Source organism: Povalibacter sp. (assembly GCF_036520495.1).
Taxonomy (GTDB): domain Bacteria; phylum Pseudomonadota; class Gammaproteobacteria; order Steroidobacterales; family Steroidobacteraceae; genus Steroidobacter.
This window is the reverse complement of record NZ_DATDJO010000052.1, coordinates 57,672-115,342: the sequence shown is the minus strand read 5'-3', so window position 1 is coordinate 115,342 and position 57,671 is coordinate 57,672. Positions and strand designations below refer to the sequence as shown.

Below are 57,671 nucleotides of genomic sequence, written 5' to 3'. Positions count from 1 at the left end.
GCATCTTGAGTACGAGTGCGGCCTTGCAATCAATCACGAAGGCGAAGTTTCGCCATGTAGGCGTGTGAGCGGTGACGCTCCAGTGCCCATGCAGCCCAGCAATTCTTTGGAGTCGACGCGGTGAAACCGATGCGCTTTTCACTTGGGCTTTCCCGCCACGCGGCTCAAAGGCGACGTTGGGCCATAAAGCGGGAGTGACTATGCTGTATCGCGGTGTCGATGAACTAGCCGATCTGGCAAACAAGGGGCGTCTGCTGCCGAAAGGCAACGTGTTGGCCGTAGTCCCTCGCTATGACGGAAAGACTAGACACGACGGCAAGTTCACGTATGGCCCCTCGCAAAGTAATACGGCAAGGGCACAACATGTTGACTCTGGCTTATACGGAGGTTGCGGCATATCCACCACGCGATCTGAAGAACGGGCAGTCTTCTTCGCTACGGCTGGGTACATGCAAGACGGCTACGTTTACGTCATTGATGAATCGCGCCTTAGTACGGCAAGCATTAGCTTCCAAGAATTCGCCGATCCTCAATACCCTCATGAGCAGGAGGTAACGCTCATCGAGCAAACCGGCGGCGCAATACCCGATTCAGTAATCGTCGAAAAATACGCAGTGCAAACGGATGGGGTACGCAAATGAGAACCGTGCCCAACAACCGCGTCAAATCCGCGCGCATTGCGCGCACGACTGCTCAAGAACTACGCTCTTTCGCAGCGTTTTACGCGGGGCGTTAGCAAGCACCAAATCGGCAAGGTGGCTGATTTATTTCCCAATAGGGATGCCCGTTTCTGACGGGTGCTGGCATTCATTGAAGTCGGCTTTCGAGCCGTTAGCTGGCGCGTCCCGATCGCACACGCGTCGATCTCCTGAGAGTTCAGAACGAAGTATCCGTACGGTGGGCGGGGCAAGGATTACGAGTCGTGCTTCGCGGCGCCGAACTTGCCGCACGGCCAGTTCGATTCGGTCTCTCACGCGGATGTGCTTGTTCGCATCACATGAAACCAATGAGCAGTAGGGTGCATTGTCGCCGGCCGACCGGACCACAATCTTGAATCGCACCGTGGGTGGAAGGAGAGCAACCACCAAGACTTCGATGTCATTGCCGATGAGAATGGATTCTCCCGCTCGACGGGAGAGGACTAAGAGTCGGCGGGAATCCGAATCGATGATGCAGTCCATTGCGATCTCCTACGTATTGGGAGGTTAGAAATCCGTTTCTCATCGTCGTCGCTACATGCCGGTGGCCTGTACCACTTTGGCGAGCAGCTTGGTTGGTTCGATCCTGAGTGCGCGCGCGAGTTCGATAAATTCAATGACGTCGAGATTGCGCTGTCCGGTCTCCACTTTGCCGACGAAAGATTTCAGCCGTTTCAGTCGATCGGCCAACTCTTGTTGCGTGAGGCCTGCTTCAGCTCGCGTTTCAATCACAACCTCGACCAGAGCGCGGTACGTGGCGTCGGTTGAAGGCATCCCTTTTTCTCCAAATTTTTCATAAAAGCCATGCGGCGACTTGATCCCAATATAGGATCATCGTTACACTCTCGATTGTAGAGGGATTGTCTGGAATGTAGAGGTAGCAATTGCTCTGAATTCAAGAAAGCGGCGCTCGACGGTGCGCTAACACCGCCGGGCGCCTGACCACAGCCAGCCTAACGGAGAGGATGACTATGGCTAGGAGAGAGTCTACTGCGGCGGGCGGTCGAAATCGCGCCGCTACGCCCGCGCGGGAATCCACCCCGCAGGACCAGGGCCCGGAGGGCAGCGCCCCCGAAGGAGAGGGGGGCAGGGCGGTGATACCCGTCCTCGGTCGTCTTACGTCAACTCGCACGCTCGAAGAAATTCTGCAGTTTGAACGCAACCGCCTGGCGCGAGCCCAATCCGTGCTCGGCTGCCTGCATGTCGCGTTGCTGCATGCGAATGACCGCGGAATCAAGGAGGGTCCGGAGTATGCGGATGCTGCCGCCACCGTATTGAGCATGCTGCGTGAGATTGCCGATCGATTGGACGCGGCGTACCTGAGGCCGGTGCTGAAGGCGTTGGCTCAGCCGGTGCGTGAGCGTCGGTCCAACGGTCGGCGGCGGTAGAGAAGAGGTTTCTCGTCGGATCGGGCGTGGCAGAAATTGGAGCCAACGCCCTCACAAGCATCACAACAGGGGGATCGACAATGTCGAGGATTACGCTTGCGTCGATGAAATGGCGGGTCGTGTGCGTGTGTTTGTGTACCACGCAGATTCCATTGGGAATGGCGGCGGATGTGAGCACGACCGAAAGCGCTCGGGTGGAGCTTGAGGAGATTGTTGTCACCGGTTCGCGCTTGCGCAGGGCGGTGGCTGCGCCAGCGACAGTACTCGATGCAGCGCGCATTGAGCAGCTTGGGGCTTCAACGGTCGCAGATCTGCTCAAATTTCTGCCGCAGCAGCCCTACACACGAGGGGAAGAGTCTCGATTCGGCGGGGCGCAATTTATAGAGTTACGCGGGCTGGGGGCGGATACCACGTTGGTCCTGATCAACGGACGCAGGGCGTCGGTGACAGCCTCCAACGCGGCATTCAACGCGTTCGATCTCAATACGATTCCTGTCTCGGCAATTGAGCGTATTGAGGTGCTGCCGGACGCAGCCTCCGCGGTCTACGGTGCGGATGCGATTGGCGGCGTGGTGAATATCATCCTGAAACGGGAGATCGAACGCGTCGAGGCTGATGTGCGTTTTGGCGCCGCCTCAGGGGGAGCAGCGGAGCGACGTGCATCGCTGGCTGGAGGTGCATCGTCGGACCGGGTCAAGGCGAGTCTCGTGCTGGACTGGTTCGATCGAGATCCGCTGCTAGGTGAAGCGCGTGACCGCTGGCGCAATCAGGACTACACGCGCTTCCAGGGTGTGGATTACCGTTCCGCAAACGCCAATCCCGGCAATGTCATGTCGCGCACGGCGGCCAATTTGCCGGGACTGACGTCGTCGCGTGCCGCCGTACCGGTCGACAGTACGGGCATGGGCCTCACCCCGGCGGATTTCGTGGCAACGGCTGGGCAGCGCAATCTTGAGAGCCTTGCGCGATACACGTCATTAGTACCCGAGAGCGAACGCAAGAGTGGGATGGGGGCACTGGACGTGAATATCACGTCCTCACTCGAGGGGTTCGTCGAGGCGCTCTATGTCGATCGTCGGCAGCTCAAGCAATCGGCGCCGGCTGCTTTGTCTGGTGTGCTTGTTCCCGGCACGCACCCCTTCAATCCTTTCGATGTTGACGTCAGTGTCAATTTTCTTATCACCGGTCTGGGTCCGCAGCGCGAGATTGTCGAGTCCGAGTCGCTGCGGCTGGTTGGTGGTCTGCGTGGCACGCTGGGTACGTGGGATTGGGAACTGTCCTATCTCGACGGCCAGGAAGACGCGAGTTCGTGGACGGAGAATGCCGCAGACCCGCAGCGGGTCGCCGGTGCGCTGGCCGCGACAGATCCTGCGTTGGCACTGAACCCCTTCATGGATGGGCCGGGTGGATCGCAGTCACTACTCGATTCGCTGCGCGCGACACCGGTGCTGAGCCGTTACGAGTCCGATGCTGGGCAATGGACCGGATTCCTGCGGGGAAGTTTGGGGGCGCTACCGGCAGGCCCCGTGGACGTGGTCGTTGGTGCGGAGCATCGAACCGAGGGGATCGTGTTCGACAGCATCGTCTTCGTCGATCACGAGCGTGAGGTCAAAGCTGGCTTCGCAGAGATGCGCATCCCGCTCATCGACGCGTCGATGGGAATCGCCGCAGCCAGGCTCCTGTTGATGACAGTCGCCGTACGGCAGGACGACTACAGCGACTTTGGCAGCACCGTGAATCCTCAGGTCACTTTGAACTGGATACCGGCGGCCAGCCTGGTTGTGCGTGCCACTTACGGCACGAGTTTCCGCGCGCCCTCTTTGTTTGAGCTCTACAGCCCCCGACGCAGTATTCCGGGATCGAGCATCGTGGATGCGCAGCGGGGCGGAGAGAGCGCAGTGATCACCGTAATCTCTGGCGGCAATCCGGATCTCGATCCGGTGACCGCCCGCTCCTGGAGTGCGGGAGTGAAGTGGTCTCCGGAGCGAGTTGATGGGCTCGAATTCGGCGCGACCTATTGGGACATTCAAATGGACGAGCGGGTACGCATTTTCTCGCAGCAACTGGTGCTGGCGAACGAGGCTTTGTTCCCCGAGCGCGTCGTACGACAGGCACCCACGACCGCTGATGTCGCGGCGGGATGGGCGGGTGCGCTAGTGAGCGTGGACAGTTCGCGCATCAATTTCGGCACGCTCAGCACGTCGGGGATCGACCTGGAGGCCAGCTGGTCGTTGGTCACTGCCCTCGGCACTTTCAAACCCAGCGCGATGGTGACGTGGGTAAGTGAGTTCGTGGCCGGCAGCGCTCCTGGGACGCCTGCCGTCGATCGGATCGATGTCGGCAATCTGGATGGAACCATCCTCGACTGGCGCGTCGTGGCGGGTCTTGGCTGGCAAAACGGCGTCTGGGGTGGCTCGGTGACCGCTCGCTACATTCCTTCGTACGACGATGCGACATTCACGGGCGCGCGTACCGGGAATCAGGTCGATGCCCAGTGGTTGATCGACGCGCAGTTGAGTCTCGACTTCCGGGATGAGGTTGCCGGTTCGTGGCTGCACGGTTTTGCGTTGCAGCTGGGCGTGGCGAACCTGTTCGATGAAGAGCCGCCATTCGCCCGGATCGGCGATCCCCTGGGCTACGACTTGTCGCAGGGCGATCTGCGGCAGCGCTTCGGCTACATCAACCTCTCGAAGCGGTTTTAACCATGCGCAGTTGCATTGGAAAGCGCTGGTGGTGGCCAGCGCGACGGGTGTGGTGCGCGTTTCACATGCTCATGATGACAGGGGCAGCCTTTGCGGCCGACGCCGGATTGTCCATTGAGGATGGAATCGCGACTACGCGTCTGATGGCGGACGCCGCGGGCAGTAACGTCTTCGTGTCTCCCGACGGTCGGCAGTATGCCGTGATGCTGGTCACGGGCGACTTGGAACGCGATGGCGTCTGGGTGGACCTCCGGGTGGGCTCACTGTCATCGATACGTGCGGCCCACCCACGATCCGTGGCGCGCCTGTTCGCCAGTGGGCTTGGTGGCGGGTATGCCAAGCGCTTCGGTAGTGATGGCCTGATGGCTCAGGGTGACAATCCACTGATATGGATCGATGGTCAGACGCTCGCCTTTTTGTGGGAGGACGCTAAGGGTGTGCGGCAGGTGTTCGGTGTCGATGTGCAGCGGCGCCGGACATATGCGCTCACGAATCATCCCACTCCCGTCTTTCGCTTCTTGTCCGGGCCGGACGGGTCGTTGTTTTACACCGCTGCGATTGCCCGGGATTTCTCTGTCGTTGAGCGACGCCAGTTGTCGGGATATACGGTGCAAGACACGGATGCCATCCAGTTGTTGAATGGCGGGATCCGTGGGCCATGGGACTGGATGATGCACGAGCAATTCCTGCTGGATGTGCGTACGCGCCGCCGAAGAGTCATTCAGTTCGGAGGCGGGGACGTGATGGGCAGATACCTGCCGCTTGCGGAGTCTGTCTATTCTGCCGATGGGAGGCACCTCGTTGCCGCACGCAGTGTGAGCGGCCCGGACATCCCGCCGCAGTGGGGGATGTACACGCAGGAGCACTTCCGCTCGATGTGGAAGTCGCGATCGAACAATCCGGAATCGATCTACGCACGGCAGTTGCAAAAGCTCTTTGTGGTGGATGTGGCCAGTGCTCGCGCTCGCGTGCTGTGGGATGTTCCGGTCGATGCGATGGGACGCACACGCATTGCGTGGTCGGCCGATGGCCGTCAGGTCGCGGTGGCACCCACCGCACTGCCCGTAGCCACGGATGATGCGGATGCGCGGGCAGGGCGCGCTGCGGCTGTAGTCGATACGGAGACGGGAGCTTTCGAACGATTGCCGCTCGCTGGCTCGGCTGCGGAGACCGTTCACTCGCTGGTTTGGTCCGGCGCACAGCAGATCGACGCACACTTGCTGGATGGAACGGTCGTGCGGTGGCAGCGGGGGCCAACAAACTGGATGTCAGTACCTACAGCGACGGATGAGGAGGCGCGCTCACCGACGCAGCCGGTGACTATCAGCATTCGGCAGTCTCTGAATACGCCGCCGACGTTGTGGGCGACGGATCGGCGCACGGGCGAAGCGCGGGAGATTCTTGATCCTAATCCCCAGTTGCAACGGATGAAGTTGGGACGAGTGGAATGGCTGAGCGAGGCGCGGCCGGATGGGACGGTGTGGGAAGGCAGGCTATATTTCCCGCGCAACTACCAGCCAGGGCATCGCTATCCGCTGGTGGTACAGACCTATGCATTCACTCCGCGCGATCAGTTCTCGCTGTATGGACACAAGGGCCCCAGTCTAGGTCCGGGTCGCTCCGCATACATTGCTCAAGCGTTGGCATCGCGCGATGTGTTCGTGCTGCATGGTCCTTCCCGGGCTGAGTCCGTCGAAGCGGTGTCGTCCATGTTGGATGAGCTTGAGTCTCAGATCGAGAAGCTCGTTGCTAACGGCCTGGTCGATCGCGGTCGCGTGGGCATCATGGGGTTCTCGGCCTCAGGGTGGTTCACAACGTTTGCGCTCACCCGAGGGCGGTTCCCTTACGCCGCAGCGCTGACCGACGATAACAAGGACGGCAGCTACTTCCAGGCCGGTCTGTCCAACTGGGACTTTGGTGCCGGGGAGCAAATGATTGGTGCTCCACCGTTCGGCGAGGGATTGAAGCGATGGTTGGAGTATTCACCTGCCATGAATCCAGAGCGCATTCATACCCCACTACTCATGACTCGTTCATCGGCCGGGCTGCCGCTGAACGGATGGGAGTTGTTCAGTCGTCTGCGTTATCTCCACAAGCCTGTGGAGTACTACTTTATTCCCGATGTCGAGCACGGCAGTCATGGACTTCAGAACCCACGGCAATTGCGCGCGCTGCAGGGGCGGGCGCTCGACTGGTGGTGCTTCTGGTTGAAGGGGGAGCGCGATCCGGATACGGCCAAGCAGTCGCAGTATGCGCAATGGGAGAAGTTGCGAGAACTACATCTGCGCGATGTTGGGTCAGATGCGTCGCTACCAGGCGTACTGCTTTAGCAACTGCTCGCGGCCATCCTATGGCACTGCGATGCCTGTGCCGCGAGCAGTTTTTACTTTATCTCCAGTGCTGTGCCCAAAGCTCCAGTTCCAACAGGTTCAGTAATTCACCGGGAAGCGTGGTGCTTCGAGAAGGCACCGGTTGCAGTGTGCGTTCGACGACGGCACGGTCGAGCACCTGCGATCGAGCCAGCGTACCTTCCAGCAACCTTTCGCGCAGGTACGGCAGGTTGCGGCTCAGGATCTGCTCGGCATAACCCGGCGCACGATCCTTCCAGGTACGGCCGATGATGTCGGGCGGGAGGCGGGCGGCGAAAGCGGCGCGCGCCAAGCCGCGCTCGACCCCGTTCAGGAAGTGAAGATGCATCGGAATGCGCAGGCAGAGTTCCACGACGGGCTGCGAATACAGGGGTGAGACGATGACAGGCGAGAACGCCGCGGCCGGTGCATCGGACCAGTAGTAGTGGGGAGGAAACAGCAGCTCCCCCAGGCGACGCACGATAGGCCAGCGGATGCGCGGCTCTGTCGCGAACCAGGGATGCGGATAGTGATCCTCATCGACAGGTTGAAGGCGCAGCTGCGGGTGCAGGAGCGTTGCGGGTAGGCGCATCGCGTTGCGATTGTCGCGGCGCGAAGTGCCGAACACCGACCGGCGCAGCGCGCGCATCATGATGGTCCAGGCTGACAGCTGCGTGAAGCGAGCAACCTGTGCGGCGAGCGACAGCAGCTGCAGCGATGGCGGGTGATAGCGCAGCCATTCGCTGGGGGCGTAGGCGACCGCATCGCCGCCGAACAGGGAGTCACCGCCGAGTCCGGTCATGAGCGCGGTTGAGCCGAGTTCGTGCGACAGCGCGCGCTCGAGCGGTGCGCGTTGCAGGTAACTCAGCAGAGGACTCGGATCGATCTGCGGATGTAATTGGTCGAGTTGTCGCAGATCCACGTGTACTGGATCCATCGGCCGGCACTGGTGACGGAGGTGGAGATGCTCCGTGACCCGCAAGGCCCAGGGACGCTCGTCTCGTACCGCTGTGGGATCGTAGTACGTGTAGCTGTGCGGTCGCTCGGCCCCTGCGGCATCAGACATGCATGCGGCGATGATGCTGGAATCCAGTCCACCGGAGAGCCGAAGTAGCGGCTGGGTGTACTGCCGCATCCACGTCGCGGTGCAGCTTCGAATCGTTGCTTCGAGACATTTACTGGCCTGTGTAGGCGATTCGATCAGTGCATCGCGGGTTGTGAAAGTTTGGGGATACCAAGCGAATCCGCGGGCGGCAATTCGCGCGCCGGCGCGGTGACAAATCTCGATCCACTGACCGCGCAGTACCGGGGTGACCTCGTGCAGCGGTGGATCGAGCATGTATGCATTACCGAGGAGCGTGCGTGCAGTAAGGAAGGACTGCCGAGCCGTGAACCGCGGGACGTCCAGCATGCGGATGTCGTCGACGGAAGAGAAGGCGACGAGCAGATCACCGAGCGACGTGAGGTTACAGGGGAGCGCACCACCCGGATCTTTGATGATCCGGGTGGACGACGTAGCCAAGTCGTGCAGGATTGCAACGTAGTCGCCCCAGCACTCGCTGATCAAATCGGCTCCGTGCGTGATGGCGATGCGTCGCGCCATGGGTCCATCGATCGCGAGTCGATCGACGGCCGTCGCATCCAGCGGATCGCGATGACGGGGGAAGATCGACCCTATCACCACGCCTTGCCGATCCAGAATTCCCCGGATCCCGGGATCCGCGGGTTCGGTGCTCCACACGTGCACCGCGTTCGTTCGGTGCAGCGGATACCACTGGGAATTGGCGAGTCGTTTCCCGATCGTATGCATGGCCTGGTACTGAGGCGCGCTCTGTGGATCGGCAAACAGGGCGAGATAACGCAGCATGCTATGCAATCAGGATCGGTGTATAGCGCAAGGCCTGCTCTGGCGTGGCGTCCAACACCATGTCCTGCCACTGAACCCAACTATGGGCGCCCCACGGTTGTGTGTGAACTCCGATCATCCAAGTGGCAGCAATTCGAGATGAAGCGAGGTAGTGCAACAAAGCAAGTGCGTGAAGCAGGCACTGGTTGCGAGCGGTAAAGGTATAAGGGCGCAGCCGATGAAAGCCCTTACTCAGCATGGCGACGTGGGCGGCGGTGGTCGGTGTGTCGCAGCGCTGTCGCCGCTGCTCGAGATCTTTCATCACATCCCACAAGCGTCGATGCATGGCGTGGCGCGCCCACAAATAGGCATGGATGAAACGCAGCGCACTCGCGCCATCAAATGTGTCCGGGGTAATCAGCTGCAGGAAGCTGATTGTGGCGGGATGAAATGCGGGTGCAGCGCAGTGGGAACAAGGATCTGTGCGAGGTTCGATCAGGCCGGTTCTCACCAGCTGGTGAATGAGAGGCGGCGCAGGCTCTTCTTCTTCCGTGGTTTCGTTGAGAATTTTCCGGAGTGGCGTGTCGCCAGCGAGTGCGAGACCGAAGTACCGGTTGTGCTTAAGGTCGAGGAATACCGGGCCACGTGCCGTATGACACATCCGGACATGAGCGGGTAGTTGATAGATCACGCGCTTTATCCCTCACCAATCGTGGCTAACAGTAGGGCGGGTACGCTGCTGCGCACCCGCCCCGTTCACGCATGCGACAGATCAGCCGTCGAGGGGGCGAAGTTCGGGCTCGCCCGCGTTGTCAAACACAATGATGCCCTTGGCCTTCGTTTCCACAGTCGCATCACCCAGATCGACCAGTTCCAGTTCGTCGTTCATGACACATCTCCTTCAGGCAGTTGATGGATGCCATCCGCGGTGGCGTGCGGAAGCTTGCAATGTTCTCGATGATGTGTGAATCCAGCGGGTCGGTTCCGTTGGAAGCGATGGATCGAATCCGATCTAGAAGCGGCCAAGCCGCGACTAGATCTGCTTCAGAACTCGATCATCTCGGACAGGGAGATCTGCCCTGTGGCGATGGCATGAAGGGTCACCTGACGGGAGGAGCTCACGCGCAGACGCCTCTTGGCATTGGCAATGTAGTTGTGAACAGTGAATGCGCTCAGCCCTAGCAGCGCGGCGGTCTCCTCTTCAGTCTTACCGCGGCCCATCCAGATGACGCATTGGCGTTCGCGAGTTGTGAGTCGCATATTCGAGCCGAGAATCGTCAGAGCACTGAGGGACCTGGCGGCCGCATCGAAGAAATGTGCCGCCATCGCCTGTGCTGCGAGGTAGCAGTGAGAATGAAGGTTTGGTGAATCGGGAATGAGCGAGCAAGAGCCGCCCAACGTCGAGCCCAGTGAGGGGTGGATAGGTATCGTGAAGCCGCGCGCAATACCGTGCTGAGCGGCTTCTTCGAGCATGGCTCGCTGTTCAGGGGTCGTGCCAGAGAGGAACTGAGCATCGCCCCAGTGGAAGGGACGGAACATGCTGTCGGCGTGGATGAACACCGGGTCGATGCGGTGCAGCTGACGCTCGCTGTACATCTCCACCCAGTCGTGCGGATAGTTGAGTGCCATCAAGGGTTTTCGCGGATGGAGCGGATCGACGTGGCAGCCGCATGCGAAATAGCGGAAGCCGAGCCGTGCAAGAGCCTGCTCGAACGATGTGATCAGCGCATCCATGCTGGAGGCGTCTGTGCTGCGCTCAATGAATCCCTGTGCAATATCCAGCACGTTCACGACGTCCGTCTCGATTGATGCATCGGCGGCGAAAATCCTTTGCCGAGTACACCAACGATACATCGTCTCTTTGCAAAGTGGGTGCGGGAAATCCGAAGTGGCCTCTCGGTGCCGGGCCGCGAATTCGCGGATCCGCGTCAGCCACGTGCTCACTCATTGGAGCTGAGTTAACGTAGAAAAAGCACAGTACTTTCACTTCCCGTTCGAATCAAATCGGCGAATCCGCGGCACGGAAGGCTTGCGGCGGCTTCAGATCTTCGCCGGTCTTGCTTTCTTTGTTTGCGTTCGCGGCTCGGTCACCCGAATCGGCGCCTTCCGCTTGGTGCCCACTAACGACTTGGACAGTACGCGCAAGTTCTGTGGAGGCGAACTGAATAGGTCGGCTTGCGAAGTAACGCCGTGGTCGATGTGTGTGCGTCGGAAGGTGTGTCCACCCGACGCGAGATCCGGATACTTCGGTGTCTCTCGCGTTGCCAATAGCCCTTCGATTGTGAGTATCTGTATGCGCTGGAAATTAGTGCCACTAGGGGAAGTATAGTAGCCAGCCTTCAGTGCCTCGTCCTTCATTGGTCTGGTCGGATCGGCAAGCGTGACAAAGAGTGCCATCGAGGCCTTTTCCCGCTCGAGAACGCCTCTGAGGTCACGGATCATCTGGACCGATATATTGCGACCGCCTTTCACGGAGACGATGATCTTTTTTGCCGTGGACCCGTCATCTTGGAAGTAGATTAGTCCGTCAATGCCACCGTCAGCTCCCTTTTTTCGATCTGCGTAGGGCTGTGCGTTGACAAGGGAACAGGCCCAGTACTGAAATTCATACTTATCACGCGCGGAAAGATCAGCTGCGCCATCAATGTCAGCAGGCGTTCCGTACACACTGAATCTGGCCCGTGGAAATCCGTCCCTAATTCGCTTCTCAATTAAGGCAATGGCCAGGTGTGTGACATCTATTCCTATCCATTCACGGTTCAATTTCTGCGCGGCATGAACGGCAGTACCGCAACCGCAGAACGGGTCAAGGACGACGTCTCCTTCAGAGCTGCTTGCGCGGATTATCCGTTCTAGAAGCGCGAGTGGTTTCTGAGTGGGATAGCCCAAGACTTCCGAATTCGCGCCATGCAAGTGTTCGATATCATCCCAGTCATCTGATATGGGTTGTCCCTGCAGTTGATTCAAATAGCGCTTGAACTGCGGGACGGCTCCTGGGCGTGACTGATAGATAAGTCCGTCGGCGTGCGCCTTCTTCATGCGCTCCTTCGTCCAGCGCCAGACTCGAGTTACTCCAAGAAATTCGTAAGTAAGGTTCGGCCGGTCCTTGTTTGGATTCGTTAAGTCGCCATGCCGATATCGCCCCTTGCTATCCGAATACCGGTAGAACTTTTCGATGTATTCCGGATCGTGTTCGCCGTAGACCTTAAAGAACTTTGCCTTTTCGGATTTCGAGTAGCGGAGGATGACGTCGCGACAGTTTGGGAAATTTATCTTGGTGTGGCTTTTTGGCTGCGAGCGTCGCCAAGAGATTTCATTCCGAAAGTTCCCAAAACCAAAGATCCCATCCAGCAGTATTTTGAGATAGTGAGACGCAGTAGGGTCGCAATGTAGATAGAGAGTTCCTTGCGGCTTCAGGACTCGCCGAAGTTCCACAAGGCGACTGGCCATCATTGTTAGATAAGCCATCATGTCACTTTCGCCGAGTAGAGAGCGGAGTGATTGCAGGAGCTCGGATGCACTGGTGCTTGGGCCGCGTAACAGCTCGTTGAACTCGATCTCCGCCTCCGGTCCCCAGCGCCAGGTGTCTTCGAAAGCTGTTACCTGTGCTGCTGATCGTTGCCCCTTCGGCGTCTTGAAAAGTATGTTGTAAGTGCTATTCGAGTTGAACGGTGGATCGAGATAGATCAGGTCGACGGACTCGTCTTTGATCCCTTTCCCCCGCAGAACATCTAAGTTATCGCCAAAATATAGTCGGTTCATGAATGAGATCCTAGAGTCGCGATTTCACGTAACCCTTGGACATCCATCACACAAGCGGAGATCGACTCGCGGGCTCTCGTTCACACTGAGACTCAATCGACGGTTGTAAGAGCAACGGTGACATCATGTTGTGACATGAATCACGCGTGGATGACTTGAGCGCGTCAGGCGTCGAGCTTCACAAGCGCCTTGGCGCGACACTGTCGGCTCATACTTAGCGTTTCCGTCTGCCCGTTCGATGGGGTCGTTGTTCACTCTCGAATTGAGAAACTGATGGCGGGAGTTGCGTGTATGGACGTTGGGCGCCGCCCGGATCAGCTGGGGATCAACTCGGTTGAATCAGACTTAAGTTAAGGGCGGCTCGAGCATCCTGGCATGCCGACTTCCGCCTTAGACAAGAAGCAGACGCATGGCGCGGTACGTTACAACCGTCCGCCGCAGGGTCGACTCTTCGGTGCCTGGCACCGAAGAGCGCATGCCTTCCTCATCCAAATGAGTGTCGACGTCTCTGAGATGGATAGGGCTTTGGAGACAGACTGTTCAGGTCGTTCGCTATCACAAAGGAGAATTCTAAATGGCGACGAAACGGATCGATTTCGAGGTAGCGGGCAACACAGACGCCTATTGGATCGTTGTCGAGAAGCAGTTTGTGAAACTCCGTAACGGCTCTGGGTCGCGGAAGCTGAAGATCCGCGACACCGAGTACCTGATCACAGGACATGTCGTCGGCGACACAAACGAGTCGGCCAAATTCACCGTGAAAGATAGTGGCCGCAAGCTCTTAGAGTTCGAGGTGAAGGTTCCAAAAAAGAAATCTCGTGATGTAGGCGTCGACTATGCCTACTTCTGGGTCAGGGAGTGACCAACATGAACTATTCTCATTGTGCCGGACACTGCGTGCTGGGCATTTGTCTTGTCTCTCTGGCGGCGCACGGGGGCGAACCCACAGCATCGAACGGTCCAGCAACCGGCCCGATAGAGGATGGCAAAGAGCTGGTCGCCATCGTTGCCGGCACCGAAGCAAAGACGGCCATCGCCACGATCGGAACGAAGATCAGCTCGGGCTCTGGCACGACCGGAACATTCGATGTATTCACGTTGACTCTCAACGCCCCGTTGACCGATGAGACAAGCAGCAAGCTGGCTACCCTTGACGGACTAGCGGATGCCTTCACCGCTGCCCTGAAATGGAGTCACCTCAGCGCAGATTTGACGAGTAGTGCCAGAGTCAGTGAGCTGTGCTCACTCGCGGCTCGCCGGAGAAGGGAAGCAGAGCCGAATGCCACTGGAGGTATGTGCGATTCAGCCGTAGAGAAGTATTTGTCAGCAGGGGAAAAGGCCGAATACGAACAGGCAAAAGCCGGCACCGAACCTGGCGGGTTGCATCACGCGTACGGGTTTGAGGTCTCTGCAGGGACGAAGGACTATGAATATCTCACTGTCGACTCGCTCAGCAAGGTGAAGGAAAGCGAGAACCCGTGGGGTGCTTCGGCGTACTACGGACGGCGCGTCATGGGCGTTTTGCTTCTGGGCCAATACCGCTATCAGCAGACTTACAAGGCGGGCGAGACTAAGACTTACTGCCCATTCGTCCCATCTGGAGTCGCAACGTGTATCACCGGAGCGGACGCGCCGCCCAAAGCCACATCGACTTCCGTTTTCTCGCTCGAGGGTAGAGGCAACTTCGGCATCTGGGGCATCGCTCCTCGCGTGAGCTTCGATACGAGAAGTGATGTGTTGGGCGTGAACGTGCCCGTCTATCTCTGGGCCGACGCTGGCGGTTCTTTCACCAGTGGAATCAGCGTGGGATGGCGAGACGACGAGGGCGGTATTCAAGCCGCTCTGTTCGTCGGTGCCAAGTTCAGCGTCATGCCATGAGCATCCTCGATCGGCAACATTGCGTTTTCTCCGGTTTCGTGCGATTCACATCGGTGATGCGCTTTTGGGTGACTGCACTGAGTACCCGGCACTGAGTGCAAAGATCTGATTCCCCTACCGCGCCCGAAACTTATGGCGGCCGTGCCATGGGTATGCGCGTTAGTAGGTATTCGGTGCACTCGGCACCAAAGGCCCTCAGTGATGACAGGCGGCCATGACGATGAGCGCCAGGAAACAGATCAACTGAACGCTGAAGAATGAGAACCGGACCGCGACGAACGTATCTGTCTGCACGTGAGACACGTGCACCAGAGATTGGCAGATACGAGCGATCAGCACGGCGATGCACAGCGAGTCCACGGCAGGACCAGTGACGCCAATCGTCGTCAACACGAACACAATGGCGCCAAACACCGGCAGGTTTTCGACGCAGTTCGCGTGGGCTCGCGTCCCGCGCCGATACCAATCCTCCCCTTCGGGCTGATCGCTCCGGAACGATGCGATCGGATTCTTGAGAACCAGGATCCTGATCCACCGATACACGCCGACGGTCGATATCAGCAGGAGCAAGGTCCAGGTGGCGAATCCCAGCAAGGTCCACATGGGCACTGTCATGGCCGCCTCCGCATCGAGTCGCTCTCACGAGCAATCAGCCAGTCATGATCGGCACCAGCGCCGACTCGATCCGCGACATCTGCGCAGAAGTCGTCATGCTGCTCAGCAGCCGGCCGAAGTGCGGATGCTGCACGCCGGAGATGATGTACTGCCAGCGGTAGGCGCTCAGGACAGAGGCTTCGATCTTCGCCGTCTCCTCGACACTGAAAGATCGCGAGACGCAACGAATGAAGTAGTCCGTGTCGGACTGCGACTGCGACTGCAGAATCCCATCGACGGCCGCCACGAGCGCAATGAGATCGTCGACGGCCTGGTCACGTTCGTGCGCGGAGAGTCTCGCATGCTCATCCTTCCACTCGAGCTCATCGAGCACGACATGCCGGCTCTCATCCCGCCAGTGGAATTTGAAGACATCTTTGAATAACGGACAGAGGTCCTCATGCGGGCCGATGCTCTCGGCGTAGTGCGCCTGCACAAACAGCTCGATATGACAGGTCAGTGCCAGGACGGACCAGGTACTGGCCGCAAGCACGGCACGCGCGACGTCGTTCGGATCGGCAACCTGACGATAGCCCGCCGGCAGTTGCGAATCGATCATCGCCTCCATGCGACGGAAGAGCTCCTGATGCTTGATCTCTTCGCCGGAGAAGCGCACGAGTGCTTCGAGCGCGATCTGATCATCGAAGGCATGGGCTCGTCCTTGCTCGAGCATCTTGACACTGATGAATCGCTCGACGAGACCGAAGAGGTACGCATACGTCCGGCCCTGGATCTGACTGAGCAGACGCGTTTCATCCGGCGCCAGAAAGGACAGACGATCGACCCGCGACAACGCGTCAGGCAGGAACTTGCGCGAGAATTCGAAGGTCCGGCCTTGCAGCAAGTCGCGATCGATCTGCCAATCGGTCTTCTTCGATGACTTGACGATTCGAGCGTACCGGGCAGCTCTGCTCGATTCCGGGTGAAACGTGACAGCAACGGTATTCATCGTGAGGTTCCTCTGCAGCTGGGATGGAAGCTTCTGCGGGTGCTAATCTAGGATCGGACCTTCAGACGGTGAATGACCGGTGCTCTGGAGTTCATGCTCCAGGCTCTGGCAGGCGGGCCCCGTGCTGGACGCTTTCTCAGATGTGTTGCGCGTGATTCGGCTGACCGGGGGAGTCTTCCTCGAAGCAGAGCTCACTGCGCCCTGGTGCATCGAGGGAAAGATTTCCGCGGCTCATTGCAAGCCATTTCTGGTAACTCCACGGCACGTCATTGCGTCGCACTTCCTCGCCGAGGGGCGCATGCAGCTGCGTGTCGGCGACGGCGAAACGATTGACTTGCGTGCTGGGGAGCTTGTTCTTCTCCCGCACAATGACGCGCATGTGTTCGGCAGCGATCTGACCATCGAACCGATGCCCGCACACAAGGTCGTTCAGCCGCAGGCCGGTGGGATTTCACGAATCAAGTACGGCGGCGGCGGCGAGTCGACGCAACTACTGTGCGGCTTTCTTGGCTCGGAGGTGTCCTTCAGCCCGTTGCTTTCTGCGTTGCCGCCCGTGTTGAAGCTGGACGTGCGCGCAACAGCTTCGGGCGCCAGGATCGAGAGTTCGTTCCGTTTCGCTGCGAGCGAGATTGCGGCGGGGCGCATGGGCTCGACCACCGTGATCGCGAAGTTGTCCGAGTTGCTGTTCGTTGAAGCGGTGAGCAGGTATGTCGCGAGCCTCCCGGCGGAACGACAAGGATGGCTCGCGGGGCTACATGATCCGCAAATCGGACGGGCATTGGCGTTACTCCACGCACGTCCCGCCGAAGCCTGGACTGCGGAAGCCCTGGCGGTCGAAGTGGGCATGTCACGCTCGGTGTTTGCGGAGCGCTTTGCTTCACTGGTCGGCCAGCCGCCGATTCACTACCTGACTCTCTGGCGAATGCACATTGCAGAAGAACGGTTGCGCACAGGGCGTGGCAGCGTGGTGCAAGTCGCGCTCGCAGTTGGCTATGAGTCCGAAGCTGCGTTCAGTCGCGCGTTCAAACGACAGTTCGGTACATCACCCGGCAACTGGCGCCGCCAATCGGAACAATAGCTTTGTACCCAGAAGAATCATGAACTGGTCGAGTTTGCGCTTGCAGATATGTCCAACAAGCTGTTCGTGTCGCGGTACCAGATGCAGTTACCGGATAGGAAGGAGATTGCGGAGTTTCTGCAGCGGGCGGTGGAGGAAGCTCGGAGTCGAACGTGGCTAATGGAGGCCAGCAACACTTGGGAAGGCGATCGCGCTGGCGCTTCGCTGTAATTCCACTACCGGCCCGCGGGTTTCCCGGCGACCGTGCCATGGGTATGCGCGTTCGCACAGCGATGCGGTTCTGAAGATTCTGGGCAACGAGTACTGCTCGACAGCGAACTGGCGGCCCTCTACGGCGTGACGACCAAGCGTTTCAACGAGCAGGTGAAGCGTAATTTGGGTCGTTTCCCAGCCGATTTCATGTTTCAGCTGACCGAAATAGAGCATGAGGCTTTAAGGTCGCAATTTGCGACCTTAAAGACAGGTCGTGGCCAGCACCGGAAGTATGTGCCGCATGCTTTTACTGAGCATGGCGCCATCATGGCGGCGATGATCCTGAATTCCAGTCGGGCGGTCGAAATGAGCGTGTACGTTGTCCGCGCATTTGTGCAGTTGCGCGAACTGTTGACGTCGAACAAGAAACTTGCGCAGCGGCTTGATGAGCTGGAAGTGCGGATCGCTCACAAGCTCACGACTCAGGACCAGGCCATCACCGGTATTCTCAAGACGATTCGCAACTTGATGAATCCGCCGGAGCCGACAAAGCGCTCGATCGGATTCGTCGAACTGGAGGAAAGGAGCAGAGAAAAGTGAGCATGGCTCCAGCGAACGGAGAAATCGCAGCGCGCTTGTTCTTGTGGGTCCGACTTTAGTCGGACGTCAGCGGGGCGGCCGTAACGTCCGGCTAAAGCCAGACCCCACAGGTGAAGGCAGCGCGCATCCTCGCTTGCATCGAACCATAGATGCTCAGTGCGAACGGGTAATAAATCAGAGGCTCTTCAAATCTCCCCGCTCTTCGCGAACCGTGCGATGTGTTCGCCGGCGCGGAAGGCGAGCGCCTGGATCGTCATGGTGGGTTGCCCGCGTCCGGAAGTGACGAGGCTGCTGCCGTCGCAGATGAACAGATTGGGGACATCATGGCTGCGGTGGTACTTGTCGACCACGGACTTCGCCGGAGCGTTTCCCATGCGGCACGTGCCGAGCAGGTGCATGGAGAAGCGTTGCTCCGTTACTGGCGATTTCGTGACTCGTTGCGCTCCGGCAGCCTCGAGAATCTCCGCGCCGCGGTCCTGCAAAAACCGGGCATTGGCCAGATCGTCGGGGTGATCCTTGTAGGTCGTGCGGATCGCCGGCATTCCCCACGCGTCCTTGAGTTCGGGATCGAGTGTCACGTTGTTCGACTCCAGGGGCAACGAGGTGCCGTGACAGGCCACCTGCATGCTGCGCGGGAACTCCCGGAGCCTTGCCTTGTAGGCGCTACCCCAGGCTGGACCTTCGGTGGCAGTGCGCTGTGCCCACACCATGGGTTGCGGACCGATGCGTGCATCGAGGCCGCCGCCGCCATATTGGCCGCGCTTCGGATCGGAAGCGTAGAAGTCGTGCAGGATCCGCGTGACCTGTACGCTCTTGTACTCGTTCAACTCGTGCTCGAATACGCCGAGCGCGCGCGATGCATAGTTGAACATGAGGTACTTGCCGACCGCGCCGCTGGAATTTCCCAGTCCTTGCGGGAACTTCGCGTTCGCCGACAGGAGGAGCAGTCGCGGCGTCTCAGCGCCATTGGCACACACGACGACTGCGCGCGATTTCTGGAATCGTTCGCGTCCTGTGTGATCGAAATAGGCAACGCCTGTGGTGCGCCCACGCTTGTCAGTCTCGATGCGCATCACGTAACTCTGCGGGCGTACTTCGCAATGACCGGTGGCTTCGGCTTGTGGAATGACGGTCGTCAGGGTGGATGCTTTGGCCAGTGCTTCACAAGCGAAGCCATGGCAGAACCCGCAGTGCACGCACGCCGCGCGGTCGTTATAAGGCTGCGAGTTGATGCACATCGGTGCGGGAAACGGATGCAATCCCAGCTTGCGGGCGCCACGTTCGAACAACACGCCGGAGGACTTCACGGGTAACGGCGGCATCGGATACGGCCGGGTTCGTGGCGGATCGAAGGGGCTGGCGCCTGCGAGACCGGAAACGCCGATCTCCCAATCGACCTTGGTGTAGTAGGGCTCGAGATCCGCGTAAGTGATCGGCCAGTCGTCGAAGCCGGTGCCCGGAATTGCCCCGAGCACACTGCGCTCGATGAAATCGATCTCGTGAAAGCGCCAGTAGTTGGCCGTGTAATGAACGGTGCTTCCGCCGACGGTGCGGCCGTACCAAAGCGGCGGCTTCAGCGGTTGTGGCTCGGCGCGATGCGTTGGCGCAGTGCGGAACGTCTGCGGGTTCTTCTCCGCATCGTTGGTGATGCCGCCCAGGAACCAGTATTTCAATTCGTCGTGTTCGAAATCCGCGGGACTCAGGCGCGATCCCTGCTCGAACAGCACCACATCGAGTCCGGCTTGCGCCAGTTCGCGTGCGATGACTCCGCCCGCCGCTCCGGATCCGACGATGGCGAAATCGATCAGCTCGCTGTCGCGGTACTTTTTCGCGGTCATGCTTTGGCTCCGGGCGGATCGATGACGAACCCGGCGTAGTCGCGATCGTAGTTGCCGAAGGGAGGCTGGAACGCGTGCATGTCCTCGAAGCCGAGGAGCTTCCAGCCGATGCCATCACGGTTGCCGCCGTAGGCCGGCATCGAGAACATTCCGAAAAGCGTCAGCGTATGCAGGCTGCCAAAGAACGGCGTGTGATCGACTTCTTGAAGAAATTCGATCTGCTGTGCGGATGTCAGCGAGGCAAAATCGGAGCTGTCTGGATAACGGGAGCTGCACGCGTGCTGAAACTCCTGCAGGCCTGATTTGAATGGAGTCGCGAGCCGCGCAAAGAAAGTCGCGAGAGCACGATCGATGAAATAGACGACGCCGGCTTCGCGCGCTCCCGGCGTGTCGTCGCTCGGAATGATCTGCGCCGCGATGGCCTCCACGTCGGCCGCCTGGGCCGGCGTAAAAAAATTGAACGCGAAAGTCGCGGGAGACTTCACGCCCTCGTGCGCCTCATGCACGGCGGCCGTGACCTGCGACCAGTTGAGAGTGAGCCAGGCGATGCCGACTGAATCTCCGGCATGACGCAAGAATTCCCGGCGCGAAAAGTCACGGATGCTCATGCCTCCCTCCTGTCCCACCAGTGAACCCAGCCGCTGCGCGTCCGGGAGTTCCGAGGGTATCTGTCTTGCCCGCCGGTACTGCCTCGCGAACGGCAGTCGATGCGACTCACTAAAGATGGGCTTCGCTGTTATCCCACGCTCGCACCCGGGTTCCACGACGGTCATGCGGTGTATGCGTGTTCAGACGGCGATCCGGTTCGGGGGATCCACGGTATTTCGCAAAGGGGACGGATTTATTTCTCAATCCGGATTCCCCGTTTCTGACCGGTGCAGGCATTCATCGACGCCGGCTTCCGACCCAAAGCGACGGGCATCCACTGCAATTCATGCGCTGACACTCGAATAAGAAGACGAGAGTGAATGGCGCTCGTGGCCTTCGTCGCCTCTCTGATCAGGGCGTAGTCTTTGGGCGCAGTTGCGTAGACTGCAATGCCGGGTCATACGGCCCAAGGCCCGATAGCGACCGAGGTCGTTACTGACTACAGGCTCCGGACGGTTTCCAGTCAGAGGGTATTCCCCTCTGTTGAGCCGAATCGTGGATGACCAGGGCGAACGCGCGTCGGAGCGTCGTGCCAGTGACATTTAGCTCCATCGGAGTATTCGGTCCCACGGTCATGGTTCCTCCGGCCCGAGCCTTATTGGCGCCAGCTGGAGTCTCCAGGCACTGCTCTCCCGCCAGCACGTACCAGCCTTCCGGACCCGGGTGCGTATGCACCCTCGAATTGTCGCCGGGCCGCATGACAGCGTAAGAGAGAACCGCAGCGTAGTTCTTTGCTGCGGGAAGCTGCAGTGGTCCGACGACGGCGATAGCTTCACCTCCCTGCGGAGCAGGGTTTCGGGGCCCGAATTCAGAGAGCCACGTTCGCCCGTCTTCCTCGACCACAATTCCGGTCGCACTCCTGGCCGCCTCCGCAGCGTTCCTGCTTGGAAACGCGCGCAAATGCCAGAAGACGAATGGTTGACTGAAATGCAGGCCGGTTACTGCGGCGATGTTAAAGCAGCCAAACTCTGGTCGCTTCTCACCGGGCGGCACGTCTACGCAGGCCACCTCGGTCAGGTGCGGGTGTCCGACGATGCTCGGCACCTGAGCCCAAAGTTTGCCAACGGGCGTGAGCTGAAGGGCGACCAGCAACGGTACGAGCACCCCGATGAACGGAGCTCTAGCCATGTCGGATCCTCGGAGAAAGACACGCTGCGGCAGTTCGGCGCACTCTCCTTGCTTGCGCCTTGGGAACGATTGCGATTCTGATCGCTCCAGGCAGCGGCATCCGTTCGATTGCGAACATAGAATCGAATGATGGGCGCTCGTCGTCTATGGATGAATTCTTGCTCAATACTTGTGCGTGCTCAGGGATTGACGAGCTTGCCGATGACGCCGGTTCGATCGACAGTCGCCGTGACTGACGTGCCGGGGTGCTTGTCGGGGCCGCCGAAGAAGCAGTACGGGCAGACCTGGTCGCGGTTGGCCTCAATGTCGATGAGGTCGAACGGCAGGCCGGTGAAGCGGCGCAGGCTGACGAACACGAACGGCGAGCGCATGCTGGGCAACAGATACTGGTTGCTGAACCGACACCCGCCCTTGCCCGGCACCTTGTGGATCTTGCTACGCCGCGCAACCAGCACCTTGCGGTGGTTGTTGAAGTAAGCGGTCCTGTGTGCCCACTGGACGTAGGGCTTCACGTCATCCGGGCGCGGATCGACCGAGACGACGTAGATCGAGCCGTTGTAGAAGTCCTCGGTGGTCCCGCCCATCGACCTGTATAGCCGCACGCTGATGCGGACTTCCTGGTCGGTCTTCGTCGGACTGACCATCTGCTTGGTGTCGATGACCAGCACCAGCGGGTCCGGGCCGGGTTGGCCGAGTACCTGGCTCAACTGCAGACCGAACAAACGCAGATCACGAGTGAACGCTGGCACAACCTTGCCGTTGAGAGCGGTCTCGTACCTCACCCGCAGCGTCGGGTCTTTGCGCTGAACGAAGGCCGGCGGCAGCACGAGCCGCGCGGTAATTGAGTCAGAAAGTCCGTTATCGCGGCGTACTTCCTGGCGGTCGATGCGTGGGTCGACGGTGACGTTGGCGTCGGCGAGTGCCACGATCAGCTGCGGCTGGCTGACGGGCGCAAGCGACGCCTTCACCGTGGCCGAGCGTTCACCCGCCTGGCACTGCAGCCAGAGTTGCTGCGGTGTGAAGCGGTATGTCGGACCCGCCGTGCCGGGAAGCTTGAGATCCTGCGTGATGTCGACCCCCAGCCTGGAGCCCATCCCGTTGGCCGCGTTGGAAGCGTCGACCAAGGCGTTATGCAGGACCTCACCGACTATTGTCGGCAAGAACAGTGTGACGGGAGGCAACAGCAGCGACAGTCCGAACAGCACGGTGTTGACCCAGTCCGGCAAGTCGACGTCGATCATGCCGAAGTGCAGCCGGACCTCCTGGTTGCGATAGAGATAGGGCGCAGCCGGGATCGTCACCCCGACAGAGCTGATCTTGGTAGTCCCGGCCACGATGAAATGCAGGAAGTCGTGTGTCCACACCGACGCGCTCAGCCCCAGCTCGAGATAGTCGGCCGGACCGTTGGGAAAGTCGCGGTGGGAGAAGCGCAGGAAGTCGACCGTGTCGATGCGCAGGTTGTTCTGCAGAAAGGCGTTGCGCATCTGGGGGAGAACCGCGCTCGCGAAGTAGCTCTGCATGAAGTCGAGGTTGGTCGCAGCCGCGATGTCCGCGCCGCCGCTGAAGTCGGTCAGGTCGGTGGGTATGCCATGGGTAAAGCCGGGCACATCGCAGGCCAGCGCCAGTGACCCCTGCATCGGCCAGTAGATGATCCGGTCGGTTGCGATGTGCGCGTCGACCCATGTCTCACCCGGTTGGAGTGGCTTCATCTGTTTGAAGTTGTAGGAAGCTGGAATCGTCCCTGGTGTCGTAGCCAGCTGCTGCGGCGGAATCGCATTGAGCGCCGCTTGAACCGCGGACCTCACTTGAGGTCCCTGCAATATCTTCACAACTTCGGACTGGTACGCCGGGGGCATCCCGTCGGGGTCGATGATGTGCGCGTGGATGCTCCCGAGGTGAGATCCGGCCATGTTGACGCCGAACTGCAGCTGTGTGCCCTGCACCATCGGCAGCAGCGCCGCCGCGAGGTCTGCCTCCACGATGATCTCCGGGGCAAAGCTTGAAAGGGATGGGCCACCGCCTGATGGCACAGCGTCCAGTCGCGCCTTTGCGTAGAAACGAAAAATCATCGGGATCAGACCGGCAGTGTTGCGCGCCAGGGCGGCTCGCGCTGACAGCAGCACCGCGGTCGCGGTGAGGGTCAGATCGAGCGGCACCCCGACGGTGAGTTGGGCGATCTGGGTCAGTGGCACCCTGACTCCGGTCAGGAACGTATTCACATACGTCTCGAGCACCTGGTTGACGAGTTTCTCGGAGACCACCGTGACTGCAGCGAACCCGGCGTGACGTGAAGGCATGGGCGACTCGGCTCGCGAGGTGGAGGACATCGGTGAGTCGCAGCTCCGGTGACCCCGGAGCTGCGGGAAGTTTGCGGCGATGGCGCAGCGCGCTGTAGATCAGACCGCTAGGTCATTCGGACGACAGGCGAATCACGCAGAGGGGACACCAGCGTTAACTGGACCGCACGTCGTAGCATCGACTCCCGACACTCTTTTTCATCGAGTTCCCTTCCGGATGTCACTCCTTCCGGGAGACCCGCTTCTCACCGAACTGTCCATCGCCGCTGCGAATCGTGAACCCGTTGCACTTGGCCCTCTATCCGGCTTACGCCTTAAGCCGACGTATATTCTCGTCACAGTGCTGAGCGTGAAGCGTTCATCTGCGCGACGTGATCAAGACCATCCTCGCGGTGGAGAGGTTTCCGACGAGCGTGTCGGTGTCGAACGTGAGCAGTCGATGACAAGGCCGCAAGGTGAAAGCCTTGCGAAGGCCGCGCGGTGCGAAATATCGATAGGCAGCCGCGCATGGCCGGCAGAAGCTGAGTCTGGCGTTGCGGCACACGTTCCTGTGCCGGCGACGAAAAGAATCGGCCAGCTGCGTGTGTATGAAGGCGCAAAGGCGATCCATCTTGACGGGTTCCCGTTGCTACACGCCGGAGGGCATGCGGATGGAAGTGGGACGGCGCCCCGAAGTTTTCGAAGAGATCGGCTGCCGGCGTACCAGGCTCAGGTCGGGTACGCCGGATTCTCACATCCGAAAGCGGTGAGCTGCGTGCGGACCGTTCTGCTGCTCGTCTCCATCCTGATCAACGCCGTCACGTGCGCGCAGGAACTCGAGCCTCGCGCCTATTCGCCAAATCCTGCCGGCGTCAACTTTGTCGTCGCTGGCTATGGACAGTCCACTGGCGGGGTCTTGTTCGATCCGTCGCTGCCTTTCAGTGATGTCGAGGCGCGTCTGAGCAATGCGGCCCTCGGGTACGGCCACACTTTCGGTGTGTTCGGTCGTGGTGTGACTGCGCTGTTTGCAGTGCCTTACGTCTGGGGCGATATCTCCGGCAATGTCGGCGAGGATCGACGCGCGATCAGTCGATCGGGCCTGGCCGACACGAGATTCAAACTGAGCATCAACTTGCTCGGAGGTCCGGCGCTTCCGCCGGCCGAGTTTGCCGCGCGTAAACCCGATACGACGCTGGGTGCCAGCCTTTCCATCATTGCACCCACTGGGGAATACGATTCGTCCAGGCTGATCAACATCGGCTCCAACCGGTGGGCGTTCAAGCCGGAACTGGGCATCTCACATCCGATCGGCCGGTTGTTTCTCGAAGCGTCCGCCGGTGTCTGGCTGTTCACGGCCAACGACGAGTTCTTCGACGGCACCAGGCGCGAACAGGACCCGATATCCGCGCTCCAGGTCCACGTCAGTTACACCTTCCGTCCACGTCTGTGGATCGCCGCTGATGCGACTTACTACGAAGGCGGACGCACGACGGTGAGCGGGCAACGGCGCGGCGATCTGCAGGCGAATTCGCGCGTGGGGACGACGCTCGCGCTGCCGATCGGTCAGCGGCAGTCGCTCAAGTTCACGTGGAGCGACGGTGCATCGACGCGCGTGGGTGGCGACTTCACCAATTACGGTATCGCGTGGCAGTACACGTGGTTCTGAATGAGTGCATGCAGCATGCGAGGTAATGCAATGCAATCTCCTCGTTATTTCAACTGGGTGGTCCTGTTGAGCACCGCGGCGTCGATGCTCGCACTCGGTGTCTGCCATGCCGAAGCCGCAGAGGGCGGCAGTCGTCCGCGCGTCGGCCTGGTACTCGCTGGTGGTGGCGCCAAAGGCGGCGCGCACGTCGGCGTACTGAAGGTGCTGGAAGAGCTGCACATTCCCATCGATTGCATCGCAGGCACCAGCATGGGCGCGCTCATCGGCGGCGGTTATGCGTCGGGCATACCGGCTGCGGAACTCGAAGCATTTCTCGTGGGCGTCGACTGGGGGAAGGTCGTCGGCAGTCAGGGTCGTCGCGATCTGCAACCCGTCGAGCAGAAGCGTGCGGGCGTAACCTACAGCAATGAATTCGAATTGGGCGTCACACCGCAAGGCCTCACGGCCCCGGGAGGATTGATCAATACGAGCAATGTGGAGGATCTGCTGCGTGTCTACGTCGCCAATGCGCGGTTGGAGACGGACTTCGACAAACTGCCCATTCCCTACCGTGCGGTTGCGACGGATATGGTTTCCAGCAGAATGGTCGTACTCGATCAGGGCGATCTCGCCACTGCGATGCGCGCGAGCATGGCCATTCCCGGAGCGTTCTCACCGGTCGTCATGGACAGGCAGGTCCTGTCGGATGGCGGGCTGGTGCGGAATATTCCGATCGATGTCGCGCGCGATCTTTGCGCGGACGTGGTGATCGTCGTCAACCTGGTCGAACCGCCGGCGGATCCGCTCCAGTTGCGGAGCGCGACGCAGCTGCTGAGTCGCACGATGGACGTCATGATCATTGCCAACGAGGAGCTGCAGCTGCAATCCCTTCGACCCGCCGACATTCGTATCGATGTCGAGATGGGGTCCATCGGGACGGCCGATTTCGAACGCATCCCCGAGACGATTCCGCTCGGCGAGGCCGCGGCGCGCAGCATGTCAGGTGCACTCGAACGCTACGCCGTTCCCGAAGCGCAGTATGCGGCGTGGCGTACGCAGGTCACGCAGTCGCAGTACATCGAAACCCGGCTGGCCGGTGTGCGCTTCGAGGGATTGAAGCGCGTCAATCCCGACTACCTGGTGTCCAAGAGTCAGTTGCAGAGTGGCGATGTAGTCGACACTGCGGTCATCAGCAAGGAAGCGCAACGCCTGTCGGCTCTGCAGGATTTCGACTCCGTGGGTTATCGCCTCGATGGGGAGCGCGAATCGCCGATCCTGACGTGGTTGCCACACGAAAAGATCTGGGGGCCCGACTATCTGAAACTGGATCTGGGCGCCTACGCATCGCGGGACGGCGATCTGACGTTCACGCTCTACGGCAGACATGTTCGTACCTGGATGAATCCGCTCGGCGCGGAATGGCGCAACGAATTACAGATCGGCAACGAAACCTTGCTGAAGTCCAGCGTGTTCCAGCCGCTCGATGTGGCACATCGATTCTTCGTCGAACCTCAGGTGATGTACTCACGATCGGTGGAGGATCTCTTCAGCAATGACGAGCGCGTGGCCCGCTACCGCTTTGAAGATTCGGCGGCGTCTTTCGATGTGGGATCGAACATCGGCCGATACGCGCAGGCCCGCGTTGGCTACGTTTACGACAGGCGCGAGGTCAAGGTGGATATCGGCTCCGAGTTGATGCCTGAATCGTCGCCGGTGGATGCAGGCGTGGTGGTATCCGCCGAGTTCGACAGCCGCGACACCGCATTCAGCCCGACGCGCGGAGTGGCGCTGGCGCTGGAATACATGCACATCGATCGATCGCTGGGCGCAGATCGCGATTGGGAGCGCGTAGAGATGGGTATCGGTGTCGCGGTGCCGCTGCGTCGTGACGTAATCTGGGTCACGCTCGCGGGCGGCTCGGATCTCAGCGGCGATCTGCCTCCGGATCGCACGTTTGCACTCGGCGGACCCGGAAGTTTCCCCGGGCTCGAACTGGGCGAGCTGCGTGTCGACAGTTACTGGACGGTCGGCACGAGCTATCTATGGAAGGTCAAAGACGTGTTGCCGATCCGCAATCACGCGCTCTACGCCGGCATCCAGCTGTCGGCAGGCGCGATCTATGACCGCATCGACGATGCAACGGACGGCGACCTCTACGGCGCATCGGTGTTTCTCTCCGGCCGCACGATCGTTGGCCCATTGACCGTGGGTGTTGGCGCCACATCGACCGACTCGTGGAGTCTGTGGTTGAGCGTTGGGCGGCCGGTGGGTCATGGCACCATCCTGGAGAAGGGGATTTTCCGGTGATGCGGGCGATGTTCGAAGAGTTGCGATTTCCCGATAGTGCCCCTGCAATGAGGTGAGCAAACTGCGATTCCGATTCCTGGAGGCTCCATATGCGTGAGCGTTACCTGACGGGTGCGATTGCAATCACTGCGAGCCTGTTTGCGGCAGCGTCGATCGCCCAGGCCCCGATCGTCTATCCCGCGAAGGGCCAGACCGCCGAGCAACAGCAGAAGGATGTCGGTGAATGCGCTGCATGGGCCAAGCAGACGACGGGGATCGATCCAGCGGTGGTGGCCGCGACGCCGGCTCCAACGACTGCACCCGTTGCAGCGCCGGCTCAACCTGAAGAAACGGGTCCGAAAGGCGAACGCCTGAGAGGCGCAGCACGCGGCGCCGCTGCCGGCGCCGTCGTTGGTGAGATTGCGAATGACGATGCGGATGAAGGCGCCGCCACGGGCGCTGCAGTGGGTGCAGTTGCTGCGGGCAGCCGATCACGTCGGGATCGCCGGCAACAGGAAGAGCAATCTGCGCAACAGCAACAGCAGGCCACCGCGGAACAGAAAGCCGCGGCGGATCAAGCCGAGGCGAAGAAGCAGGAACAACTCGCGACGTATACCCGTGCCAGCAATGCCTGCCTGGAAGGCCGCGGCTACGTTCTGAAGTGATCGCCGCCCGGAGCGACCTGGTTGGTGCACGAGCAAAATGATCGCGTATCGGGAAGACTCAGGACGCGGGCAGGATCAAAGCAGCGGAAGACCGGCCTTGCTCAGGCCGTCCGCGATGTATTCCAGCAGCGGTTCCGGCTTGATGAAGTGACCAATGAGCATGCGACCGCGCCTGTGGAAATCCGGCTTCAGGACCAGCAGTGAGTCGATGCTCATGCGTGCGTCGTCGAGGCGGCCCAGATGACCGAGACAGCTCGCCAGCATCAGATGACGCCAGAAGAAGGTGGGGTCGCGATACTCGAGCGCCGCCACATACGCCTGTTCCACGTCGCCTCGCCGCATGTAGTCTGCCCAAAGGCCGTGCTGGACGTGGGGCAGGCAATAGGGATTGATCTGCATGGTGTGCCGCATCAACGCGATGCCCCGATCCCAGTCACCCGCGAGCGCGAGAATCCAGCCCGTGACTTCGCGGTACGCGAGCGAATCCGAATTCAGCCGTAGTGCCTGTTCCAGTTCGTCGCGTGCGGATTGCAGTTCGCCCTTCATGAGCAGGCAACCCGCCAGGACACAGCGCACCCGGGGACTGCTCGCATCGAGCAGCAGACCCTGGTAGGCACACGAGATGGCCTCGTCTATCGAGACGCGTGGCTCGGACAGCTCGAACGCCTGGTTGGTGTAATAGAGCCGCGCCAGGTATGCCCAGGCAACGGCACTGTCGGGCCTTTGTCGCGTCAGCTGCTCCAGCGCGTAAATGGTGGGAGCCACGTCCGCGATCTGTCGCGTGAAGAAGAAGCGGTAACAGTGGTGGATGGCTTTGGCGCCGTGTGCCGGCAACGGCTGAGACACCGATTCTGCGGCCAGTAAGCGAGCAATGATTCCCTGTTCGGAGGCGACCCGCGCAGCGATGACGCGGGCAATGTCGCCGAGACTTCCCGACCAGCGGTCGGCATTGGGCATCGTATGAAACTCGTCGCTCCAGATCTCTTCGCCCGTCGGGCGATCCAGCAGCTGCACACCGACGAGGCGGTCCTCACCACTTCGTCGCAGCGTGCCTCGCAATTCAAATCGTGTCGCTGCCTGCTTCTGCGGACTCAACCTGTCGAAATCCGGTCCCCGCACGACGTGCACGTCGCCATAACGACAGATTTCCGCCGTCAGATCATCCTTGATCCTGACAGCGAGCGGCTGATCGTCCGGAGTGGCGCTGGCGAACAGCTGTACGACGATGCCAGGCCAGTGCGATGTCACTTCGACCAGCGATGACGACGTGATGGAAGGCGTATCAGGTACGCTCGCCTGCGTGAACACAGGAGCGTAGCTGCCTTTCGGCAGAGTGATGCTCACGGGGCATTGGTCGTCGGTGAGCAGGTAATAACGTTCGAGAGAGCGTCGTAATCTTCCGGCCTGCACGCGCACGACCGGGTCCAGGATGCCGTCGAAATCGCCGCCGCGCCCGAAAACGGACATGGCAATCGCGGTCTGATTGAGCTGGTCGTGATGACCGCTGAGCGCCTGCTCCACGACAAAGCAGAGAAACTCCCGCGAGCGAGTGGAGGCATCGAACTGCGGGCTGTGCAGCAGGCGCTCGAGATGTTCACGAACGCTGAGCGCCAGCAAAGTCTGCTGCTGACTTCCATGCAGCTGCGTGATCGTGCTCCGTGACCGCATCGCTTCAGCCTCATGAGCCGGCGGTCGTATCTGCCGGCGTCTGCTACAAGAGAAATTCGTTCCGTGAAGGTGCCTCAGAGGTCTGATTCCGGGACATTACCGAGCGCCGCTGCAACCGTCGTGACACCCGCATCCTCCTCGACTTGGTCCCGACGTGCACCTCTCGAGGCGTATTCTGGTTTGCCAGATGTCTGTGCTGCCTTTGTCTGCCAGGGCCGCGTTCCGGACACTACTGCCTCTTCAGACAGCGATGCATCGGTACTCCAACCTAGGTGTTTCGGGGCAACACAGCATCCAGCGATCGGACGTCGGTCTTGTGACTGATGGAACGATATGGGCTCATGAACGTGTGAGATCCTCTGACGATCGAGGCATTGCCGGATCTTCTTATCGGCGAACGAATGCTGCGAGCGCACGCAGTTGCTGAATCGCCTCGTGCGCTCTACGCACTGCCGTGGTGATGCTACGGCGGTGAAGTGGATCTCAGCGGTCGCCGCCAATATCGAACCTTTTCCCCAGCCGTTCGCGAATGGTGGTGAGGATCCGGACAGACTCGTCCTCGCCCAGCGATTGGAGAGAGTCGCTCGTCAGCGAGTAATGCACGCCGACGAGCGAACGCAGCTGCCGGAATGCTTTTGGGGTACGTCGGCCGCAGACGGATTCATCGCCCGCAACGACGCGCTCGATGATGCCAGCGTCGAGCATGCGTATCTGACAGATGGTGGCGAGGCGAGCAATCTCTTCGTCCACCGTTCCCAGCTGCTTTTCGTACCACTGGTTGCCGAATTCGCCTTTGCTCACTGGCATTCTCCCCGACTGACCCGCCTTCCTCGCATTCTCATACTGCCAAAGTGCAGTAACCATACAGTCTTCTCCTTACAGCAGAACGTGCAGCGGAACTCTGCTTCCCTGGTGCGTTGCGAAGATGTCCGATAACGGACGGTGCGCGTAGTCAGGTATGACACCGTAACGTACCCCCTGTTACTGCACAGCGTCGGGCCGCGAGCGAATGATCTGCGCCAATCTCAGGGCGCATCAGATGACGCATTCCGAAGATGATGGACGCGCGAATACCTGCCGTTCGGAAGGCGGATCACAACGGGCCGTGTATCGCGAACTTCTCAAGGGACGATTTCCCCACGTGAACGATGTTCTGCTGCATCGACTCATGCAGCACGCGACCTTTCGTGAACTGTGTGAGGAGTACGCGGCATGTTCCGAGGCACTGCGTCGACTCGCCAAGCCTGCGAGTGACGAGGAAATGCGCAGCGAGTACACGGCGCTGAGCCTGCGTCTGGAAGGCGAGTTGCTGCGCTACATCTCTGAGCACAGCGATCGTCCGTCTCGGTAACGCATGAAACAGAGGGTGCAGGAGGAGTCATGATTCAGCGTACCGGAGCCGCTCCGCTCATTCGTCAGGTGCTGGTCGTCGATAGCGGACTGGCGGATTCGAAAGGGGCAGCCGCACGCAGCGTGCGTGCCCTCGTGACGGAACTCGAGTCCCGGTCGATCGAAGTCATCGAGGCAATCTCCTGTGACGATGGACAGGCGACGGCGACGTCGGATGCGAGCGTCGATTGCATCCTGGTCAGCTGGACGCAGGGCCTGAATGATCAGGAGGTTCACGATCAGGCGACTCGCCTGCTGCGCGCGGTGCGAGCCAGAAACGCCAGGATCCCCATTTTCCTGATGGCGAGCCGTGACCTGGCAGGATCGGTCAGCGTGGAGGTGGCGACGCTGGCCGACGAATTCATCTGGATACTTGACGACACGGCTGCGTTCATCGGCGGCCGGATCGAGGTGGCGATCGATCGCTATCAGCAGGCGTTGCTGCCGCCATTTGCTGCGGCACTGGCGCGGTATGACCGCGAGCGGGAGTACTCATGGGCGGCGCCAGGACATCAGGGCGGCGTGGCGTTTCTCAAGTCGCCCGTGGGTCGCCTGTTCTTCGATTTCTATGGCGAGAATCTGTTTCGCACCGACATGGGGATCGAGCGTGGCTCGCTCGGTTCGCTGCTGGGACACAGCGGCCCGATCGGCGAAAGCGAACGCTATGCCGCCCGCGTGTTCGGTGCGCATCGTTCCTACTCCGTGCTGAACGGCACGTCGGCGTCCAATCGCACCATCATGTCGGCGTGTGTTGGCGACGACGAGATAGCGCTGTGCGATCGCAATTGCCACAAGTCCATCGAACAAGGACTGGCGCTCACGGGCGGCATTCCGGTCTTCCTGAGCCCGACCCGCAACCGCTACGGAATCATCGGCCCGATACCGCCGCAACGGTTGCAGCCCGAAGCCATCGACGCATGCATCGACAGCAATCCGCTGGTGAAGTCGGCAGCTGGCAAACGTCCGGTCTACTGCGTGCTCACGAACTGTACCTACGATGGCATGTGCTACAACGCCGCCGACGCGCAGACGTTGATTGCCAGGAGTGTCGATCGCATTCATTTCGACGAGGCCTGGTACGGCTATGCCCGGTTCAATCCGCTGTACCGTGACCGCTGCGCCATGCGCGGCGATCCGGCGAGTCACCCAAAGGATGGACCAACCGTCTTCGCCACGCATTCGACGCACAAGCTGCTCGCCGCGTTGTCGCAGACATCGTTCATTCACATTCGCGACGGCCGCGGAGCCATCGATCATGGACGTTTCAACGAGGCCTACTGTACCCAGGCCAGCACTTCGCCGCTGTATGCGCTGATCGCTTCCAACGACGTGGCCGCCGCGATGATGGACGGACCGGCCGGTCAGGCGCTGACCCAGGACGTCATCGATGAAGCAGTCGCCTGTCGGCTGGCCGTTGCGCGTATCCGCCAGGAGTTCCTCGCGAAGAACGACTGGTTCTTCGCGCCGTGGAATGCGGAGGAGGTCGCCGATCCCAGGACCAAGCGACGCATTCCCTTCCATGAGGCATCCGTCGAGCAGCTCACGACCGATCCGCAGTGCTGGGTGCTGCATCCGGGCGAGAGCTGGCACGGCTTCGAAGACCTCCCGGATGGCTGGTGCATGCTCGATCCGATCAAGTTCGGCATCGTTTGCCCGGGCATGCAGGCCGATGGGCAACTCGCTGAGCACGGCATTCCCGCCGACATCGTCACTGCGTACCTGGGACGGCACGGGATCGTGCCGTCGCGCACCACCGACCACATGGTGCTGTTCCTGTTCTCGATGGGTGTGACCAAGGGCAAGTGGGGCACGCTGCTCAATACATTGCTCGACTTCAAAGTGGACTACGACAGGAACGCGCCGCTGGCCGACGTCGTCCCGGCAGTGGTTGCAGCGGCGCCGCAGCGTTACGCCGGCATGGGGCTTAAGGATCTCGGCAACGAACTGTGGTCGCACTTGCGCAAGAGTCGTCAGGGCCACTGGCAGGCGCAGGCGTATGCGACGCTGCCGGTGCCGCAGATGACTCCCCGTCGCGCCTTTCAACAACTCATGGCAGACAATGCGGAGAAAGTGCCATTGAGCGAGATGGCCGACCGCACGGTCGCTGTCGGTGTGATTCCGTATCCGCCGGGGATTCCCATCGTCATGCCGGGGGAGAGCGCCGGGCCGGCCGATGGTCCGTGGCTGACCTACCTGCACACGCTGCTGGAGTACGGCCATCGCTTTCCCGGCTTCGCCAAGGAAGTGGAGGGCACGGAAGAACTCGACGGCACCTACTACGTCTACTGCGTCAAACGGGCGCCGGTGTAAGGAACGGCCATGCCCGATCACACCGCTGCACGGAGCTTGCCGATCGCATTCCACAAGCTGTTGAAGGTGGTTGCCGTCGTCGACGCTGCCGATCCGCAGGTGCGCATCCTCCTGAGCCTGATCGCCGCCGAGAACTACGAGGTCGAGATCACGGACCGGTACGACCGGGACGTCTCGGAGGATGCATCGGTCGGAGCTTTCATCATCTCGGTCGACGCGGCGCGCCGCGAGCCCGCCCGCAAGCTGGGACAGGCGGTGCGCGACATCGGCTTCCGGATTCCGTTGTGGGTGCTCGCCGATTCGCACCGCATCGCCGATACGAGCGTGCTCGGTTCGCTGGGCGAAGTCGATGGCTATGTCTATCTCGGTCAGCAGACGCCGACGTTCTACGCCAAGCAGATCATCGCGAGTCTCATCGGCTACGGTACGAGTCTGCTGCCGCCGTTCTTCCGCGGCCTCATGTCCTACGATACCGAAGCCAATATCTCCTTTGCCTGCCCGGGGCACCAGGGAGGCCAGTTCTATCGCAAGTCGCCTGCAGGCCAGCTGTTCTACAAATACTTCGGCGAGCAGATCTTCCGCAACGATCTCTGCAATGCCGATGTCGCGCTGGGCGATCTGCTGATCCACGTCGGCGCCGCCCTCGACGCGCAACGGCATGCTGCACACGTTTTTGGCGCCGACCGGACGTATTTCGTCTTGAACGGCACGTCGTCCTCCAACAAGGTGGTCGCACACGCGGCCCTGCGGCGTGGCGACCTGGTGTTGTTCGACAGGAACAACCACAAGTCGCTGCATCAGGGCGCGCTGGTGCAGGCCGGCGCCATCCCGGTCTTTCTGCCGACTGCACGCAATCCCTTCGGCATGATCGGTGCGGTCGACTGGGACGCGCTGGACGAGAAGTACCTGCGCGAACAGATCCGCCTCAATCCGCTCGTCAAGGATCCGCAACGCCACAAGCTGCTGCGGCCGTTCCGGCTCGCCTGCATCCAGCTCGCGACCTACGACGGCACGATCTACAACGTGCGCAAGGTGCTGGAGAAGATCGGCCACCTTTGCGACTACGTGCTGTGGGATGAGGCGTGGATCGGCTACAACGCATTTCATCCGCTGTTCAAGGATCACAGCCCGATGCGGCTGACGAATCTGACCCCGGAGATGCCGGGCCTGTTCTCCACCCAGTCGGTGCACAAGCAGGGAGCGGGCTTATCGCAGGCCTCCCAGATCCACAAACGCGACGAGCATATCCGCGACCAGCGACGTTTCATCGAACACAAGCGGTTCAATGAATCATTTCTGATGCACGCATCGACATCGCCGTTCTATCCGTTGTTTGCCGCGCTCGATGTGAACGCCATGATCCACGCCGGGCGTGCCGGCGAAATGCTCTGGGACCGCTGCATCGAACTGGGCATCGAAGCCCGCCAGAAACTCCGTGAGTTCGGCCGTCACTACGCGAGCACCGGGCGCAACAGCCACGACCAGTGGTTCTTCGACCCGTTCGTGCCTGACGTCGTCACCATCCGCGGCTCGAACTTCACCCAGGACGCGACCGATGTTCCCTGGGAGGACCTGCCGACGGATGTCCTCAAGCGCGAGCAGCAATGCTGGACCTTCGACCCCGAGGCGAGCTGGCACGGCTACAGCGGTTTCAGTCGCGACTACGCGATGGTGGATCCGAACAAGCTCATGCTGCTGACGCCGGGCATCAATCGCAAGACCGGGGAGTACCTGGAGTTCGGCGTGCCGGCAACGGTGCTGGCAAATTATCTGCGCGAGCAGCACATCGTTCCGGAGAAGTGCGATCTCAACAGTATCCTCTTCCTGCTCACGCCAGCCGAAGACGAAAGCAAGCTCAACACGCTCATCGCGAAGCTCGTCAGGTTCAAGAACCTGTGGGACAGCGACGCGCCGCTCGGCGATGTGTTGCCGACGCTCTACGCCCAGAATCGTGAGCGCTACTCCGGCTATTCGCTGCGTCGCATCTGCCGCGAGATGCACGACTTCTATCGCCACGCGAATGTGAAGGAACTGCAGAAGCAGTGTTTCCGCGCCAGCAGTTTTCCGCAGCTGGCCCTGTCTCCCAGGGACGCCTACGAGGCGCTGGTCGCGAACGATGTGGACTACGTGCCGCTCGATCGCATCGGCGGCCGCATCGCGGCGACGCTGGCACTGATCTATCCGCCGGGCATCGGCGTCATCGTTCCCGGTGAGCGCTGGGACGAACGTGCCCGGCCGATGCTCGACTACTTTCTGACGTTCGAGGAATCGTTCAACCGGTTCCCTGGCTTCAACTACGAAGTGCAGGGTGTGTACCAGGAGCAAGTCGACGGTCGCATCAAGTTCTACACCTACGCGGTCCGGGAATGATCCGCGGCGGGCAAGAAGAGAGGAGATCTCCCATGCAGGAACAGAAAAAGCCGGAACAGAAAAAGATGAACCTGATCCAGCTCACGTTCATCGTCGCGGTCAACATGATGGGCTCCGGCATCATCATGCTGCCGACCAACATGGCACACGTGGGCGCCATCTCGCTGCTGTCCTGGATCGTCACCGCACTCGGGTCGATGGCGATCGCGTATGGCTTCGCGCAGGCGGGCATCTTCAACCAGCGCAGCGGCGGCATGGCCGCCTACGCGCAGGACGCCTACGGCAGGGACGGCTACTTCCAGGTGTTCTTCCTGTATTTCCTGTCGCTCGCCATCGGCAACGTCGCCATCGGCATTTCTGCAGTGGGATATCTCGCGACATTCTTCCCGGGTCTGTCGGCAACACCGATCAGCACCTGCATCAGCGTGATCGCACTGCTCTGGTTGACGACGGTGGCCAACTTCGGCGGCCCGAGCCTGACCGGAAAGATCGGGTCGGTCACGGTCTGGGGCGTCATCATTCCGGTTGGCGCGCTTTCGGTCATCGGCTGGTTCTGGTTCAGCAAGGAGACGTTCGCGGCAGCGTGGAATCCGCATGGGCTGAGCATTGCGCAGGGAATGGGTTCGAGCATCGCGCTGACCCTGTGGGCATTCCTCGGGATGGAATCCGCGGCGCAAAACTCCGCAGCCGTGGAGAACCCGAAACGCGACGTGCCGCTCGCCTGCCTGTTCGGCACGCTCGGAGCCGCGGTGATCTACATCCTCTCGACGACGGTGATCCAGGGCATCGTGCCGAATGCGGAACTGGCGAACTCGACCGGCCCGTTCGGCCTTGCGTTCGAGCACATGTTCACCCCGACCGTCGGCAGGATAATCATGGCGCTTGCCGTGCTTGCCTGTGTTGGCTCGCTGCTTGGCTGGCAGTTCACGCTCGCACAGACGGGCAAGTCGGCCGCCGAAGAGAGAATGTTCCCGCCGTTCTTCGCGAGGGTGAACAGCATGGGCGCACCGATCACCGGCATGATCGTGCTTGGCGTCCTGCAGACCCTGCTTGCTCTGTCGACGATTTCGCCGACGCTGAGCGAGCAATTCAGTGCGCTCGTCAACCTGGCGGTCGTCACGAACGTCATCCCCTACATCGTCGCGCTGTCGGCACTGAATGTGATGATGAAGAGCGCCAACATTGGCCCCGGTGTCTACAAGCGCAACGTCGTCATCGTAGTGATCGCCATGTGCTACAGCGTCTTCGCGCTGTACGCCGCGGGCAAGGATGCGGTGCTCGGCGGCATGCTGGTGCTGGGCATCACCTACATCATCTGGGGATTCCTTGCGCCTCGATTCACGGCTGCGCCCGTTACGGTGAGCTCATCACCAGAGATCAAGGGTGCACAGAGAGCTGCGGCGTAGCCCAACAAGGAGAACGATCATGCCTATCAAACGAATCACCACGACGTTCCTGGCGATGACGGTGCTCGTCCTGGTTTCGCTGGCGGCCCCTGCGATCGCCACGGCCACGACGCTCGAGCGCATCAAGGAAAGCGGGCGCATCCGTTTCGGGTATTTCGCCGAAGCGCAGCCCTTCACGTCGAAAGCAGCTGACGGCACTGTCGAAGGCTACGGCGCAGTTCTTTGCCAGCGGATCGCCGAACAGGTGAAAGGCGAACTGTCGCTGCCTGACCTGAAGCTCGACTGGGTGCCAGTCACTAAAACAGACGCGTTGCCGGATATCGAACAAGGCAGCGTGGATGTCCTGTGCACCCCGCTCAGCGTGACTCTGACCCGGCGCCAGCGGGTCTCGTATTCGCTGCCGGTGTTTCCCGGCGGCGCGCGCGCAGTCGTGCGGGCCGACGCGCCGCTCGCACTACGTCAGGCATTGAGCGACACGCCGTCGACCAAACCGGTGTGGCGCGGTTCGCCGGCGGCGAAGACGCTGGGCGAAACGTCGGTGGCTGTAGTGGCGGGCGGCACGACCGAAGCCTGGCTGGGCGGAAGGATTGCGTCGTTCCATATCGGCGCCAACGTCGTTCCGGTGCCTGATTACAAGACCGGAGTACAGCAGCTGCGTGACGGCAAGGTTCAGATCTTCTTCGGTGATCGGGCCGCTGCTCTGGGAGCGATGGACCCCTCGACCCGCAACGACTTCACGGTGCTCGACCGGCTGTTCACGCGTGAACAGTATGCCCTGGCAGTGCCGCGAGGCGACGAGGACTTCCGCCTGCTGGTCGATCGTGCGCTGAACGCGCTGTTCGCCTCGGGAGACATAGAGAGCCTGTACGCGAAGTCGTTCGGTGCACCGGATGACGGTATCCGTGCGTTCTTCAAGTGGAACACCCTGATCCAGTAGCTCACGGACGTTCCAATCGACACGGGAGAGCAGCGACATGATCGAAAGAGGCACCCGACGATTGAGCCTGCGGGCGCTGGTCGTCGATGACGAACTGGGCGAAGCGACCGCTGAGGGTCGCGCCGTCCGCGCGCTCGTGACGGAGATGCAGGAGCGCTCCATCGAGGTGATCGAAGCGCATTCTGCGGAGGACGGCACGTCGGTCATCACTTCGGACTCGGCGATTCACGTCGTACTGATCGACTGGACGCTCGGGGATGACAAGGACCACGAACTGACCACCAACTTCCTCCAGTTCGTGCGTTCGAGGAACGACAAGATTCCCATCTTCCTGATGGCCGAGCGCGGCGAGGCCGCTGCGATACCGGTCGATGTGATGGAAATGGTCGATGAGTTCATCTGGACGCTCGAAGACACGGCCGCGTTCGTCGGCGGGCGAGTGGCGGCCGCCATTCGCCGCTACCTGGAAGCGATGCTGCCGCCGCTTGCGGCGGCGCTCATGAAGTTCACCCAGGAGTACGAATACTCGTGGCACACGCCAGGGCATACGGGCGGGACGGCGTTCCTCAAGTCGCCGATCGGGCGCATCTTCTTCGACTACTTCGGCGAGAACCTGCTGCGCTCGGATCTGTCGATCAGCGTCGGCAGTCTCGGTTCGCTGCTGGATCACAGCGGTCCGATCGGTGAACACGAGAAATACGCTGCCCGCGTATTCGGCGCGCATCGCACCTACTGCGTTACCAACGGCACGTCGATGTCGAACCGCGTCATCTTCATGGCGGCGGTGGCGCGCGACCAGATCGCTTTGTGCGACCGCAATTGCCACAAGTCGATCGAACACAGCCTGGTGATGTCGGGCGGCGTGCCGACCTATCTCGTGCCGCTGCGCAACCGTTACGGAATCATCGGACCGATTCCGCCCGCTCGTCTCACGAAGGAGGCGGTCAAGGCATCGATCAAGGCCAATCCGCTCGCGGCCAGGGCAAGCGACATGCGGGCCGTCTACGCCGTGCTCACGAATTCGACCTACGACGGGCTCTGCTACAACGTGCGCCGCGTCGAGGAACTGCTGGATCCGAGCGTCGACCGCATCCACTTCGATGAAGCCTGGTATGCCTATGCGCGCTTCAACCCGTTGTATCGCGATCGTCACGCAATGCACGGGGATCCCAAGGATCACAAGGGACCGACGACCTTCGCCACGCAATCCACCCACAAGCTGCTCGCGGCGCTGTCGCAAGCGTCCTTCCTGCACATCCGCGACGGCCGCGGCGCCATTCCGCACTCGCGCTTCAACGAGTCGTACATGATGCAGGCGTCGACGTCGCCGCTGTATCCGATCATCGTCTCCAATGACATCACCGCAGCGATGATGGACGGGCCTGGCGGGACCACGCTCACCAACGAGTCCATTCAGGAAGCCATTGCGTTCCGCCAGACCGTGAGCCGGGTGCACCGCGAGTTCACGAAAAAAGGCGAGTGGTTCTTCCGGGCCTGGAACCCGGACAGCCTGCAGGAGCGCAAGTCCAGGAAAAAGACTGCGTTCGAGGCGGCTGACGCACAGTGGCTGGCCACCGATCCGCAGTGCTGGGTCCTGCATCCGGACGAAACCTGGCACGGCTTCGGCGATCTGGAAGACGACTACTGCATGCTCGATCCGATCAAGGTATCGATCATCACACCGGGAGTGCTCGACAAGGGTGGCCTCGACAAGCGCGGCATCCCGGCGAGCCTGGTGACGGCGTACCTGCACTATCGCGGCGTCGAGGTCGAGAAGACCACGGACTTCACGATCCTGGTTCTGTTCTCGATCGGCATCACCAAGGGCAAGTGGGGCACGCTGCTCAATGCACTGCTCGACTTCAAGCGTGAGTACGACCTCAATGCGCCGCTCGCGCAGGTGCTGCCGCATCTCTCTGCGGAGGTGTACGCGGGCATCGGGCTCAGGGATCTTGCCGATCAGATGTTCATGCAGTTGCGCGAATCGCGGCAGACGCGCTGGCTGGCCGAGGCCTTCTCGACGCTGCCGACACCGCTGATGACACCGAGCGCGGCCTACCAGTACCTGGTGCGCGATGAGATCGAGCATGTGCCGCTCGAGCAGCTTGCCGAGCGTGTCCTGGCGACGAGCGTCGTGCCATATCCGCCGGGGATTCCGATGCTCATGCCCGGCGAATCGACCGGACCTGACAGTGGTCCCTACCTGGGTTATCTGCGGGCCCTGTGGTCGTGGGACAGCCGTTTCCCCGGCTTCGGTCACGACACGCACGGCGTCGAGAACCGCGCCGGAACGTACTATGTGCAGTGTCTCAAGACCGATGCGGCGCGCGCATCGAGGCGTGGATGAGCGCAGCCGGCAGGAAGATGTCGTTGACGCAGGCCACCATGCTGGTAGCCGGCAACATGATCGGCACGGGCGTCTTTCTGCTGCCCGTCAATCTCGCGCAGGTCGGCAGCATCGCCATCTTCGGCTGGGTCATTGCCACGGCAGGTGCGGCGGCGCTCGGACTGGTGTTTGCAAAACTCGGCGAGGTCGATCCGCAGCCGGGCGGTCCCTATGCGTACGCCCGCGATTTCCTCGGTCCCTACGCGGGCTTCCAGACCAACTACATCTACTGGTTCGGCAACTGGATCGGCAACATCGCCATCGCCGTCGCGGCGGTCGGTTATCTGGCCGAGTTGATTCCCGCCATCGCAGGGCCGCCAGCCAGCGTCATCGCCACCGCTGTCGTGATCTGGGTACTGACCTTCGCCAACATTCTCGGCCCGCGCGTGGTGGGTGCGCTCGAAACATGGACCATGCTGCTGGCGCTGATTCCCATCCTCGGCATCGCCCTCTTCGGCTGGTTCTGGTTCGACAGCGACACGTTCCGCGCCAGCTGGAATGTCAGCGGCGATTCGGACATGCACGCGGTCTCACGTGCAGCCTCGATGGCGCTGTGGGCGTACATGGGAATCGAGAGCGCCGCAGTGTCCGCCGGCGTCATCGAGAACCCGCATCGGAATATTCCATTGGCCACGCTCATGGGACTGGGTCTGGCCGCCATCGTGTACGTGCTCAGTTCGTCGGTCATCATGGGTATCCTGCCCAACGAAGAACTCCAGGCATCCCATGCGCCGTTCGCTGAAGCGGCGCGTCTCGCCATAGGTGCATCGGGTGCCGTCGTCATCAGCGTCTGCGCGATCCTGAAGTCCATCGGCTCGCTCGGCGGCTGGATGCTGCTCGTCGGGCAATCCGCAAAGGCGGCGGCGGACGATGGCATGTTCCCGCGTGTCTTCGGTCGCTTGAACGACAAGGGCGTCCCCGGCGCCGGACTGCTGATCGTCGGGGTTCTGATGACCATCGTCCTGGTCGCGACCACGTCGCCGACGCTGGCCGATCAGTTCAACCGCGTCGTCGACCTGGCGGTCATCCTCATCGTCATACCTTACGTGTACGCGAGCGTCGCGGTGGTCAAGGTGATCCGGGATCACGGACTTCCCGAGAAGACGTTCCGCCTCTACAAATGGATAGCGCTGTGTGCCGTCGCTTACTGCCTGTGGGCCGTGATCGGCGGCGACCCCGAGACCGTGGTGCACGCACTGGTGGCTTTGCTGATCAGCGTACCGCTGTATCCGTTCTTCATCGATTCCATGGAAGCTGCGGCGCAACGCAAGGCGATCGCTACGAACGCGGATCCTTTGACATGAGCAGAGGAGTTCTCATGCAAACGCGAACCCTTCAAGGGCGTCGAATCGGGCGACCACTGATCGTTGCGGTGGCCATTCTGCTGGGCGCGCCAATCGTCGGCGCTGAAGAGGCCACGGCACCGATGATGCTTCCCGGATTTCCGCCTGGAATCGACTGGAAGTTCGAATTCGGTGCGACGTGGGGCGCATTCGGCTTCGGCAACTCCTTCTATTCCAACCCGCGACCCGATGAGCCGTCGGGCGATCTGAGCGATGACTGGTTGGAAGGCTCGCTCAAGGCCGGGGTGGGCGGCGCCTACACCCTGGAGAACTCGTCGCAGATCTACGGCAAGCTCAGCGCTGTCGGCGAGCGCACCTTCAGCGCACCGCCTTCGGTGGTGGGCGAAGACGCTTCTTCGTACGGCCTCGAAGATGCTTACATCGGCTGGAAGTCCGGCAAGAGCCTGGGTCTCGGCGAGGATGTGCTCGATTTCGGCGTGGGTCGACACCGATACCGGCTTGGCCACGGCATGCTCCTGTACGACGGTGCGTCGGAAGGTGGCTCGCGCGGCGGCTACTGGACGAATGCCCGCCAGGCTTTCGACTTCGCAGCCATCGCTCGCTTCACGCCTGGGAACAACAGGCTGGAAGCCTTCTATCTGAAACGCGACTCCCTGCCGGAGAACGATTCGGACAGCAAGCTGTGGGGCGTGAACTATGAGTACTCGTTTGGCGAGGACACCACCCTGGGTGCGACCTACATGAAATGGTCGGCGAACTCGCTGGCGCCGCAGCGCGATGGCCTCGACGTCTACAACGTGCGTGCCTTCACCGCGCCCTTTCCCGGTATGAAAGCTCTGTCGTTCGAACTCGAGTACGCCAAGGAAGACAACGGCGACGCGCTCGACTCCGAGGCGTGGAATGCGCTCGTCGCCTACCAGTTCGAGAGCGCCTGGAAACCGAGGCTGTCCTATCGCTACGCCATCTTCGAAGGCGACGACCCAGCCACGCCGGCAAACGAAGCCTTCGATGGGTTGTTCACCGGCTTCTACGACTGGGGTACGTGGTGGCAGGGCGAGATCGGCGGTGAATACTTCATTTCCAACTCGAATCTCATTTCGCATCAGGTGCGCGTGCACACCACGCCGACCGAATCGATCAGCACGGGGCTGATGTTCTTCGACTTCCTGCTCGACGTGCCGGCCTCGGCCGGCGTCACCTCGGACAAGCTGGCGCGCGAGCTCGACTGGTACATGGACTGGTCACTCAACGACAACTTTGTCGTGAGCTTCGTCGCAGCGATCGCCGATCCGGGCGCCGCCGTCGAACAATTGACGGGGCGCGCCGATACGTTCTACTACGGGATGATCTTCGTCGCCTACAGCTACTGAAACGTCAGGAAAACCATCATGCGCCTCAGGCGGCCTGAGACGGCTCGCCCTTTACGTTCCTGATGCGGACTAAGGCGGGGAGGATCGAATGCACAGACGCTCGCTCGGAAAGTGGTTGCCGCAGGTGCTGGTCTGTATCTGTCTGCCGCTGCTGCTGACGGCACATGCGGTGGGTGCGCGCCCGGGCCAGCTCATCATCCCGCAGCTGCAGGAGCAATTCGGGCTCACTGAATTCCAGGTGAAGGGTGCGCTCGGCGCTTTGCTCGTCTATGCGCGCGACCGCCTGCCCAGACCCGAGTTCGACGAACTGGCCGCACGTATTCCCAATGCCGATCAGATCATGCAGCAAGTGAAACAGCGCGGCATCGTCACGGGGCCGCTGGACGACAGGGACGACTATGAAAATTCATTGGCCTCGCTGGGCATCGGCCAGCCCCTCGCGTCGCAGTTCGCGCCGGCAGTCGTTGAACAGCTCGGCGCAGCAGGTTTCTACAGGGAGCGGGACATGCTGCGGCGGGTACTGGATTAGCGGAGGAGCGCCTGCTTCAGAGCAACAACCGCAGTCACCCTTCGAACTCGGACTCACAGGAGAACTCTGCATGAAGACTCACCGACTCAAGACTGTCGCAGCCCTGGCTGCTGTTTTCTGGGCACTGGGTGCGTGCTCTCCGCCCCCCACGGACTGTGTGCCGCAAATAGTCACGATGCCCGAAGAGAAGGCGCAGGAACTGACTCGACTGCTGAACGAGTACGATCCCGCAGCCTTCGGCAAGATCCTCGCCGACAATGCCCGCCTGCTGCCGCCGAACGTCCCTGCGATCGAGGGACGCTCCGCCATTCTCGATTACTACAGCGGCATCATCGGCGAGACGATTCGCTACGAAGCGACTCCGCTGACGCAGGTCACCGTAGGTAACGTGGGTCTCGCCGAAGGGACGTATCGCGTCAAGAACCTCAAGGACGACACGGTTGTAGAGATGGGGAAGTATCTCAGCGTGTGGGTCAACGATGGCGGTGAGTGGAAGGTCGCTCGCCTCATGAGCAACGCCGATTACCAGACTCCCCGGACCTCCGTGGACGTGCAGGAAACGGAACCGGCATCGACACCTTAAGTTATCTCCGTGGTGCAAACGACCGCCGAACAGAACACGCTGAAGTTCTCGATCGCGTTGACCGTGATCCTGGGCATCATCGGCGTTTCCAGCGGACTTGCGACGGGCTCGCAGGCGATCATTTTCGACGGCATGTACAGCTTCGTCGACGTGGCGCCGACCGTCGTCTCGCTCATGGTGGTGAAGCTGCTCGCGCGGGGATCGAGTCGCCGCTTTCAGTATGGCTACTGGCACCTGGAACCGCTGGTGGCGGTACTGCGCGACAGCATTCTCGTCATCGCCTGCATCTACGCAGCGATCGACGCCGCCACGACGCTGACGAGCGGCGGCCAGGACGTGTCGTACGGGCTGGCGGCAGCCTGGGTCGGAGGCTTCTGCGTCGTTGGGCTCGTGATGACGTGGTACCTGGGCCGGCGAGCGAGAATGCTGCAATCACCCATGCTCAGGCTCGATGCGCGCAGCTGGATGGTCAGTGCATTCCTCAGTCTGGCGCTGCTGATTGGTTTTACGATCGCGATCGCTCTCGAGGGAACCGCATTCGAAGGGTGGATTCCCTACCTCGACGCGATCGCGCTGCTCACGATGGCATTGATCATGTTGCCCATGCCGCTCTTCGGTCTGGGGCGTTCCATCATCGACGTGCTGCAGGTCGCACCCGACGAACTGGATCATCGGGTGCACTCGGTCATGGACAGCATCGTGAAAGAGCGCGGTTTCGTCGACTACTCCAGTTACGTGGCGAAGGCGGGGCGTGCACGGTTCGTGGAGATCCACGTGCTGGTAGCGCCGGGCTGGCACGTCGATATCAGCGCGGCGGATGACGTGCGGCGCGACATCTCCAAGCGCCTCAACGCGACGTCCCCGGATTTCTGGCTGACGATCGACTTTACGGCCGACCGCGCCTGGTTGTGAACAGGTTCGTTGGCAGGGGGTGGATACTCCACTGCCAGATGTATTCGATGCAGTCATTGTTGTTGTTGACAAGTCGACTGGTATGCGGGCTCTGGAAATACACAGTCTCGACACCCTGTGTCAGCATCCCGTCAAGGGATGCGGCCGGCAACCGGGAAGGCAGGTGGGTATGAATCACATGGCTGGAACCTCTGCATGGGCGTTGACTGTCCTCCTGATGGTCGGGCACGCACTCATGGCGCAGAGCGCGCCGCAGCCTGCAGACAACGCGCAGCCGACCCAGAAGTCGCCGGCAGCCTTCAAGCCCGAAGAACTGGAACAGATCGTCGCGCCCATCGCTCTGTACCCCGACGCTTTGCTGGCACAGGTGTTCATGGCATCGACGTATCCACTCGAGATCGTGCAGGCCGCGCGATGGTCCAGGGAGCACCCCGACGTCAAGGGCGACGCCGTCGCCGCGGAGATGCAGAAGCAGAGCTGGGATCCGGCCGTCAAATCGCTCGTTGCCTTTCCGGACGTGCTGACCATGATGAACGAGAAGCTCGACTGGACGCAGAAGCTTGGTGATGCCTTTCTCGCGCAGCAGAAGGATGTCATGGATGCCGTGCAGCGACTGCGGAAGAAGGCCAAGGACTCCGGCAACCTGAAGAGCAGCAAGGAGCAGACGGTCAAGACCGAGCCCGTGAAGACAGAGCCGGACGGGGCCGGTACTGCTGCCAGTACCACTACGCAGGTCATCGTCATCGAGTCGAGCGATCCGGAAGTGGTCTACGTACCGACCTACAATCCGACGGTCGTCTATGGGGCATGGCCATACCCGGCGTATCCCCCTTACTACTACTACCCCCCAGCGTACGTGCCCGGAGCGGCTTTCTTTTCTTTCAGTATGGGTGTGGTCGTTGGCGGGGCGCTGTGGGGCAACTGCAATTGGGGCGGCAACGACATCGATATCGATGTCAATCGCTACAACAACTTCAATCGCAACGAGATCAACCACAACCGGAGTACCGGCGTCGGCGATCGCAGCGGCAACAGGAACAGCTGGCAGCACAATGCCGAGCACCGCAAGGGAGTGGGCTACCGCGACTCTGCAACGCAGCAGAAATACGGTCGTGCAAGCAGTCAGCAGGGCCTGCAGTCTCGCGAGCAGTTTCGCGGTCATGCAGATCAGGGCCGGCAGCAGATCTCCCGCGAAGGTGCAGCCAGCCAGCGCGACCTGAGTGGCAATCAGGTCAGCACGCGAGATAGTGGCGGCAGCCAGTACCGGGACCTGGGCAGCCAGCAGAGCAGGGATCGCGCAGCCGCGCAAAGCCGTGATGCAGGGGCATCACAGAATCGCGACAGCGCGTCACAACGATCGGATCGCAGCAGTTACTCATCGCGCTCCAGCTCTTCCGATGCCTTCAGGGATGTCGGCAACGGAGCCGGGGCGCGGGCCAACAGCAGCCGCGGCGGCGCATCGCGTGGTGGCGGCGGCCGCCGGCGCTGAACGCAGGGAGACCCAAAATGCGTGTACTCGTAGTCGTATTGATTCTGGCCGCGGCGACACTGGCGGCGTGCAGCCGATCGCCTCAGCAGAAGGATTTTGCATCCGCCGATGAGGCCATGCAGGCATTGGTGTCGGCAGCGCGCTCGGACGACACTCGTGCATTGCTGGAGGTACTGGGCAACGAGGCGGCATCAGTGGTCGACTCGGGTGACCCCGTGCAGGACAGGAACTTACGCCAGCGGTTCGTCGCAGCGTATGAAGCCCGTCATGCGCTCGACGACCAGGCGGCAGGCGCGGCGACGATCGAGGTGGGGGAGGACAGGTGGCCGTTTCCCATTCCGCTGGTGCAGAAAGATGGACGCTGGCGCTTCGATAGCGGTGCAGGCGCGGAAGAGATCGTCAATCGCCGCGTCGGTGCGAACGAACTGGCCACGATTCAGTCATGCCTGGCGTTTGTCGACGCCGAGCGCGAGTACTACGCACGCAATCCGCAACAGGATCCATTGCTGCACTTTGCGCAGAAGTTCTTCAGCACCGAGGGGCAGAAGGACGGGTTGTATTGGCCGACCACAGGCAATGAAACCCAAAGCCCACTCGGCGAGGGCTTTGCTCTAGCGCGCAGCGAGGGATACTTCAACGACGTATCTGCCAGGCATGAGCCATACCATGGCTATCTTTATCGACTCCTGAAGGCGCAGGGCCCCAACGCCGACGGCGGTGCCTACGACTACATCGTCCGCGACAAGATGCTTGGCGGCTTCGCGCTGATCGCATTTCCCGCCGAATACGGCAGTAGCGGCGTGATGAGCTTCATCGTCAACCACGATGGCGTCGTCTTCTCGAAAGACCTCGGCCCGGAAACCACCAGGGTGGCATCGTCCATCGAGGTCTTCGATCCGGACCAGAGCTGGAAGCGGGAAGCGAGCATCAACTGAAGCTTTGCTGTCATTCCCGCGCAGGGGTAATCGTAGGGATGCCACCTGTTTTGCGTGTGTGATCGGATTCCAGATCCAAAGAAAAAGAATCTCCACGGGAACACGGGGTGTCACGGGGTAAGAAGTGGCTACAAGAATGAGATTCTTCGGCCCCGTGCTTCCCCGTGGAAATCTTCATTTCTTCCCTGCGTCACTGCCGACGCTTCAATCAATAGGTATAGAACAGCTGCTGCAGCGCCTTCGGTTCGCGCTGCCGCAGTAATGCCAGCGACAACAGAATGCGCGCCTTCTGCGGATTGAGTTCGTCGGAAGCAATGAAGCCGAGTTCGTCATCGTTCAGCTCGACATTGCGACCGACGGTACCCGTCGTCACTCTGCTGCTGCGCACGACCGCGACGCCGCGCTTCACCGCACGGGCGGCGGCTTCGACCGCCGTCTTGTTCATGTTGCCGTTGCCGACCCCGGCGATGACGATGCCCCTGGCGCCGTTGGACACCGCGATACGAATACTTTCCCGCATCCGCAATTGCGTACGTCCGCAACGTTCGTTGTCCCCGGCAATTCTCGGCTCGTTCCTGATTGAAACCAGTAACAACAGGTAACTTACCGTGCGTTACTTTCTGCGACTCTCCGGCTCGTGGATGATGACCCCGCTGATCCGCACAGGTAGCCGCGAATGATCAGAACGATCCTTGGGCCCGCTCGCGATTCCTTGCATTCGAATTCGGACGGGCTTGCCTGCGTTGTTCGTATTCAACAGGGCTCGGGCCATCCCGTGATCACTTGCAGCGCCGGAACCTTCGTCCATCCTTGCGGCAGTGCGGCAGTCGCCGTGTCGCGCGCGCATGCCAAGGGCATCACGTGAGAACGCAAGCCCTTGCAGCGGTCGCGCTGGCAGGGCTGCCGTTGTTCGCGACCGGCCAGACGCTCACCGCTGACGTGCAGGGAATGCAACGCCGTCAGCAGGAACTGGAAACGCAGGTGCGGGAGCAGAATGCGCGAATTCAGGAACTCGAGCGCATGGTGCACGATCTCGTCGCCGCCCAGACGCCACCGGCATCCGCGCAAACCGCAATCAGGCCAGCGAGCGAGGAAAAGCCGGCGCAACTGAGCGAGCCCACCACCTATCCCGCGAAGCTGGCTGCGGCCGAATCTCCGGGACCGGAGTACATCGGGAATCTGGGATTCAAGATCTACGAAAGCGAGAGGGGGCAGATCTACATGCGCCTGTTCTCGTATGCGCGCTATCTCAACCAGAAGGACCTGGACCCGACCTACACGGACTTCTTCGGCAATGTCAAAACGGTCGCGCAGCGCGAAGACTTTCAACTCAACAAGTTCTTCCTGCCGTTCTCCGGCTGGTTCCTCGATCCCAAATGGCGCTACTACCTGTACGTGTGGTCGGCAAATACGGCGCAGGGAGATCCGGCGCAGGTCGTCGGTGCCGGCAACCTCAGCTACGTAGCCAACAGCCACTTCACCATCGGCGCGGGCATCACGTCTCTGCCCAGCGTGCGCAGCACGGAAGGACAGTTTCCTTACTGGCTCGGCGTCGACGATCGCCTGATCGCCGATGAGTTCTTCAGAGGCTCGTATACGAGCGGTATCTGGCTGAAAGGAGAGGTCGTACCCGGTGTCAATTACATGGCCATGCTGGGCAACAACCTGAGCACGCTCGGCATCAGTGCATCGCAACTGGACAACAACCTGGACACCTGGTCGGCCATGCTCAACTGGTTGCCGACCACGCATGAGTTTGGTCCGCTTGGCGCCTTCGGCGACTTCGAAGGCCACGAGCAGCTCGCGACCCGTCTGGGTATTCACTTCACCTACAGCACCGAAGATCGCCAGTCGCAGCCGGGCACCGACAGCATCGACAACAGCCAGATCCGCCTGACCGACGGCAGCATCGTCTTCACACCCGGCCTGTTTGGTCCCGGTATCGCGGTCGACCAGGTTCGCTATGAAATGGCGTCCATCGACGCCGGTCTGAAGTATCGCGGCTATTCGCTCGAAGCCGAGTATTACCGGCGCTGGCTCAGCAATTTCGTCGGTCCCGGTGCTGCGACCATCCCGGACATTACCGATGACGGCTACCAGATCCAGGTATCGGCAATGCTGCTGCCACGATTGCTGCAGGTGTATGCCGGCGCGTCAGAGATCACGGGCCACTATGGCGACGGCTCCGAGTTGCGCCTTGGCTTCAACTATTTCCCGCAGAGATCGCGTGGACTCCGGCTCAACGGCGAATGGATCAGCCTCGGGGATTGTCCCGTCGGCTACACCGCCGTTCCCTATCCGGTTGGCGCGAACGGCGACGTCTTCCACGTCAACTTCGAGCTGAATTTCTAGAGGGCATCAGGACGATTCATGGGACCTCGATCCAAGTTCGATTTGGCACACAGGACGGATGAGTTGAAACAGTCTTGGGGAGATTGAGATGAACTTTCGCACTATCCAACCGATGCGCTATGCGCTCGCGGCCGTTGCCGCGATGCTGTTCTGTACTGCGTTGCCCGCCGCGGCCCAGTCACCCAAGCAAATCCAGGCAGCCCTCGATTCCGCACTCACGCGATTCAAGAACGTCAGGGAAGGCGCGAATGCCGATTACATTCCGGCTTTGGCCCGGGTCGACCCGAACATCTTCGGCATCGCACTGGTCACGCCCAATGGCAAGGTCTACACGGCCGGTGACGTGACGTCCCAAGTGTCGATCCAGTCGATCTCCAAGGTCTTCACGATGGCGCGAGTGATCGAGGATCTCGGTCCCAACTCCATTGTCGAGCGTATCGGTGTGGATGCGACGGGCATGCGTTTCAACTCCATCGTCTCGGTCGAGTTTTCCCAGAAGGCGCTCGGCGGACCGGAGATCAATCCACTGGTGAATGCGGGCGCGATCACGGCCACGAGCATGGTGCCGGGCGCGACCCGCGATGAAGTCTGGAAACGCATTCTCGATTTTCATTCCGATTTCGCCGGCCGGCCGCTGACGGTCGACAAGGAAGTGTTCGACTCCGAAGCCGCAACCAATCAACGCAACCAGGCCATCGGATCGCTGATGTATGCCTACGGGTTCATCAAGGACAAGCCGGCGCAGGCAACCGACATCTACACCGAGCAATGCGCCATCAGTGTCAATGCCAGAGACCTTGCCACCATGGCCGGAACACTGGCGAATGCCGGCAGGAATCCGGTGACCGGCAAACAGGTGATGAAGGCGCAGAACGTGCCGGGCGTGCTCGCAGTGATGGCCACGGCCGGGCTTTACGATGATTCGGGCAAGTGGCTCTACCGCACGGGGCTGCCGGCCAAGAGCGGCGTCGGTGGCGGCATCATCGCTGTATCGCCCGGCAAGTTCGGCATCGCAGTCATTGCTCCGCCGCTCGACGCAGCAGGCAACAGCGTCAAGGCACAGCTCGCCATCGAGAGCGTTTCCAACGCGCTCGGCGGCAATCCGTACGCTCCGCAGGTGTCCGGCAAGCGCTGAACCATCGGGCGCTGCATCTGGTAGTCATGCTCATGTTCAACGCACACGCCACGCGGTTTGCCGGCATCGTTTCCGGATTGTTGTGTGCCATGGCGCCTGTCTGCGCTGCGGAGAAAGAATCCGGCTACCTGTTCAATGACGCCCACTTCCATCTGACCAATTACGTGCAGGAGGGCACGGATATTCACGACTACCTGAAGATCATGGGCAACAAGATCGGCCGCTCGACACTCTTCGGCATTCCATTGCAGCAGACATGGTCCTATGAAAACTCGGGCGACTTTGCGCCGACCTACTATCTGCAATCGGACGCGCCGCTCTACTACTACTCTTTCACCGACGCCTGGATTGCGATGGCGTACAAATCGTTGCGCCCCGAGGAACAGCGTCGCCTGGATCCGATGATCACCGGGTTCAACCCGGCGGACATGTACGCGGCCGATCACATTCGCCGGGTGCTGCAGACCTTCCCCGGCGTGTTCTCCGGCATCGGCGAGTTCTCGATCCACAAGGAGTTCGTATCGGCCAAGGTCGCGGGTGACACCGCCAGCCTCACCGATCCGGCCCTGGATCGGATCCTGGACTTTGCCGCCGAAGCGGGGCTTATCGTGATCCTGCACTGTGATATCGACATGCCGTTCGCGAAGCCCGACCAGGAACCGGTTTACGTGCGACAGGCTGTCGAGCTCTTCAAGCGTCATCCGCAGACCACCATCATCTGGGCGCACACGGGCCTCGGGCGCGTCGTCCATCCGGTGCAATCGCAGGCGGACAGCGAAATGGGTGAGCGCAGTCCGAATCACCTGGAGATCCTCGCGAAGCTGCTGTCGCATCCGGCTCTGCAGCATCTGTACTTCGATATCTCCTGGGATGAGGTTGCGAAGTACGCGGTCCGGTCACCGGAGACAGCGCGGGCGACTGCGAAACTCCTCGAGCAGTATCCGGGCCGCTTTCTTTTCGGCACCGACAATGTAGCGCCGGCGGATGAGGCCGCCCAGCTGCGGGTGTTCAATATGTGGGATAGCGTTTTCGTACAGCTGACGCCAGGCACGAGTCTCGCCATTCGCCGGGGAAACTATGAACGGTTGTTCGATGCGGCGCGGCTGCGGGTTCGCGCGTGGGAGAAGCAGCACGTGAAGTGACGGGGCAGTCGTAGCTGTGAGCGTTGCGACGCAGATCAGTGGCCGCCAGGCCGCTGTTGCAATGACCCTGTGAGAATGCTCCGCTGCTCGAGATGGCAGGTGCTATCCGGCCAACTATCGATACATTGCAAGTCAGCGGAGCAACTGTGCTTCAGAAGCGCCAGGCTCCCGACAGCCACAGCGCATTGGCGTCCTTCACTTCGGATATGTCGATGATCTCGTACTCGAGCCGCGCGTGCAGATGCTCGAACAGCGTGATGCCCAAACCCGCGCCGTAGACCAGATCCTCGCTGCTGTCATCCAGCGCACGGATGCTCTCGGTGTCGACCTGTATGTCGTAGAAGTAGTAACCCACCTTGGCAAAGAGCTCGACGGGTCCAAGCGGCAAGGTGCCAATGACATACGGCGCAACGCCGTTGATCTCCGCCTTCACGCGCTGGTCGTTGACCGTGTCTTCTGGTGAACCCAGATCGATGTAATCGAGTTCGACGCCAATGTACGGATTGAAGCGCCAGCCGGCAAAGATCTTGAAGATCGTGTCGTCACTGTCGAAGTTCTCGACCGTATCCTGGGCATCGTCCAGGTTGTCGATCTCGACGTTGAACTGACCGACACCCGCGCCTATGTACAAACCGCTGTCGTTCTCGGCGAGTACCGGTGCGCTGCCAAGCGCCATGAGGGCGACTGCAAATATGCCGAGTTTCATTAGGGCCTCCTGGTTTTGTCCGGGGCAGTAAAACGATTCGCTACGTATAAAAGCGCTGTCCAGGTTGTGCTATCGATTAAACGCACGATCGGCGAGGCAGGTGTGTGAGGCCGATGTGCAGAGGAGGTGTGGTTGACGTTTTTTCGATAGCGCGGATGCGCTGCCGAGGAGTTCACTCCGCGCCATGGCGCATGAGCATTGCGATGATCTGGAACAGCTGCAACGAGGCTTCGCTGGCTGGGATGCCGAACTCATCCAGCTTGGCCGAATCCACGGTGCGGCATGGTCATCCATGACGTTGCTACCGTCGACTCGTATTTTCCGTGTGCATGCCGGCAGATCAGTTGTCATTCGTGGTCAGCTGTCCGCTGGCGTGGGCTACGTGGCACTGGCGTCGTCGCATTACACCCACGTCCGCTTGTTGGGACAGCCGCTGGATACCAGTTGTTTCGCGATCATGGGCCGGGGTGCCCGCATCGATGTGTTTCTGCCGGCGGATGCAACGTTGTGCATCATCGGCGCTGCATCGCTGGCGGACTTCGCGCCACGGCGCGTGCAGATCCGCACCTCGACTCCGGAAAGTGTCGCCCACCTGCTGCATTGCGCTACGTCCACTGCGGACGCGGCGCTATCGGACCGCACTCGCACCCGGCTCGCGATCGATGATGTTCTCAACAGGCAGATTCGCCTGGCGATAGAGTCTTCAGTGGCGCAGACGCCAGGAGCGCGTACGCGGAGTCTGCGCACGAGCGCGGCTTTGCGCGCCTGCCGTTTCATCGAGGCGCATCTCGGCCAGAGCATCAGTCTGGCTGATCTATGCAAGCACTGCGGCGCCGGTGTGCGCACCCTCGAGTACGGCTTCAGACAGCTCTACGACACCACTCCGATCAGTTTCATCAAGAGCCAGAGGCTGTCCCGTGCCCGTGACGCATTGCTGCGAATGTCCGGGCAGCCGGTGGTCATTCAACAGGTGGCGACGCGCCTGGGATTCACGCACATGGGTCAGTTCGCGCAGGATTACCGGCTGCACTTCGATGAGAGCCCTTCCACCACACTGCAGCGAGCGCGGCAGCGGCGGCAGGCGGACCGGACCATGCGACAGCAGGGCGATGTTGCAGGACCGTTTAATCAAAGGCCCCTTTCCACCCACACCTTGTCGTGGTCCTTGCGACGAGAGTAGGGGAACCCAGTTCGTTCAGCGCGTCGGGAAATGGACGAGTGCGAAATTCTGATAGTGGATCGTCGCCATGGAGGCTACCGTTCGGCCATGTCTGACCGCCGTATCGACAGGTCGGACGATCCGCTTGGCCAAGAAGAATTCCCGGCTGGCCGGAAGGAGAGAGGTCGATGGCACGATCCTCGATCGCTGAAAAGTACCTCGACCCGGGGACCAGCCTGGGCGAGGTTCTGTTCGGTCTCATCATGACTCTGACATTCACGCTCGGTGCGGGGCTGATCATCGAGGAGGAAGGTCGCGAGGGTGCGCGACAACTCCTGATCGCGACGATCGGCTGCAACATCGCATGGGGCATCATCGATGGGGCGTTGTATCTCGCCGGTCAACTCTTCGATCGCGGTCGCCTGCGCAAGCTGACGGAAAGCGTTCGCGGTGCATCGGATGACGACAAGGCGCGGGCGATGGTTGGAGGGGAACTCGACGAGTTGCTGGGAAATGTGACCACCGGACCGGAGCGCGACGATCTGTACGGTCGGATCGTCAAGAACATCCGCTCGTCAGTCGTTCCTGAGAACCGCCTCACCAAGGCCGATGTCATGGGCGCACTCGCCAGCTTCTGGCTCGTGTTCATCGCCAGTTTCCCGGCCGCCGTGCCGTTCTTGGTGATGGACGACGCGATGCTCGCGCTGCGCGTATCGAACGGCATTCTCGTCGCGTTGCTTTTTCTCACCGGATACCGCTGGGCCAAGTACACGCTCGGCCGGCCGTGGCTGACGGGGTTCTGTTTCCTGATCGGCGGGTTCGTGATGGTCTGGACGGCAGTCGCGCTGGGTGGTTGACCGAGTGGGCAGGGAGTCTGATATGAATCATGCAGTGACGCCCGATACCACCCGCACCACGCTGATGGTGCTGATCATCGGCATCCTGATCGTGGGCAGTCTGTGGACGCTCCTGCCGTTCATCGGGGCACTCGTCTGGGCCACTGCGCTGGTGGTGGCGACCTGGCCGATGCTGCTGTGGGTCGAGCGCAAGGCAGGTGGACGCCGCTCCATCGCCACGATGGTCATGACGCTGCTCGTTGCGGTCGTGTTCATCGTTCCGTTCTACTTCGCCGTCGGAGCATTGCTCGACGGATCGGCGCACGGCGTCGACATTATCCGCTCGTACCTCAAGAACGGACTCGGTCCGCCGCCGGCGTGGCTGGCAGGCATACCCGGGGTCGGCGAGCGACTGACCGGCAAATGGAGTGAACTCGCTGCGCTGAGCCCCGATGCGCTGGCCGAAGCGATGCGCCCGTACGTTCGCTCAGTCGCGGCCTGGATAGCCGCCGTCACCGGTGGCATCGGCGGGCTCGTCGTTCACATCCTGTTTACGTTGATTCTCACCGGAGTTCTCTACGCCCAGGGCGAGCTCGCAGCGGCTGGCGTGGTGGCGTTCGCGCGGCGTCTCGGCGGCGAGCGCGGCGCCAATGTCGTCGTCCTCGCCGGACAATCGGTACGCAGTGTGGCGTTGGGCGTCGTCGTCACCGCGCTGGTGCAGACGGCGCTTGCCGGACTGGGCCTCTGGGTCAGCGGTGTGCCGCACGCCGGACTGTTGACGGCAGCCATATTCGTCCTCTGCATCGCCCAGCTCGGCCCTTTCCCGGTGCTGATTCCGGTGCTCATCTGGGCGTTCGGGCATATGAGCATCGGGTGGGCGATCGCGCTGCTCGTCTGGAGCATTCCCGTGGGCATCATGGACAACTTCCTGCGACCGATATTGATCAGTCGTGGTGTCGATCTGCCGCTGTTGCTGATCTTTGGCGGCGTCATCGGTGGTCTGATCGGCTTCGGGGTCATCGGACTGTTCATCGGTCCTGTCATCCTCGCCGTCACGTACACCCTGCTGCAGGGCTGGGTGCGCGACAACGAGATGAGTGTCGCGCCGACACCGCGAGCGTGACAGGTCCGGCGCAGCCTGCATGGTGCGGAACCTGAACTGGAATGTGACGGGATTGAGGATGAGGTCGAACGCGTCGCCTTTCCGTGTTCTCACGAGTCTGCTCGCCGCCGGCCTGCTGTCAGGCTGTGTCGTCGGCAATGACTACGTGCGCCCGACGCTCGACATGCCGCAGCAGTTCCGTTTCGACGATCTGCAGGTACGCGAAGTCGCCAACACCCGGTGGTGGGAACAGTTCGAGGATCCCGTCCTCGATGATCTGATCCAGAGTGCGCTCGCGAACAATCTCGACGTGCGCATCGCGACGGCACGGGTCGAGGAGTTCTACGGTGCGCTCGGCGTAACGCGCTCGGGAAAATTCCCGCAAGTCGGCGCCGAAGTCATCGCAGGTCGGGATCGTTCACCGTCGCAGGAGCCGGCGGACCGGTATCAGGCAGATGTCTTCGCCTCATGGGAGATCGACGTCTTCGGACGCCTGACTCGTCTCACTGAAGCGGCCCGCTCGGATTTTCTGGCGAGCGAGGAGGGCCGGCGTTTCGCCGTGCTGTCGCTGACGTCGGCGGTAGCCAGCGGTTACATCACATTGCGTACTCTCGATTCGCAACTCGGTATTGCGCGTCGCACGCTGGAGAGCCGCGAGGGGGCGCTGAGAATTTTCGAAGCGCGTCATCGGCGCGGCGCCATCTCCGAGATCGAACTGAGCCAGGCGCAGTCCGAGTACGCGACTGCGCTGGCCACGATCCCACGTCTGGAGCTTCAACAGGCGCAGGCAGAGAATGCGCTCGCTGTCATTCTCGGCCGCAATCCCGGGCCAATACCGCGTGCCAGGACGATCGAGGAACTCGTGCTTCCGACCGTCCCTCCCGGCCTGCCTTCCGAGATTCTCGAACGACGCCCCGATGTACGTCAGGCCGAACTGAATCTCGTCTCTGCGAATGCGCGCATCGGTGCGGCGAAGGCGTTGTACTTTCCGAGTATTTCGCTGACGGGGCTGCTGGGCACAGCCAGTACGGCAATCGATTCACTCTTTACCGGCCCCGCAGAACTGTGGA

Annotated in this window: 48 protein-coding genes (2 of these 48 cut by a window edge); 33 read left to right on the top strand and 15 right to left on the bottom strand. The window is 61.0% G+C overall.

Annotation, left to right across the window (positions count from 1 at the left end; genetic code table 11):
• Nucleotides 1–124: the 3' end of a hypothetical protein gene (locus VIZ63_RS18435; RefSeq protein WP_331611177.1), read on the top strand. 440 nt of this gene lie to the left of the window's left edge; only the last 124 of its 564 coding nucleotides appear in the window; its start codon lies off the left edge, out of view; its stop codon occupies nucleotides 122–124.
• 76 nt (nucleotides 125–200) lie between these two features.
• Entirely contained in the window at nucleotides 201–641 is a 441-nt protein-coding gene (locus tag VIZ63_RS18430) for a hypothetical protein (RefSeq protein ID WP_331611176.1), read from the top strand.
• Nucleotides 642–764: 123 nt separating this feature from the next.
• Here the strand turns inward: VIZ63_RS18430 and VIZ63_RS25680 are convergent, their stop codons facing one another.
• Nucleotides 765–1,181, bottom strand: a complete 417-nt coding sequence (locus VIZ63_RS25680) for a carbon storage regulator (RefSeq protein ID WP_414703813.1) — start codon at nucleotides 1,179–1,181, stop codon at nucleotides 765–767.
• Between the two features lie 51 nt (nucleotides 1,182–1,232).
• A complete protein-coding gene (locus VIZ63_RS18425; RefSeq protein WP_331611174.1) occupies nucleotides 1,233–1,472 on the bottom strand; it encodes a helix-turn-helix transcriptional regulator in 240 nt (79 codons plus the stop codon).
• 320 nt (nucleotides 1,473–1,792) lie between these two features.
• On the opposite strand from VIZ63_RS18425, the gene VIZ63_RS18420 reads away from it, so the two are divergent.
• The 3 genes from VIZ63_RS18420 to VIZ63_RS18410 all read left to right on the top strand — a co-directional run bounded on the left by VIZ63_RS18420 (nucleotide 1,793) and on the right by VIZ63_RS18410 (nucleotide 7,118).
• Nucleotides 1,793–2,086, top strand: coding sequence for a hypothetical protein (locus VIZ63_RS18420; RefSeq protein WP_331611173.1), 294 nt, complete (start codon nucleotides 1,793–1,795; stop codon nucleotides 2,084–2,086).
• Nucleotides 2,087–2,166: 80 nt separating this feature from the next.
• On the top strand, nucleotides 2,167–4,788 hold the full coding sequence (locus VIZ63_RS18415; RefSeq protein WP_331611172.1) for a TonB-dependent receptor: 2,622 nt from the start codon (nucleotides 2,167–2,169) through the stop codon (nucleotides 4,786–4,788).
• Nucleotides 4,789–4,853: 65 nt separating this feature from the next.
• Nucleotides 4,854–7,118, top strand: a complete 2,265-nt coding sequence (locus tag VIZ63_RS18410; protein ID WP_331611171.1) for a prolyl oligopeptidase family serine peptidase — start codon at nucleotides 4,854–4,856, stop codon at nucleotides 7,116–7,118.
• Between the two features lie 58 nt (nucleotides 7,119–7,176).
• On the opposite strand, the gene VIZ63_RS18405 is transcribed toward VIZ63_RS18410, so the two are convergent.
• The 4 genes from VIZ63_RS18405 to VIZ63_RS18390 all read right to left on the bottom strand — a co-directional run bounded on the left by VIZ63_RS18405 (nucleotide 7,177) and on the right by VIZ63_RS18390 (nucleotide 12,744).
• Nucleotides 7,177–9,003 (bottom strand): asparagine synthase C-terminal domain-containing protein, encoded by a 1,827-nt coding sequence (locus VIZ63_RS18405; protein ID WP_331611170.1) that lies wholly within the window; start codon nucleotides 9,001–9,003, stop codon nucleotides 7,177–7,179.
• 1 nt (nucleotide 9,004) lies between these two features.
• Nucleotides 9,005–9,673, bottom strand: a complete 669-nt coding sequence (locus VIZ63_RS18400) for a lasso peptide biosynthesis B2 protein (RefSeq protein WP_331611169.1) — start codon at nucleotides 9,671–9,673, stop codon at nucleotides 9,005–9,007.
• Nucleotides 9,674–10,026: 353 nt separating this feature from the next.
• Entirely contained in the window at nucleotides 10,027–10,926 is a 900-nt protein-coding gene (locus VIZ63_RS18395; protein WP_331611168.1) for a LuxR family transcriptional regulator, read from the bottom strand.
• Between the two features lie 96 nt (nucleotides 10,927–11,022).
• The gene (locus VIZ63_RS18390) at nucleotides 11,023–12,744 is read right to left on the bottom strand and encodes a site-specific DNA-methyltransferase (protein WP_331611167.1); all 1,722 of its coding nucleotides are present in this window, start codon (nucleotides 12,742–12,744) and stop codon (nucleotides 11,023–11,025) included.
• A gap of 574 nt (nucleotides 12,745–13,318) precedes the next feature.
• Here VIZ63_RS18390 and VIZ63_RS18385 point away from each other — a divergent pair.
• Both VIZ63_RS18385 and VIZ63_RS18380 read left to right on the top strand, forming a co-directional pair.
• On the top strand, nucleotides 13,319–13,606 hold the full coding sequence (locus tag VIZ63_RS18385) for a hypothetical protein (RefSeq protein WP_331611166.1): 288 nt from the start codon (nucleotides 13,319–13,321) through the stop codon (nucleotides 13,604–13,606).
• 5 nt (nucleotides 13,607–13,611) lie between these two features.
• A complete protein-coding gene (locus tag VIZ63_RS18380; protein ID WP_331611165.1) occupies nucleotides 13,612–14,622 on the top strand; it encodes a hypothetical protein in 1,011 nt (336 codons plus the stop codon).
• Between the two features lie 195 nt (nucleotides 14,623–14,817).
• Here VIZ63_RS18380 and VIZ63_RS18375 read toward each other — a convergent pair whose 3' ends face one another.
• Together VIZ63_RS18375 and VIZ63_RS18370 are read right to left on the bottom strand one after the other, a co-directional pair.
• A complete protein-coding gene (locus VIZ63_RS18375; RefSeq protein ID WP_331611164.1) occupies nucleotides 14,818–15,237 on the bottom strand; it encodes an MAPEG family protein in 420 nt (139 codons plus the stop codon).
• 34 nt (nucleotides 15,238–15,271) lie between these two features.
• Complete coding sequence (locus VIZ63_RS18370; RefSeq protein WP_331611163.1) at nucleotides 15,272–16,225, bottom strand: diiron oxygenase; 954 nt, start codon at nucleotides 16,223–16,225, stop codon at nucleotides 15,272–15,274.
• A 121-nt stretch (nucleotides 16,226–16,346) separates the two neighbouring features.
• Here VIZ63_RS18370 and VIZ63_RS18365 point away from each other — a divergent pair, with 121 nt between their 5' ends.
• Together VIZ63_RS18365 and VIZ63_RS18360 are read left to right on the top strand one after the other, a co-directional pair.
• Nucleotides 16,347–17,303 carry an AraC family transcriptional regulator gene (locus VIZ63_RS18365; RefSeq protein ID WP_349261226.1) on the top strand — a complete coding sequence of 319 codons (957 nt, stop codon included), beginning with the start codon at nucleotides 16,347–16,349 and terminating at the stop codon, nucleotides 17,301–17,303.
• Between the two features lie 243 nt (nucleotides 17,304–17,546).
• Nucleotides 17,547–18,095: an ORF6N domain-containing protein gene (locus VIZ63_RS18360; protein WP_331611160.1), complete on the top strand. Its 549-nt coding sequence runs from the start codon at nucleotides 17,547–17,549 to the stop codon at nucleotides 18,093–18,095.
• Nucleotides 18,096–18,280: 185 nt separating this feature from the next.
• Here VIZ63_RS18360 and VIZ63_RS18355 read toward each other — a convergent pair whose 3' ends face one another.
• Both VIZ63_RS18355 and VIZ63_RS18350 read right to left on the bottom strand, forming a co-directional pair.
• Nucleotides 18,281–19,933 (bottom strand): GMC family oxidoreductase, encoded by a 1,653-nt coding sequence (locus VIZ63_RS18355; protein ID WP_331611159.1) that lies wholly within the window; start codon nucleotides 19,931–19,933, stop codon nucleotides 18,281–18,283.
• On the bottom strand, nucleotides 19,930–20,541 hold the full coding sequence (locus VIZ63_RS18350) for a gluconate 2-dehydrogenase subunit 3 family protein (RefSeq protein ID WP_331611158.1): 612 nt from the start codon (nucleotides 20,539–20,541) through the stop codon (nucleotides 19,930–19,932). Before VIZ63_RS18350 ends, VIZ63_RS18355 begins: the two co-directional genes overlap by 4 nt.
• Nucleotides 20,542–21,481: 940 nt before the next feature.
• On the opposite strand from VIZ63_RS18350, the gene VIZ63_RS18345 reads away from it, so the two are divergent.
• On the top strand, nucleotides 21,482–21,790 hold the full coding sequence (locus tag VIZ63_RS18345) for a hypothetical protein (RefSeq protein WP_331611157.1): 309 nt from the start codon (nucleotides 21,482–21,484) through the stop codon (nucleotides 21,788–21,790).
• A gap of 98 nt (nucleotides 21,791–21,888) precedes the next feature.
• Here VIZ63_RS18345 and VIZ63_RS18340 read toward each other — a convergent pair whose 3' ends face one another.
• Complete coding sequence (locus VIZ63_RS18340; protein WP_331611156.1) at nucleotides 21,889–24,006, bottom strand: hypothetical protein; 2,118 nt, start codon at nucleotides 24,004–24,006, stop codon at nucleotides 21,889–21,891.
• 754 nt (nucleotides 24,007–24,760) lie between these two features.
• Between VIZ63_RS18340 and VIZ63_RS18335 the strand changes: the two genes are divergently transcribed.
• The 3 genes from VIZ63_RS18335 (at nucleotide 24,761) to VIZ63_RS18325 (ending at nucleotide 28,581) form a co-directional block, all read left to right on the top strand.
• Nucleotides 24,761–25,651 carry a transporter gene (locus VIZ63_RS18335; RefSeq protein ID WP_331611155.1) on the top strand — a complete coding sequence of 297 codons (891 nt, stop codon included), beginning with the start codon at nucleotides 24,761–24,763 and terminating at the stop codon, nucleotides 25,649–25,651.
• Nucleotides 25,652–25,681: 30 nt separating this feature from the next.
• Nucleotides 25,682–27,937 (top strand): patatin-like phospholipase family protein, encoded by a 2,256-nt coding sequence (locus VIZ63_RS18330; RefSeq protein ID WP_331611153.1) that lies wholly within the window; start codon nucleotides 25,682–25,684, stop codon nucleotides 27,935–27,937.
• 89 nt (nucleotides 27,938–28,026) lie between these two features.
• A complete protein-coding gene (locus VIZ63_RS18325; RefSeq protein WP_331611152.1) occupies nucleotides 28,027–28,581 on the top strand; it encodes a YMGG-like glycine zipper-containing protein in 555 nt (184 codons plus the stop codon).
• Nucleotides 28,582–28,656: 75 nt separating this feature from the next.
• Here the strand turns inward: VIZ63_RS18325 and VIZ63_RS18320 are convergent, their stop codons facing one another.
• Together VIZ63_RS18320 and VIZ63_RS18315 are read right to left on the bottom strand one after the other, a co-directional pair.
• Nucleotides 28,657–30,249 (bottom strand): hypothetical protein, encoded by a 1,593-nt coding sequence (locus tag VIZ63_RS18320; protein ID WP_331611151.1) that lies wholly within the window; start codon nucleotides 30,247–30,249, stop codon nucleotides 28,657–28,659.
• A 483-nt stretch (nucleotides 30,250–30,732) separates the two neighbouring features.
• Nucleotides 30,733–31,050 carry a hypothetical protein gene (locus tag VIZ63_RS18315; protein WP_331611150.1) on the bottom strand — a complete coding sequence of 106 codons (318 nt, stop codon included), beginning with the start codon at nucleotides 31,048–31,050 and terminating at the stop codon, nucleotides 30,733–30,735.
• Nucleotides 31,051–31,288: 238 nt separating this feature from the next.
• Between VIZ63_RS18315 and VIZ63_RS18310 the strand changes: the two genes are divergently transcribed.
• The 13 genes from VIZ63_RS18310 (at nucleotide 31,289) to VIZ63_RS18250 (ending at nucleotide 48,169) form a co-directional block, all read left to right on the top strand.
• Complete coding sequence (locus VIZ63_RS18310; RefSeq protein WP_331611149.1) at nucleotides 31,289–31,600, top strand: hypothetical protein; 312 nt, start codon at nucleotides 31,289–31,291, stop codon at nucleotides 31,598–31,600.
• 29 nt (nucleotides 31,601–31,629) lie between these two features.
• The gene (locus VIZ63_RS18305; protein ID WP_331611148.1) at nucleotides 31,630–33,948 is read left to right on the top strand and encodes an Orn/Lys/Arg decarboxylase N-terminal domain-containing protein; all 2,319 of its coding nucleotides are present in this window, start codon (nucleotides 31,630–31,632) and stop codon (nucleotides 33,946–33,948) included.
• A 9-nt stretch (nucleotides 33,949–33,957) separates the two neighbouring features.
• Nucleotides 33,958–36,318, top strand: coding sequence for an ornithine decarboxylase (speC, locus tag VIZ63_RS18300; protein ID WP_331611147.1), 2,361 nt, complete (start codon nucleotides 33,958–33,960; stop codon nucleotides 36,316–36,318).
• Between the two features lie 32 nt (nucleotides 36,319–36,350).
• Entirely contained in the window at nucleotides 36,351–37,724 is a 1,374-nt protein-coding gene (gene potE / locus VIZ63_RS18295; RefSeq protein ID WP_331611146.1) for a putrescine-ornithine antiporter, read from the top strand.
• A 19-nt stretch (nucleotides 37,725–37,743) separates the two neighbouring features.
• On the top strand, nucleotides 37,744–38,661 hold the full coding sequence (locus tag VIZ63_RS18290) for an amino acid ABC transporter substrate-binding protein (RefSeq protein WP_331611145.1): 918 nt from the start codon (nucleotides 37,744–37,746) through the stop codon (nucleotides 38,659–38,661).
• Nucleotides 38,662–38,698: 37 nt separating this feature from the next.
• Complete coding sequence (locus tag VIZ63_RS18285; RefSeq protein WP_331611144.1) at nucleotides 38,699–41,008, top strand: Orn/Lys/Arg decarboxylase N-terminal domain-containing protein; 2,310 nt, start codon at nucleotides 38,699–38,701, stop codon at nucleotides 41,006–41,008.
• Nucleotides 41,005–42,351 (top strand): amino acid permease, encoded by a 1,347-nt coding sequence (locus VIZ63_RS18280; RefSeq protein ID WP_331611143.1) that lies wholly within the window; start codon nucleotides 41,005–41,007, stop codon nucleotides 42,349–42,351. Before VIZ63_RS18285 ends, VIZ63_RS18280 begins: the two co-directional genes overlap by 4 nt.
• 14 nt (nucleotides 42,352–42,365) lie before the next feature.
• On the top strand, nucleotides 42,366–43,721 hold the full coding sequence (locus tag VIZ63_RS18275; RefSeq protein WP_331611142.1) for an alginate export family protein: 1,356 nt from the start codon (nucleotides 42,366–42,368) through the stop codon (nucleotides 43,719–43,721).
• A gap of 88 nt (nucleotides 43,722–43,809) precedes the next feature.
• On the top strand, nucleotides 43,810–44,250 hold the full coding sequence (locus VIZ63_RS18270) for a DUF2780 domain-containing protein (protein WP_331611141.1): 441 nt from the start codon (nucleotides 43,810–43,812) through the stop codon (nucleotides 44,248–44,250).
• Nucleotides 44,251–44,320: 70 nt separating this feature from the next.
• The gene (locus tag VIZ63_RS18265) at nucleotides 44,321–44,833 is read left to right on the top strand and encodes a nuclear transport factor 2 family protein (RefSeq protein WP_331611140.1); all 513 of its coding nucleotides are present in this window, start codon (nucleotides 44,321–44,323) and stop codon (nucleotides 44,831–44,833) included.
• A 9-nt stretch (nucleotides 44,834–44,842) separates the two neighbouring features.
• A complete protein-coding gene (locus tag VIZ63_RS18260) occupies nucleotides 44,843–45,745 on the top strand; it encodes a cation diffusion facilitator family transporter (protein ID WP_331611139.1) in 903 nt (300 codons plus the stop codon).
• 169 nt (nucleotides 45,746–45,914) lie between these two features.
• A complete protein-coding gene (locus VIZ63_RS18255; RefSeq protein WP_331611138.1) occupies nucleotides 45,915–47,234 on the top strand; it encodes a DUF3300 domain-containing protein in 1,320 nt (439 codons plus the stop codon).
• A gap of 17 nt (nucleotides 47,235–47,251) precedes the next feature.
• Nucleotides 47,252–48,169 carry a DUF2950 domain-containing protein gene (locus VIZ63_RS18250; RefSeq protein ID WP_331611137.1) on the top strand — a complete coding sequence of 306 codons (918 nt, stop codon included), beginning with the start codon at nucleotides 47,252–47,254 and terminating at the stop codon, nucleotides 48,167–48,169.
• A 208-nt stretch (nucleotides 48,170–48,377) separates the two neighbouring features.
• On the opposite strand, the gene VIZ63_RS18245 is transcribed toward VIZ63_RS18250, so the two are convergent.
• Nucleotides 48,378–48,689, bottom strand: a complete 312-nt coding sequence (locus tag VIZ63_RS18245) for a hypothetical protein (protein WP_331611136.1) — start codon at nucleotides 48,687–48,689, stop codon at nucleotides 48,378–48,380.
• Between the two features lie 341 nt (nucleotides 48,690–49,030).
• Between VIZ63_RS18245 and VIZ63_RS18240 the strand changes: the two genes are divergently transcribed.
• From VIZ63_RS18240 to VIZ63_RS18230, 3 genes are all read left to right on the top strand, one after another.
• Nucleotides 49,031–50,521: a hypothetical protein gene (locus tag VIZ63_RS18240; RefSeq protein WP_331611135.1), complete on the top strand. Its 1,491-nt coding sequence runs from the start codon at nucleotides 49,031–49,033 to the stop codon at nucleotides 50,519–50,521.
• An 88-nt stretch (nucleotides 50,522–50,609) separates the two neighbouring features.
• Entirely contained in the window at nucleotides 50,610–51,656 is a 1,047-nt protein-coding gene (gene glsA, locus VIZ63_RS18235; protein ID WP_331611134.1) for a glutaminase A, read from the top strand.
• Nucleotides 51,657–51,688: 32 nt separating this feature from the next.
• Nucleotides 51,689–52,798 (top strand): amidohydrolase family protein, encoded by a 1,110-nt coding sequence (locus VIZ63_RS18230; RefSeq protein ID WP_331611133.1) that lies wholly within the window; start codon nucleotides 51,689–51,691, stop codon nucleotides 52,796–52,798.
• A 151-nt stretch (nucleotides 52,799–52,949) separates the two neighbouring features.
• Here VIZ63_RS18230 and VIZ63_RS18225 read toward each other — a convergent pair whose 3' ends face one another.
• Nucleotides 52,950–53,504: a porin family protein gene (locus VIZ63_RS18225; RefSeq protein WP_331611132.1), complete on the bottom strand. Its 555-nt coding sequence runs from the start codon at nucleotides 53,502–53,504 to the stop codon at nucleotides 52,950–52,952.
• Between the two features lie 184 nt (nucleotides 53,505–53,688).
• On the opposite strand from VIZ63_RS18225, the gene VIZ63_RS18220 reads away from it, so the two are divergent.
• The 4 genes from VIZ63_RS18220 to VIZ63_RS18205 all read left to right on the top strand — a co-directional run.
• A complete protein-coding gene (locus VIZ63_RS18220; RefSeq protein ID WP_331611130.1) occupies nucleotides 53,689–54,684 on the top strand; it encodes a helix-turn-helix domain-containing protein in 996 nt (331 codons plus the stop codon).
• Between the two features lie 167 nt (nucleotides 54,685–54,851).
• Nucleotides 54,852–55,520, top strand: coding sequence for a hypothetical protein (locus VIZ63_RS18215; RefSeq protein ID WP_331611129.1), 669 nt, complete (start codon nucleotides 54,852–54,854; stop codon nucleotides 55,518–55,520).
• Between the two features lie 22 nt (nucleotides 55,521–55,542).
• On the top strand, nucleotides 55,543–56,622 hold the full coding sequence (gene ydiK, locus VIZ63_RS18210; protein WP_331611128.1) for an AI-2E family transporter YdiK: 1,080 nt from the start codon (nucleotides 55,543–55,545) through the stop codon (nucleotides 56,620–56,622).
• Nucleotides 56,623–56,680: 58 nt separating this feature from the next.
• Nucleotides 56,681–57,671, top strand: partial view of an efflux transporter outer membrane subunit gene (locus VIZ63_RS18205; RefSeq protein WP_331611127.1) — the 5' portion only. The gene runs 449 nt beyond the window's last position; 991 of the gene's 1,440 nt are visible here — the first part of the coding sequence; its start codon is at nucleotides 56,681–56,683; its stop codon lies beyond the right edge, outside the window.

Excerpts from the sequence above, each read along its gene's own strand:
- VIZ63_RS18430 (WP_331611176.1), top strand. The coding sequence starts at position 201 with ATGCTGTATCGCGGTGTCGATGAACTAGCCGATCTGGCAAACAAGGGG.
- VIZ63_RS25680 (WP_414703813.1), bottom strand. The coding sequence starts at position 1,181 with ATGGACTGCATCATCGATTCGGATTCCCGCCGACTCTTAGTCCTCTCC.
- VIZ63_RS18425 (WP_331611174.1), bottom strand. The coding sequence starts at position 1,472 with ATGCCTTCAACCGACGCCACGTACCGCGCTCTGGTCGAGGTTGTGATT.
- VIZ63_RS18415 (WP_331611172.1), top strand. The coding sequence starts at position 2,167 with ATGTCGAGGATTACGCTTGCGTCGATGAAATGGCGGGTCGTGTGCGTG.
- VIZ63_RS18410 (WP_331611171.1), top strand. The coding sequence starts at position 4,854 with ATGCTCATGATGACAGGGGCAGCCTTTGCGGCCGACGCCGGATTGTCC.
- VIZ63_RS18405 (WP_331611170.1), bottom strand. The coding sequence starts at position 9,003 with ATGCTGCGTTATCTCGCCCTGTTTGCCGATCCACAGAGCGCGCCTCAG.
- VIZ63_RS18390 (WP_331611167.1), bottom strand. The coding sequence starts at position 12,744 with ATGAACCGACTATATTTTGGCGATAACTTAGATGTTCTGCGGGGGAAA.
- VIZ63_RS18385 (WP_331611166.1), top strand. The coding sequence starts at position 13,319 with ATGGCGACGAAACGGATCGATTTCGAGGTAGCGGGCAACACAGACGCC.
- VIZ63_RS18380 (WP_331611165.1), top strand. The coding sequence starts at position 13,612 with ATGAACTATTCTCATTGTGCCGGACACTGCGTGCTGGGCATTTGTCTT.
- VIZ63_RS18375 (WP_331611164.1), bottom strand. The coding sequence starts at position 15,237 with ATGACAGTGCCCATGTGGACCTTGCTGGGATTCGCCACCTGGACCTTG.
- VIZ63_RS18370 (WP_331611163.1), bottom strand. The coding sequence starts at position 16,225 with ATGAATACCGTTGCTGTCACGTTTCACCCGGAATCGAGCAGAGCTGCC.
- VIZ63_RS18355 (WP_331611159.1), bottom strand. The coding sequence starts at position 19,933 with ATGACCGCGAAAAAGTACCGCGACAGCGAGCTGATCGATTTCGCCATC.
- VIZ63_RS18350 (WP_331611158.1), bottom strand. The coding sequence starts at position 20,541 with ATGAGCATCCGTGACTTTTCGCGCCGGGAATTCTTGCGTCATGCCGGA.
- VIZ63_RS18345 (WP_331611157.1), top strand. The coding sequence starts at position 21,482 with ATGCCAGAAGACGAATGGTTGACTGAAATGCAGGCCGGTTACTGCGGC.
- VIZ63_RS18340 (WP_331611156.1), bottom strand. The coding sequence starts at position 24,006 with ATGCCTTCACGTCACGCCGGGTTCGCTGCAGTCACGGTGGTCTCCGAG.
- VIZ63_RS18330 (WP_331611153.1), top strand. The coding sequence starts at position 25,682 with ATGCAATCTCCTCGTTATTTCAACTGGGTGGTCCTGTTGAGCACCGCG.
- VIZ63_RS18325 (WP_331611152.1), top strand. The coding sequence starts at position 28,027 with ATGCGTGAGCGTTACCTGACGGGTGCGATTGCAATCACTGCGAGCCTG.
- VIZ63_RS18320 (WP_331611151.1), bottom strand. The coding sequence starts at position 30,249 with ATGCGGTCACGGAGCACGATCACGCAGCTGCATGGAAGTCAGCAGCAG.
- VIZ63_RS18310 (WP_331611149.1), top strand. The coding sequence starts at position 31,289 with ATGACGCATTCCGAAGATGATGGACGCGCGAATACCTGCCGTTCGGAA.
- VIZ63_RS18305 (WP_331611148.1), top strand. The coding sequence starts at position 31,630 with ATGATTCAGCGTACCGGAGCCGCTCCGCTCATTCGTCAGGTGCTGGTC.
- speC (WP_331611147.1), top strand. The coding sequence starts at position 33,958 with ATGCCCGATCACACCGCTGCACGGAGCTTGCCGATCGCATTCCACAAG.
- potE (WP_331611146.1), top strand. The coding sequence starts at position 36,351 with ATGCAGGAACAGAAAAAGCCGGAACAGAAAAAGATGAACCTGATCCAG.
- VIZ63_RS18290 (WP_331611145.1), top strand. The coding sequence starts at position 37,744 with ATGCCTATCAAACGAATCACCACGACGTTCCTGGCGATGACGGTGCTC.
- VIZ63_RS18285 (WP_331611144.1), top strand. The coding sequence starts at position 38,699 with ATGATCGAAAGAGGCACCCGACGATTGAGCCTGCGGGCGCTGGTCGTC.
- VIZ63_RS18280 (WP_331611143.1), top strand. The coding sequence starts at position 41,005 with ATGAGCGCAGCCGGCAGGAAGATGTCGTTGACGCAGGCCACCATGCTG.
- VIZ63_RS18275 (WP_331611142.1), top strand. The coding sequence starts at position 42,366 with ATGCAAACGCGAACCCTTCAAGGGCGTCGAATCGGGCGACCACTGATC.
- VIZ63_RS18270 (WP_331611141.1), top strand. The coding sequence starts at position 43,810 with ATGCACAGACGCTCGCTCGGAAAGTGGTTGCCGCAGGTGCTGGTCTGT.
- VIZ63_RS18265 (WP_331611140.1), top strand. The coding sequence starts at position 44,321 with ATGAAGACTCACCGACTCAAGACTGTCGCAGCCCTGGCTGCTGTTTTC.
- VIZ63_RS18255 (WP_331611138.1), top strand. The coding sequence starts at position 45,915 with ATGAATCACATGGCTGGAACCTCTGCATGGGCGTTGACTGTCCTCCTG.
- VIZ63_RS18250 (WP_331611137.1), top strand. The coding sequence starts at position 47,252 with ATGCGTGTACTCGTAGTCGTATTGATTCTGGCCGCGGCGACACTGGCG.
- VIZ63_RS18245 (WP_331611136.1), bottom strand. The coding sequence starts at position 48,689 with ATGCGGGAAAGTATTCGTATCGCGGTGTCCAACGGCGCCAGGGGCATC.
- glsA (WP_331611134.1), top strand. The coding sequence starts at position 50,610 with ATGAACTTTCGCACTATCCAACCGATGCGCTATGCGCTCGCGGCCGTT.
- VIZ63_RS18230 (WP_331611133.1), top strand. The coding sequence starts at position 51,689 with ATGTTCAACGCACACGCCACGCGGTTTGCCGGCATCGTTTCCGGATTG.
- VIZ63_RS18225 (WP_331611132.1), bottom strand. The coding sequence starts at position 53,504 with ATGAAACTCGGCATATTTGCAGTCGCCCTCATGGCGCTTGGCAGCGCA.
- VIZ63_RS18220 (WP_331611130.1), top strand. The coding sequence starts at position 53,689 with ATGGCGCATGAGCATTGCGATGATCTGGAACAGCTGCAACGAGGCTTC.
- VIZ63_RS18215 (WP_331611129.1), top strand. The coding sequence starts at position 54,852 with ATGGCACGATCCTCGATCGCTGAAAAGTACCTCGACCCGGGGACCAGC.
- ydiK (WP_331611128.1), top strand. The coding sequence starts at position 55,543 with ATGAATCATGCAGTGACGCCCGATACCACCCGCACCACGCTGATGGTG.